The 54,771-nt window shown below is 71.0% G+C and carries 59 protein-coding genes and 1 riboswitch (2 of these 60 running past the window's edge); of the genes, 31 read left to right on the top strand and 28 right to left on the bottom strand.

Going from position 1 to position 54,771, the window contains the following annotated elements; all coding sequences use genetic code 11:
• From IE257_RS25600 to def, 4 genes are all read left to right on the top strand, one after another.
• Positions 1-62, top strand: partial view of an HD-GYP domain-containing protein gene (locus tag IE257_RS25600; RefSeq protein WP_189972274.1) — the 3' portion only. The gene continues 1,402 nt to the left of window position 1, outside the view; 62 of the gene's 1,464 nt are visible here — the last part of the coding sequence; its start codon lies beyond the left edge, outside the window; it ends in the stop codon at positions 60-62.
• The gene (locus tag IE257_RS25605) at positions 59-1,321 is read left to right on the top strand and encodes an HD-GYP domain-containing protein (RefSeq protein ID WP_189972275.1); all 1,263 of its coding nucleotides are present in this window, start codon (positions 59-61) and stop codon (positions 1,319-1,321) included. Before IE257_RS25600 ends, IE257_RS25605 begins: the two co-directional genes overlap by 4 nt.
• 105 nt (positions 1,322-1,426) lie before the next feature.
• Positions 1,427-2,413, top strand: coding sequence for a tetratricopeptide repeat protein (locus tag IE257_RS25610; protein ID WP_030385957.1), 987 nt, complete (start codon positions 1,427-1,429; stop codon positions 2,411-2,413).
• An 82-nt stretch (positions 2,414-2,495) separates the two neighbouring features.
• Entirely contained in the window at positions 2,496-3,131 is a 636-nt protein-coding gene (gene def, locus IE257_RS25615) for a peptide deformylase (protein ID WP_030385958.1), read from the top strand.
• Positions 3,132-3,180: 49 nt separating this feature from the next.
• Here def and IE257_RS25620 read toward each other — a convergent pair whose 3' ends face one another.
• Positions 3,181-4,146: a helix-turn-helix domain-containing protein gene (locus tag IE257_RS25620; protein ID WP_189972276.1), complete on the bottom strand. Its 966-nt coding sequence runs from the start codon at positions 4,144-4,146 to the stop codon at positions 3,181-3,183.
• 81 nt (positions 4,147-4,227) lie between these two features.
• Here IE257_RS25620 and IE257_RS25625 point away from each other — a divergent pair, with 81 nt between their 5' ends.
• Positions 4,228-4,440 (top strand): hypothetical protein, encoded by a 213-nt coding sequence (locus IE257_RS25625; RefSeq protein ID WP_189972277.1) that lies wholly within the window; start codon positions 4,228-4,230, stop codon positions 4,438-4,440.
• Positions 4,441-4,517: 77 nt separating this feature from the next.
• Here IE257_RS25625 and IE257_RS25630 read toward each other — a convergent pair whose 3' ends face one another.
• From IE257_RS25630 to IE257_RS25655, 6 genes are all read right to left on the bottom strand, one after another.
• Positions 4,518-5,534, bottom strand: coding sequence for a ribonucleotide-diphosphate reductase subunit beta (locus tag IE257_RS25630; protein ID WP_189972278.1), 1,017 nt, complete (start codon positions 5,532-5,534; stop codon positions 4,518-4,520).
• Complete coding sequence (locus IE257_RS25635; RefSeq protein WP_189972279.1) at positions 5,534-7,924, bottom strand: ribonucleoside-diphosphate reductase subunit alpha; 2,391 nt, start codon at positions 7,922-7,924, stop codon at positions 5,534-5,536. The genes IE257_RS25630 and IE257_RS25635 overlap by 1 nt, the downstream gene beginning before the upstream one ends.
• 143 nt (positions 7,925-8,067) lie before the next feature.
• Positions 8,068-8,189, bottom strand: a riboswitch (cobalamin riboswitch).
• Positions 8,190-8,240: 51 nt separating this feature from the next.
• Positions 8,241-8,738 carry a GNAT family N-acetyltransferase gene (locus tag IE257_RS25640; RefSeq protein ID WP_189972280.1) on the bottom strand — a complete coding sequence of 166 codons (498 nt, stop codon included), beginning with the start codon at positions 8,736-8,738 and terminating at the stop codon, positions 8,241-8,243.
• A 113-nt stretch (positions 8,739-8,851) separates the two neighbouring features.
• Positions 8,852-9,049, bottom strand: coding sequence for a CstA-like transporter-associated (seleno)protein (locus tag IE257_RS25645; RefSeq protein ID WP_030016682.1), 198 nt, complete (start codon positions 9,047-9,049; stop codon positions 8,852-8,854).
• Positions 9,046-11,265 carry a carbon starvation CstA family protein gene (locus IE257_RS25650; protein ID WP_229920656.1) on the bottom strand — a complete coding sequence of 740 codons (2,220 nt, stop codon included), beginning with the start codon at positions 11,263-11,265 and terminating at the stop codon, positions 9,046-9,048. The genes IE257_RS25645 and IE257_RS25650 overlap by 4 nt, the downstream gene beginning before the upstream one ends.
• A gap of 141 nt (positions 11,266-11,406) precedes the next feature.
• Positions 11,407-12,171 (bottom strand): GntR family transcriptional regulator, encoded by a 765-nt coding sequence (locus IE257_RS25655; RefSeq protein ID WP_030016685.1) that lies wholly within the window; start codon positions 12,169-12,171, stop codon positions 11,407-11,409.
• A 289-nt stretch (positions 12,172-12,460) separates the two neighbouring features.
• On the opposite strand from IE257_RS25655, the gene IE257_RS25660 reads away from it, so the two are divergent.
• From IE257_RS25660 to IE257_RS25675, 4 genes are all read left to right on the top strand, one after another.
• The gene (locus IE257_RS25660; RefSeq protein WP_189972281.1) at positions 12,461-13,741 is read left to right on the top strand and encodes an extracellular solute-binding protein; all 1,281 of its coding nucleotides are present in this window, start codon (positions 12,461-12,463) and stop codon (positions 13,739-13,741) included.
• A gap of 75 nt (positions 13,742-13,816) precedes the next feature.
• Entirely contained in the window at positions 13,817-14,812 is a 996-nt protein-coding gene (locus IE257_RS25665; protein ID WP_189972282.1) for a carbohydrate ABC transporter permease, read from the top strand.
• Positions 14,809-15,699: a carbohydrate ABC transporter permease gene (locus IE257_RS25670; RefSeq protein ID WP_229920657.1), complete on the top strand. Its 891-nt coding sequence runs from the start codon at positions 14,809-14,811 to the stop codon at positions 15,697-15,699. The genes IE257_RS25665 and IE257_RS25670 overlap by 4 nt, the downstream gene beginning before the upstream one ends.
• 7 nt (positions 15,700-15,706) lie before the next feature.
• The gene (locus IE257_RS25675) at positions 15,707-17,188 is read left to right on the top strand and encodes a glycoside hydrolase family 3 protein (protein ID WP_189972283.1); all 1,482 of its coding nucleotides are present in this window, start codon (positions 15,707-15,709) and stop codon (positions 17,186-17,188) included.
• A 158-nt stretch (positions 17,189-17,346) separates the two neighbouring features.
• Here IE257_RS25675 and nagB read toward each other — a convergent pair whose 3' ends face one another.
• Both nagB and IE257_RS25685 read right to left on the bottom strand, forming a co-directional pair.
• Positions 17,347-18,132, bottom strand: coding sequence for a glucosamine-6-phosphate deaminase (gene nagB / locus IE257_RS25680; RefSeq protein ID WP_189972284.1), 786 nt, complete (start codon positions 18,130-18,132; stop codon positions 17,347-17,349).
• 187 nt (positions 18,133-18,319) lie between these two features.
• Positions 18,320-19,081 carry an SDR family oxidoreductase gene (locus tag IE257_RS25685; RefSeq protein WP_189972285.1) on the bottom strand — a complete coding sequence of 254 codons (762 nt, stop codon included), beginning with the start codon at positions 19,079-19,081 and terminating at the stop codon, positions 18,320-18,322.
• Between the two features lie 84 nt (positions 19,082-19,165).
• Between IE257_RS25685 and IE257_RS25690 the strand changes: the two genes are divergently transcribed.
• Entirely contained in the window at positions 19,166-19,762 is a 597-nt protein-coding gene (locus IE257_RS25690; RefSeq protein ID WP_189972286.1) for a TetR/AcrR family transcriptional regulator, read from the top strand.
• A 398-nt stretch (positions 19,763-20,160) separates the two neighbouring features.
• Positions 20,161-21,630, top strand: a complete 1,470-nt coding sequence (locus IE257_RS25695) for a PAS domain-containing sensor histidine kinase (protein WP_189972370.1) — start codon at positions 20,161-20,163, stop codon at positions 21,628-21,630.
• A 150-nt stretch (positions 21,631-21,780) separates the two neighbouring features.
• On the opposite strand, the gene IE257_RS25700 is transcribed toward IE257_RS25695, so the two are convergent.
• Together IE257_RS25700 and IE257_RS25705 are read right to left on the bottom strand one after the other, a co-directional pair.
• Entirely contained in the window at positions 21,781-22,038 is a 258-nt protein-coding gene (locus IE257_RS25700) for a WhiB family transcriptional regulator (RefSeq protein ID WP_003953983.1), read from the bottom strand.
• Positions 22,039-22,362: 324 nt separating this feature from the next.
• Positions 22,363-23,328, bottom strand: a complete 966-nt coding sequence (locus tag IE257_RS25705) for a diacylglycerol/lipid kinase family protein (RefSeq protein ID WP_030385973.1) — start codon at positions 23,326-23,328, stop codon at positions 22,363-22,365.
• An 84-nt stretch (positions 23,329-23,412) separates the two neighbouring features.
• Between IE257_RS25705 and IE257_RS25710 the strand changes: the two genes are divergently transcribed.
• Complete coding sequence (locus IE257_RS25710; protein WP_189972287.1) at positions 23,413-23,862, top strand: hypothetical protein; 450 nt, start codon at positions 23,413-23,415, stop codon at positions 23,860-23,862.
• A gap of 40 nt (positions 23,863-23,902) precedes the next feature.
• Here the strand turns inward: IE257_RS25710 and IE257_RS25715 are convergent, their stop codons facing one another.
• The 3 genes from IE257_RS25715 to IE257_RS25725 form a co-directional block, all read right to left on the bottom strand.
• A complete protein-coding gene (locus tag IE257_RS25715; protein ID WP_372453171.1) occupies positions 23,903-24,943 on the bottom strand; it encodes an RNA polymerase sigma factor SigF in 1,041 nt (346 codons plus the stop codon).
• On the bottom strand, positions 24,940-25,353 hold the full coding sequence (locus tag IE257_RS25720; RefSeq protein WP_030012703.1) for an ATP-binding protein: 414 nt from the start codon (positions 25,351-25,353) through the stop codon (positions 24,940-24,942). The genes IE257_RS25715 and IE257_RS25720 overlap by 4 nt, the downstream gene beginning before the upstream one ends.
• A 205-nt stretch (positions 25,354-25,558) precedes the next feature.
• Complete coding sequence (locus IE257_RS25725; protein WP_189972288.1) at positions 25,559-25,819, bottom strand: UBP-type zinc finger domain-containing protein; 261 nt, start codon at positions 25,817-25,819, stop codon at positions 25,559-25,561.
• A 212-nt stretch (positions 25,820-26,031) separates the two neighbouring features.
• Here IE257_RS25725 and IE257_RS25730 point away from each other — a divergent pair, with 212 nt between their 5' ends.
• Positions 26,032-27,612, top strand: coding sequence for a Na+/H+ antiporter (locus IE257_RS25730; RefSeq protein ID WP_189972289.1), 1,581 nt, complete (start codon positions 26,032-26,034; stop codon positions 27,610-27,612).
• A 34-nt stretch (positions 27,613-27,646) separates the two neighbouring features.
• Here IE257_RS25730 and IE257_RS25735 read toward each other — a convergent pair whose 3' ends face one another.
• The 4 genes from IE257_RS25735 to IE257_RS25750 form a co-directional block, all read right to left on the bottom strand.
• Positions 27,647-28,540, bottom strand: a complete 894-nt coding sequence (locus IE257_RS25735) for a 1-aminocyclopropane-1-carboxylate deaminase/D-cysteine desulfhydrase (RefSeq protein ID WP_189972290.1) — start codon at positions 28,538-28,540, stop codon at positions 27,647-27,649.
• Between the two features lie 28 nt (positions 28,541-28,568).
• Positions 28,569-29,159, bottom strand: coding sequence for an N-acetylmuramoyl-L-alanine amidase (locus IE257_RS25740; RefSeq protein ID WP_189972291.1), 591 nt, complete (start codon positions 29,157-29,159; stop codon positions 28,569-28,571).
• A gap of 126 nt (positions 29,160-29,285) precedes the next feature.
• The gene (locus IE257_RS25745) at positions 29,286-30,482 is read right to left on the bottom strand and encodes a globin domain-containing protein (protein ID WP_189972292.1); all 1,197 of its coding nucleotides are present in this window, start codon (positions 30,480-30,482) and stop codon (positions 29,286-29,288) included.
• A 162-nt stretch (positions 30,483-30,644) separates the two neighbouring features.
• The gene (locus IE257_RS25750; RefSeq protein ID WP_189972293.1) at positions 30,645-31,103 is read right to left on the bottom strand and encodes an RrF2 family transcriptional regulator; all 459 of its coding nucleotides are present in this window, start codon (positions 31,101-31,103) and stop codon (positions 30,645-30,647) included.
• A gap of 235 nt (positions 31,104-31,338) precedes the next feature.
• On the opposite strand from IE257_RS25750, the gene IE257_RS25755 reads away from it, so the two are divergent.
• The 5 genes from IE257_RS25755 to IE257_RS25775 all read left to right on the top strand — a co-directional run bounded on the left by IE257_RS25755 (position 31,339) and on the right by IE257_RS25775 (position 35,463).
• Positions 31,339-32,745 (top strand): family 2B encapsulin nanocompartment shell protein, encoded by a 1,407-nt coding sequence (locus IE257_RS25755; protein ID WP_189972294.1) that lies wholly within the window; start codon positions 31,339-31,341, stop codon positions 32,743-32,745.
• Positions 32,746-32,750: 5 nt separating this feature from the next.
• Positions 32,751-33,794 (top strand): family 2 encapsulin nanocompartment cargo protein polyprenyl transferase, encoded by a 1,044-nt coding sequence (locus tag IE257_RS25760; protein ID WP_372453172.1) that lies wholly within the window; start codon positions 32,751-32,753, stop codon positions 33,792-33,794.
• A gap of 133 nt (positions 33,795-33,927) precedes the next feature.
• The gene (locus tag IE257_RS25765) at positions 33,928-34,530 is read left to right on the top strand and encodes a GNAT family N-acetyltransferase (RefSeq protein WP_189972295.1); all 603 of its coding nucleotides are present in this window, start codon (positions 33,928-33,930) and stop codon (positions 34,528-34,530) included.
• A gap of 108 nt (positions 34,531-34,638) precedes the next feature.
• Entirely contained in the window at positions 34,639-35,223 is a 585-nt protein-coding gene (locus tag IE257_RS25770; protein WP_189972296.1) for a dihydrofolate reductase family protein, read from the top strand.
• 36 nt (positions 35,224-35,259) lie between these two features.
• Positions 35,260-35,463, top strand: a complete 204-nt coding sequence (locus IE257_RS25775) for a hypothetical protein (protein WP_189972297.1) — start codon at positions 35,260-35,262, stop codon at positions 35,461-35,463.
• Position 35,464: 1 nt separating this feature from the next.
• Here IE257_RS25775 and snpA read toward each other — a convergent pair whose 3' ends face one another.
• Entirely contained in the window at positions 35,465-36,133 is a 669-nt protein-coding gene (gene snpA, locus IE257_RS25780) for a snapalysin (RefSeq protein WP_189972298.1), read from the bottom strand.
• Positions 36,134-36,343: 210 nt separating this feature from the next.
• On the opposite strand from snpA, the gene IE257_RS25785 reads away from it, so the two are divergent.
• A complete protein-coding gene (locus tag IE257_RS25785; protein WP_189972299.1) occupies positions 36,344-37,279 on the top strand; it encodes a LysR family transcriptional regulator in 936 nt (311 codons plus the stop codon).
• A gap of 16 nt (positions 37,280-37,295) precedes the next feature.
• Here the strand turns inward: IE257_RS25785 and IE257_RS25790 are convergent, their stop codons facing one another.
• The gene (locus IE257_RS25790) at positions 37,296-38,105 is read right to left on the bottom strand and encodes a hypothetical protein (protein ID WP_189972373.1); all 810 of its coding nucleotides are present in this window, start codon (positions 38,103-38,105) and stop codon (positions 37,296-37,298) included.
• 154 nt (positions 38,106-38,259) lie between these two features.
• Between IE257_RS25790 and IE257_RS25795 the strand changes: the two genes are divergently transcribed.
• Entirely contained in the window at positions 38,260-39,216 is a 957-nt protein-coding gene (locus IE257_RS25795; protein WP_189972300.1) for a DUF4097 family beta strand repeat-containing protein, read from the top strand.
• Position 39,217: 1 nt separating this feature from the next.
• A complete protein-coding gene (locus IE257_RS25800; RefSeq protein ID WP_189972301.1) occupies positions 39,218-40,186 on the top strand; it encodes a PadR family transcriptional regulator in 969 nt (322 codons plus the stop codon).
• Positions 40,187-40,469: 283 nt separating this feature from the next.
• Here IE257_RS25800 and IE257_RS25805 read toward each other — a convergent pair whose 3' ends face one another.
• The 4 genes from IE257_RS25805 to IE257_RS25820 all read right to left on the bottom strand — a co-directional run bounded on the left by IE257_RS25805 (position 40,470) and on the right by IE257_RS25820 (position 43,676).
• Complete coding sequence (locus IE257_RS25805) at positions 40,470-41,042, bottom strand: Clp protease N-terminal domain-containing protein (RefSeq protein WP_189972302.1); 573 nt, start codon at positions 41,040-41,042, stop codon at positions 40,470-40,472.
• Positions 41,042-41,251, bottom strand: coding sequence for a helix-turn-helix domain-containing protein (locus IE257_RS25810; RefSeq protein WP_030385998.1), 210 nt, complete (start codon positions 41,249-41,251; stop codon positions 41,042-41,044). Before IE257_RS25810 ends, IE257_RS25805 begins: the two co-directional genes overlap by 1 nt.
• A 68-nt stretch (positions 41,252-41,319) precedes the next feature.
• Positions 41,320-42,282, bottom strand: a complete 963-nt coding sequence (locus IE257_RS25815; protein ID WP_189972303.1) for a zinc-binding dehydrogenase — start codon at positions 42,280-42,282, stop codon at positions 41,320-41,322.
• Positions 42,283-42,473: 191 nt separating this feature from the next.
• Positions 42,474-43,676 (bottom strand): NAD(P)-dependent malic enzyme, encoded by a 1,203-nt coding sequence (locus tag IE257_RS25820; RefSeq protein ID WP_052873800.1) that lies wholly within the window; start codon positions 43,674-43,676, stop codon positions 42,474-42,476.
• Between the two features lie 526 nt (positions 43,677-44,202).
• Between IE257_RS25820 and IE257_RS25825 the strand changes: the two genes are divergently transcribed.
• The 3 genes from IE257_RS25825 to IE257_RS25835 are packed head-to-tail and all read left to right on the top strand — an operon-like array spanning position 44,203 to position 46,910.
• Complete coding sequence (locus tag IE257_RS25825) at positions 44,203-45,165, top strand: ABC transporter substrate-binding protein (protein WP_189972304.1); 963 nt, start codon at positions 44,203-44,205, stop codon at positions 45,163-45,165.
• 39 nt (positions 45,166-45,204) lie between these two features.
• Complete coding sequence (locus IE257_RS25830) at positions 45,205-46,146, top strand: amino acid ABC transporter permease (RefSeq protein ID WP_189972305.1); 942 nt, start codon at positions 45,205-45,207, stop codon at positions 46,144-46,146.
• Positions 46,146-46,910: an amino acid ABC transporter ATP-binding protein gene (locus IE257_RS25835; protein WP_281064144.1), complete on the top strand. Its 765-nt coding sequence runs from the start codon at positions 46,146-46,148 to the stop codon at positions 46,908-46,910. The genes IE257_RS25830 and IE257_RS25835 overlap by 1 nt, the downstream gene beginning before the upstream one ends.
• Positions 46,911-47,001: 91 nt before the next feature.
• On the opposite strand, the gene IE257_RS25840 is transcribed toward IE257_RS25835, so the two are convergent.
• Positions 47,002-47,781 carry a class I SAM-dependent methyltransferase gene (locus IE257_RS25840; protein WP_229920658.1) on the bottom strand — a complete coding sequence of 260 codons (780 nt, stop codon included), beginning with the start codon at positions 47,779-47,781 and terminating at the stop codon, positions 47,002-47,004.
• A gap of 82 nt (positions 47,782-47,863) precedes the next feature.
• Here IE257_RS25840 and IE257_RS25845 point away from each other — a divergent pair, with 82 nt between their 5' ends.
• The gene (locus IE257_RS25845) at positions 47,864-48,493 is read left to right on the top strand and encodes a CGNR zinc finger domain-containing protein (RefSeq protein ID WP_189972307.1); all 630 of its coding nucleotides are present in this window, start codon (positions 47,864-47,866) and stop codon (positions 48,491-48,493) included.
• Here IE257_RS25845 and sodX read toward each other — a convergent pair.
• Positions 48,397-48,819, bottom strand: a complete 423-nt coding sequence (gene sodX / locus IE257_RS25850) for a nickel-type superoxide dismutase maturation protease (protein WP_189972308.1) — start codon at positions 48,817-48,819, stop codon at positions 48,397-48,399. The two genes, IE257_RS25845 and sodX, sit on opposite strands and share 97 nt — an antisense overlap.
• 171 nt (positions 48,820-48,990) lie before the next feature.
• Between sodX and sodN the strand changes: the two genes are divergently transcribed.
• Positions 48,991-49,386, top strand: coding sequence for a superoxide dismutase, Ni (gene sodN / locus IE257_RS25855; protein WP_030009413.1), 396 nt, complete (start codon positions 48,991-48,993; stop codon positions 49,384-49,386).
• 98 nt (positions 49,387-49,484) lie between these two features.
• Here sodN and IE257_RS25860 read toward each other — a convergent pair whose 3' ends face one another.
• Positions 49,485-50,033 carry a flavoprotein gene (locus IE257_RS25860; protein WP_189972309.1) on the bottom strand — a complete coding sequence of 183 codons (549 nt, stop codon included), beginning with the start codon at positions 50,031-50,033 and terminating at the stop codon, positions 49,485-49,487.
• Between the two features lie 100 nt (positions 50,034-50,133).
• On the opposite strand from IE257_RS25860, the gene IE257_RS25865 reads away from it, so the two are divergent.
• The 4 genes from IE257_RS25865 (at position 50,134) to IE257_RS25880 (ending at position 53,486) form a co-directional block, all read left to right on the top strand.
• The gene (locus IE257_RS25865) at positions 50,134-51,318 is read left to right on the top strand and encodes a helix-turn-helix domain-containing protein (RefSeq protein WP_189972310.1); all 1,185 of its coding nucleotides are present in this window, start codon (positions 50,134-50,136) and stop codon (positions 51,316-51,318) included.
• A gap of 92 nt (positions 51,319-51,410) precedes the next feature.
• On the top strand, positions 51,411-51,893 hold the full coding sequence (locus IE257_RS25870) for a hypothetical protein (RefSeq protein WP_189972311.1): 483 nt from the start codon (positions 51,411-51,413) through the stop codon (positions 51,891-51,893).
• Positions 51,890-52,168, top strand: a complete 279-nt coding sequence (locus IE257_RS25875) for a hypothetical protein (protein ID WP_189972312.1) — start codon at positions 51,890-51,892, stop codon at positions 52,166-52,168. Before IE257_RS25870 ends, IE257_RS25875 begins: the two co-directional genes overlap by 4 nt.
• A gap of 214 nt (positions 52,169-52,382) precedes the next feature.
• Positions 52,383-53,486, top strand: a complete 1,104-nt coding sequence (locus IE257_RS25880; protein ID WP_189972313.1) for a protein-L-isoaspartate O-methyltransferase family protein — start codon at positions 52,383-52,385, stop codon at positions 53,484-53,486.
• A gap of 211 nt (positions 53,487-53,697) precedes the next feature.
• Here IE257_RS25880 and IE257_RS25885 read toward each other — a convergent pair whose 3' ends face one another.
• Positions 53,698-53,886, bottom strand: a complete 189-nt coding sequence (locus IE257_RS25885; protein WP_030386011.1) for a DUF6104 family protein — start codon at positions 53,884-53,886, stop codon at positions 53,698-53,700.
• Between the two features lie 129 nt (positions 53,887-54,015).
• Between IE257_RS25885 and IE257_RS25890 the strand changes: the two genes are divergently transcribed.
• Positions 54,016-54,771: the 5' portion of a VMAP-C domain-containing protein gene (locus tag IE257_RS25890; RefSeq protein ID WP_189972314.1), read on the top strand. 1,425 nt of this gene lie beyond the right edge of the window; only the first 756 of its 2,181 coding nucleotides appear in the window; the start codon lies at positions 54,016-54,018; its stop codon lies off the right edge, out of view.

Here is a 54,771-nt window from a genome sequence, read left to right on the forward strand (position 1 = left end):
TGGGCCGGACGCGGCAGGGGGCGGGCCGCCGTGATGCCGACGGCACCGGGGCGGGCGCATGAGGGCGACGCCGGCCGTGTGGACGGTGCGGGGGGCCGCGGCCGTGCTCACCGTCGCAGGCCTCGCCCACACCCTGTGGAACGGCGTCGCCGAGCCCGGCGCAGCCCTGGCCTTCGGCGCGCTGATCACCATCGGGGAGCTGGCCCGGCGCGACCGCCAGGACCCGCCGGGCCGCCACCCCGCACCGCTCGGCTCCGCCGGGGCCCTGGCCTACGCCCTGCTCGGCCAGAACGCCGGGCAGCCCACCCACCACGGGGTGCTCCAGATCGTCGCGGTCGCCGTCGCGGCCGCCCTCGCCGGGATGGTCCCGCACATCGCCCGGGGTCGCGGGCCGGCCGTCGACCACCTGTCCCGCCGAGTGCTCACCGTCGCCTTCGCAGCCGTCTGTTTCCAGCCGCTCTACAACTCCGGCCGACTGGAGGAACGGGTCGGTCAGGGCCCCTACCTCGTCGTCTTCCTGCTCCTCCTGCTGGGCCTCACCGCCCTGTGCGACGCCGTGCTCGCCGCGGCGCCGGCCGGGGCGGCGACGGGCCGGCCGTACGGGCCCCTGCTGCGCGACGAACTGCGCGCGCAGCTCGGCATCGGCTCGGCGATCTGCGCCACCGGGGTCGTGATGGCGCTCGGCGCGGCCGTCGCGGGCCTGTGGGCCCTGCCCGTCTTCAGCGTTCCCCTGCTGCTCACCCAGCTGTCCTTCCACCGGATCACCGCGATCCGGACCACCTACCGCCAGACCATCACCTCCCTGGCCCGTGCCACCGAGATCGCCGGCTGCACCCGGCCGGGCCACTCCCGCCGGGTGGCCGCCCTGAGCTGCGCCGTCGGGCGCGAGCTGGGCCTGTCGGAGCGGGAGCTCACGGTGCTGGAGTACGCCGCCCTCATGCACGACATCGGGCAGCTCTCCCTCGTCGACCCGGTCCCGGACGGGGCCACGGCCGGGCTGCCCGGCGCCGAGGCCCGCCGGATCGCCGAGCTGGGCGGGGAGGTCGCCCGGCAGACCGGGGTGCCGGCCGAGGTCGCCGTGGTCGTGGAACGGCAGGCTGATCCGTACCGGGACCAGCCCACATCGGCCCGGATCGTGCGTACGGTGAATGCGTACGACGATCTGGTCGGCGGGAGCCGTCACCCGGGCGGCTCACTGGCCGCCCTGGAGCGGCTCCGCCTGGGCACCGGGCACGATTACCAGCCGGAGGTCGTGGAGTGCCTGGCAAGGGTTCTGGCCAGGGGCGGACGTGACAGAGTGGTGCCCGTCCCACCTGGGTAACCCATGGGTAATGAGCGGCCGTCCGAGTGGGCATGGTTGGATGCCAGTGAGAGGGACCGTAGGAGTGTCCGCAAGGCTGCACCGTTGGACCGGCAGGCGGGAATCGTGAGGATCTTCGGGAAGGTACGGCATCGGCCCTCCGCCTCGTGGCGGCAGGCCACCGACCGCGCGTTCACGCTGATCGGCGACGGGCGGTACGAGGACGCGGGCGCGCTCCTGACCAGAGCCGCGGACCTGGAGCCCTGGCTGTCCGAGTCCTGGTTCAATCTGGCGCTGCTGCACAAGTTCCGGCACGACTGGGAACAGGCGCGGGCCGCCGGGCTGCGCGCCGTGGCCCTGCTGGACCGGGAGACCGGCGCCCCGGACTGGTGGAACGTGGGGATCGCCGCCACCGCGCTGCAGGACTGGCCGCTGGCCCGGCGGGCCTGGCAGGCGTACGGGCTGAAGGTGCCCGGGGACGCGGCAGGGGCGGGCGAACCGGTCGGCATGGAGCTCGGCAGCGCCGCCGTGCGGCTCTCGCCCGAGGGCGAGGCCGAAGTGGTCTGGGGCCGCCGGCTGGACCCTGCCCGGCTGGAGGTCCTGTCGATCCCGCTGCCGTCCTCGGGGCGGCGCTGGGGCGAGGTGGTGCTCCACGACGGCGTCCCGCACGGCGAGCGGGTGACCGCGGCCGGACCCTCGTACCCCGTGTTCGACGAGATCGAGCTGTGGGCGCCGTCGCCCGTGCCCACCTGGGTGGTGCTGCTGGAGGCGGCCACCGAGGCGGACCGCGACGCGCTGGAGCAGCTGGCCTCGGACGCCGGGTTCGCCGCCGAGGACTGGTCCTCGTCGGTGCGGCTGCTGTGCCGGACCTGCTCGGAGAGCGAGATGCCGAGCGACGAGGGCGACGGCGAGCACCTCGATCCGCACGACCACAGCGAGCCGGGGCACCCCGGACCGCTCGGGCACCGTACGGCGGGCTCCGGGTCCCTGTGGGTCCCCGAGCGCGAATGCGGGATCGCGGCACCGGCCGGTCTGGTGCGCGGGCTGCTCGACGGCTGGGTCGCGGACAGCCCGGGCACCCGCGAGTGGCGGGATCTCGAAGAAGTCTGCTGACCCGGGGCCGTAGGCTGTACGGGCACATCGATGGCCACGACGACCATCGGTGACCGGGACTTACGGAAGGCGTACGGCGGACATGTCGCAGCAGGAGAACGAGGTTGTCGAGAGCGTGAACGACGGGTACGTCGTGGACACCGAGGACTGTGAGGCGCGCGAGCTCGCCCACCGTCAGCGCGGCACGGCCCGTCCGATCACCGTGGTCGGCAACCCGGTCCTGCACCGGGAGTGCAAGGACGTCACCGAGTTCGGCGACGAGCTGGCGCAGCTGATCGACGACATGTTCGCGAGCCAGAAGGCCGCCGAGGGCGTGGGCCTTGCCGCGAACCAGATCGGCGTGGACGCCAAGGTCTTCGTCTACGACTGCCCGGACGACGACGGCAACCGGCACACGGGTGTCGTGGTCAACCCGAAGCTGATCGAGCTGCCGGCCGCCGCACGGGTGCTGGACGACTCGAACGAGGGCTGCCTGTCGGTCCCGACGGCGTACGCCTCGCTGGCCCGCCCGGACTACGCCGAGGTCGAGGGCCAGGACGCGCAGGGCAACCCGATCAAGGTGCGCGGCACCGGCTACTTCGCCCGCTGCCTCCAGCACGAGACCGACCACCTGTACGGCTACCTCTACATCGACCGCCTCTCGAAGCGGGACCGCAAGGACGCCCTGCGGCAGATGGAAGAGGGCACCCCGCGCTACGAGACCGTCCCCAACGCCTGACGTCCCCACCGCCCGACCGTCTCCCCCACGCCCGACCGGCCGTGACGGTCTAGGCGGCCTGCGGGCCCCGGAAGGTGCGCCGGAACGAGTTCGGCGTGGTGCCCAGGGTCCGCAGGAAGTGGTGGCGCAGGGCGGCCGCGTTGCCGAAGCCGCAGCGGCCGGCGATCGCGTCCACCGTGTCGCCGGTCGACTCCAGCAGCTCCTGCGCCAGCAGGACCCGCTGGCGCAGCACCCACTTGTACGGGGTGGTGCCGGTCTCCTGGAGGAAGCGGCGGGCGAAGGTCCGCGGGGACATGTGCGCGCGCTCCGCGAGCTGCTCGACGGTGATCTCCTCGTCCAGGTGGCGGGCCATCCACTCGATCACCTCGCCCACCGTGTCGCAGGCCGTGCGCGCCAGCGGCCGCTGGATGAACTGGGCCTGCCCGCCGTCGCGGTGCGGCGGGACGACCATCCGGCGCGCGATGATGTTGGCCACCTCGGCCCCGTGCTCCTGGCGGACCACGTGCAGGCACGCGTCGATGCCCGAGGCCGTGCCGGCGGCGGTGATCACCGGGCCCTCGTCCACGTAGAGCACGTCCGGGTCGACGACCGCCCGCGGGAAGCGGCGGGCCAGGGCCCCGGCGTGCATCCAGTGCGTGGTGCACCGGCGGCCGTCCAGCAGCCCGGCCGCGCCGAGGACGTACGCCCCGCTGCACACGCTCAGGACCCGCGCACCGCGGTCCACGGCCCGGCGCAGGGCCGCGAGCAGCGGCTCGGGGTAGATGCGCCGGTCGGCGTCGCCCGCGGCGGGCAGGCAGATCAGGTCGGCCTCCTCCAGTCGGTCCGGCCCGTGCGCGGGCGTGATCGCGAAGGCGCCCCCGCCCACGGTCAGCGGCCCCTCCTCCGCCGCGCACACGGCGAAGTCGTACACCGGTACGCCCATGTCACTGCGATCGATTCCGAACACCTCGCAGAAGATCCCCAGCTCGAAGGGGGCGACTCCGTCGACGAGGGCCACGGCCACGTTTTTCAGCATGAGAGCAGTGTGGCAGTAATTCGGTCTTCCGTGACAGTACTGCCACTGTCGATCATGGGCGATCAGGCGGACAGTAGAGGTATGACCACCTTCGTGAGTTACCTCGTCGTCCTCGCCTTCGCCGCCCTGCTGATCGGACCCGGCCTGTACGGGATCCTGCGGGACCGGCGCATCGACCGGCAGCTGCGGGCCGTCGCCACCCGGCTGGTGTGGCTCCCCCGCCAGCGGTCGGGCGGCCTGCCGCCCACCCCGCGCCGCTCCGGCGGGTGGCACCTGGGCCCCGTCGTCCACTGAACCGGGGAACGCGAGAAGCCGGAACACGGATCATCCGCATCCCGGCTCCCCGGTGAGTCCTGGAACCCCTGGAAGTCCTAGAAGTCCTCGTCCAGGTCGACCGTGCCCTCGACCGCGACCTGGTAGGCCGACGGACGGCGCTCGAAGAAGTTCGTCAGCTCCTGCACGCCCTGGAGCTCCATGAAGGAGAACGGGTTCTGCGAGCCGTACACCGGCGGGAACCCGAGACGGACCAGACGCTGGTCCGCGACGCACTCCAGGTACTCGCGCATCGACTCGGTGTTCATGCCCGGCAGGCCGTCACCGCACAGGTCGCGGCCGAACTGCAGCTCCGCCTCCACGGCCTCCTTCAGCATGTCGGTGACCTGCTGCTGAAGAGCGTCGTCGAAGAGCTCCGGCTCCTCCTTGCGGACGGTGTCCACGACCTCGAACGCGAAGTTCATGTGCATGGTCTCGTCGCGGAACACCCAGTTGGTGCCGGTGGCCAGGCCGTGCAGCAGACCGCGCGAGCGGAACCAGTACACGTACGCGAAGGCGCCGTAGAAGAACAGGCCCTCGATGCACGCGGCGAAGCAGATCAGGTTCAGCAGGAAGCGGCGGCGGTCGGCGGCCGTCTCCAGCCGGTCGATCTTCTCGACCGAGTCCATCCACTTGAAGCAGAACTGCGCCTTCTCGCGGATGGAGGGGATCTCCTCGACCGCGTCGAACGCGGCCGAGCGGTCGTCCGGGTCGGGCAGGTAGGTGTCGAGCAGCGTCAGATAGAACTGGACGTGCACGGCCTCCTCGAACAGCTGGCGCGACAGGTACAGGCGCGCCTCCGGGGAGTTGATGTGCTTGTACAGCGTCAGCACCAGGTTGTTGGAGACGATCGAGTCGCCCGTCGCGAAGAACGCGACCAGCCGGCCGATCATGTGCTGCTCGGAGGGCGTCAGCTTCGCCAGGTCGGCGACGTCCGAGTGGAGGTCGACCTCCTCGACGGTCCAGGTGTTCTTGATCGCGTCCCGGTATCGCTCGTAGAAGTCCGGGTAGCGCATCGGGCGGAGCGTGAGCTCGAAGCCCGGGTCCAGGAGGTTCTTGGTGTCGTTGGAGCTCATTACTGGCAGGCCTCGCAGGACTCGGGGTTCTCAAGGGAACAGGCCAGTGCCTCGGCGTCGGCGACCGCCTGCGGCAACTCGACGGGGGTGGCCGCCTGCGCGGCACGGGCGATCTTCGTCGCCGGGCGCGAGCGCAGGTAGTAGGTGGTCTTCAGGCCCTGCTTCCAGGCGTACGCGTACATCGAGCTGAGCTTGCCGATGGTGGGCGTCTCCAGGAACAGGTTCAGCGACTGCGACTGGTCCAGGAACGGCGTACGGGCCGCCGCCATGTCGATCAGGCCGCGCTGCGGGATCTCCCACGCCGTGCGGTACAGCTCGCGGACCTCGGCCGGGATCCAGCTGAACCCCTGGACCGAGCCGGAGGCCTCGCGCAGGGCCTCGCGGGTCTGGGCGTCCCACACGCCGAGCTGCTTCAGCTCCTCCACCAGGTAGCCGTTCACCTGGAGGAACTCACCGCTGAGCGTCTCGCGCTTGAAGAGGTTGGAGACCTGCGGCTCGATGCACTCGTACACGCCGGCGATCGAGGCGATCGTCGCCGTCGGGGCGATGGCGAGCAGCAGGGAGTTGCGCATGCCGGTGTCGGCGACGCGGGCGCGCAGCGCCTCCCAGCGCTCCGGCCAGTTCAGCTCGACGTCGTAGTGGTCCGGGTGCAGGACACCGCGGGCGGTGCGGGTCTGCTCCCAGGCCGGCAGCGGGCCGCTGCGCTCGGCGAGGTCGCACGAGGCCTCGTAGGCGGCCAGCATGATGCGCTCGGAGAGCTTGGTGGACAGGGCCTTCGCCTCGGGGGAGTCGAAGGGCAGCTTCAGCTTGAAGAAGACGTCCTGAAGGCCCATCGCGCCCAGGCCCACCGGGCGCCAGCGGGCGTTGGAGCGGCCGGCCTGCTCGGTCGGGTAGAAGTTGATGTCCACCACGCGGTCGAGGAAGGTCACGGCGGTGCGGACGGTCTCGTCGATCCGCTCCCAGTCGATCTCACGACCGTCGGCCGTGTCGATGACGAACGCGCCCAGGTTGACCGAGCCGAGGTTGCAGACGGCGGTCTCGCCGTCGTTGGTGACCTCGATGATCTCGGTGCACAGGTTCGAGGAGTGCACGACGGTGCCCGGCTCGGCGGTCTGGTTCGCCGTGCGGTTGGAGGCGTCCTTGAAGGTCATCCAGCCCTGGCCGGTCTGCGCGAGGGTGCGCATCATCCGGCCGTACAGGTCGCGGGCGGGCATGATCTTGCGGGCCAGGCCGTCCGCCTCGGCCTTGCGGTAGGCGGCGTCGAACTCGTCGCCCCACAGGTCGACCAGCTCGGGCACGTCGGCCGGCGAGAACAGCGACCACTCGGCGTCGGCGTTCACGCGGCGCATGAACTCGTCCGGCACCCAGTGGGCGAGGTTCAGGTTGTGCGTACGGCGCTGGTCCTCACCGGTGTTGTCGCGGAGCTCCAGGAACTCCTCGATGTCCGCGTGCCAGGTCTCCAGGTAGACGGCGGCGGCGCCCTTGCGGCGGCCTCCCTGGTTCACGGCGGCGACGGAGGCGTCGAGGGTCTTCAGGAACGGCACGATGCCGTTGGAGTGGCCGTTGGTGCCGCGGATCAGCGAACCGCGGGCGCGGATGCGGGAGTACGACAGGCCGATGCCGCCGGCGTGCTTGGAGAGCCGGGCCACCTGGTGGTAGCGGTCGTAGATCGAGTCGAGCTCGTCCAGCGGGGAGTCCAGCAGGTAGCAGGAGGACATCTGCGGGTGCCGGGTGCCGGAGTTGAAGAGCGTCGGGGAGGACGGCAGGTAGTCCAGGCGGCTCATCAGCCGGTAGAGCGAAGCCACTTCCTCCACGGCCTGCACGCTGTCGTCCGCCGCGAGGCCGCAGGCCACGCGCAGCATGAAGTACTGCGGGGTCTCGATGACCTGACGGGTGATCGGGTGGCGCAGCAGGTAGCGGCTGTGCAGGGTGCGCAGACCGAAGAAGCCGAAGCGGTCGTCGGCGCCCTCGGCGAGGGTGAGCTCGACGAGCGAGTCCAGGCGGCTCGCGTGGGTGCGTACGAACTCGGCCGTGCGGTCGGCGATCAGGCCCTCGCGGTGGCCGACCTCGACGGAGGCCGAGAAGGAGGTGGAGCCCTGGCTCGCGGCCTCGTCCCGGACGGCCAGCGTCAGCAGGCGGGCGGCGAGCCGGGAGTAGGCCGGGTCCTCGGAGATCAGACCGGCGGCGGCCTCCGTGGCCAGCCCGCGCAGTTCGGCGTCGTCGGCGGCGGAGCTGCGGCCGCGCAGGGCGGAGGCCGCGACCCGGCCGGGGTCGGTGTCGGGGAGGTCCGCCGTCAGTTCGGTGAGGGTACGCAGCAGCGTGGCCCCCGGGCCCTCGGTGTTGTCGCCAGAAGTGGACTCGGCGCGCGGTGCGGAAGGCGCGATGGTCACGGCGGGAGCTCTCCCTCGCTCGGCCCGGTCATCGGCGGAGCGGGGCGCGGGCGGGCGCATGCGGGCGCGACAGGAACGCGTACCCCGCATGGCGTCCACCGGCCCAACCGCGAGGCCCGGACGTGTCGGCACCCGGTTCGGTCGAGCCGGGCGCGCTGACGGCAGGTCATCGGACTTGGTGTCCGGATGCCGGACACTTCATACCGTTGCGGGACAGTTCCGGATTCACACCGGATTCCCCTGCGGCGACAGCAGGCATGAGCATACATGTGGGGGCGGCCCGTTGCGGCAACCCCCACATGTAGTGTCGGCGTGGCTACAGCTTGAGTCGATACGTGAGGAGTGTCAGGCCTTCGATCGGCGCCCAGTCCCGCTCCGGCGTGCGTACGAAGCCCAGACGCGCGTAGATCCGGTGGGCTCCGGCCATGCTGCGCTGGGTGGAGAGCACGATGCCCGTGACCCCCTCGACGGCCCGCGCCCGTTCGATGCACGCCCGCACCAGAGCCTCGCCGGCGCCCTGGCCGCGCGCCGCGTGGGCCACCGCGAGCATCCGGAACTCCGCCTCGTCGGCGGCGGCGATGTCGGCGAGCGGGCTGCCGGGCGCGGCGAAGGTCACCCCGCCCAGCACCCGCCCGTCCCGCTCGGCGACGAGCACCTCGGCCCGGGCCGCCCGGCCGGCCACGTCGCGCAGCACGTCCAGGTATGCGTCGTCCTCGTTGAAGTCCAGATGCCCGTCGGCGAGGTAGGCCTGCGCCGTGATCTCGCCCAGCTCCGCGCAGTCGGCGGGCAGCACCGTTCTGATCACCATGTCCATGCGGTCGAGTGTGCAGGACGGCTGCCGGCGGGCGGCGCCGTCGTCGGGGACGACAGGACAGCGCGAAGGCCCCGCCGGAAGCTTCCGGCGGGGCCTTCGGTGTGCGAAGCGGCTCAGCAGCAGCGGAAGCCCTCGCGGGGGTCCGCCTCGCGCGCGTCCGTACGGGCGCGTTCGAAGGCGCGGCGGGTGAGGACCTCCGCGTCCGGGTCGTGGGAGCGGGCGTGGGCCACGTAGCGGTCGTACGCGGCCTCCCCGGAGAACTCCCTTACGTAGAACCGGGCCCTGGCCAGCACGCTCCGTACGGTGCTCACGCCACCGGCTCCCTGACGTGTCCGCCGCCCGTGTCCGGGCCCGCCGAGGCGAGCTCGGCCCGCTCCTCGGCGGTCGCGATCAGACCGGCCGGGGCGACGATCTTCGACTCGGTCCACGGGACCTCGGAGAGGGTCGCCGACCCCGGGTCGCGGACGGCCTTCAGGCAGGTCCGGGCCGCGTCCGCGAGGACCACGATGATCAGGACGGCGAAGAAGGCGCACAGTACGCCGTCGACCGTGGCGTTGGTGACCACGGTGTGCATGTCGTCCATGTTCTTGGCCGGTGCCAGCACCTTGTCGGCGTCGATTCCGGCCTGGTACTTGTCGCGCTGGGCGAAGAAGCCGACCTTAACGTCCTCGGAGAAGATCTTCTGGTAGCTCGCGGTGAGGGTCACCGTGGCGTCCCAGACCAGCGGAACGCCCGTCACCCAGGCCCACTTGAGCCGGCCGGACTTGACGAGCAGGGTGGTGCAGACGGCCAGCGCGACCGCGGCGAGCAGCTGGTTGGCGATGCCGAAGAGCGGGAAGAGCTGGTTGATGCCGCCCAGCGGGTCCTTGATGCCGACCCACAGGAAGTAGCCCCAGCCGCCGACGACGATCGCGCTCGCGAACCACACGCCGGGCTTCCAGCTGACGTCCTTGAAGGACTTGTGCACGTTGCCGAGGGTGTCCTGGAGCATGAACCGGCCCACTCGGGTGCCCGCGTCGAGCGTCGTCAGGATGAAGAGCGCCTCGAACATGATCGCGAAGTGGTACCAGAACGCCTTCATGCCCGCGCCGCCGATCACGGCGGAGAAGATCTCCGACATTCCGAGTGCGAAGGTCGGTGCTCCGCCGGTGCGGGAGAGCAGGCTGGCTTCCTCCACGTCCTTGGCGGCCTGGGTGAGGGCCTCGGGGGAGATGGCGAAGCCGAAGTTCGTCACCGCCTGGGAGGCGGACTCGACGGTGGTGCCGATGACGCCGCCGGGGGAGTTGACGGCGAAGAAGAGGCCGGGCTCGATGATGCAGGCCGCGATGATCGCCATGACGGCGACGAAGGACTCGGTCAGCATCGCGCCGTAGCCGATCATGCGGACCTGGGTCTCCTTCTGGATCATCTTCGGGGTGGTTCCCGAGGAGACCAGGGCGTGGAAGCCGGAGAGCGCGCCGCAGGCGATCGTGATGAAGACGAACGGGAACATCGACCCGGCGAAGACCGGTCCGTCGCCGCTCGCCGCGAAGTCGGTGACCGAGGGCATCTTCAGGGTGGGCATCGCGATGACCACGCCGAGCGCGAGGAGCGCGATGGTGCCGACCTTCATGAAGGTGGAGAGGTAGTCGCGGGGCGCGAGCAGCATCCACACCGGCAGGACCGATGCCAGGAAGCCGTACACGACCATCCAGATGACCAGCGTCTCCTTCTCCAGGGTGAAGGTGCCGGCGAAGGAGGACTCGGCGACCCAGCCGCCCGCGACGATGGCGAGCAGCAGCAGCGCGACGCCGATGACGGACACCTCGGTGACCCGGCCCGGCCGCAGGACGCGCAGGTAGAAGCCCATGAAGACGGCGATCGGGATGGTCATGCCGATGGAGAAGACGCCCCAGGGCGAGTGCGCCAGGGCGTTGACGATGACCAGGGCCAGCACCGCCAGCAGGATGATCATGATGGCGAACACGGCGACCAGGGCGGCGGCCCCGCCGACGGGGCCGATCTCGTCCCGGGCCATCTGGCCGAGCGAGCGCCCGTCGCGGCGGGTGGAGAAGAAGAGGGTGACCATGTCCTGGACGGCCCCGGCGAAGATGACGCCGGCGACGATCCAGATGGTGCCCGGCAGGTAGCCCATCTGCGCCGCGAGCACGGGCCCGACGAGCGGGCCGGCGCCCGCGACGGCGGCGAAGTGGTGGCCGAAGAGCACCCGGCGGTCGGTGGGATGGAAATCGACACCGTTGTCAAGGCGTTCGGCGGGGGTGGCGCGGGTGGCGTCCACCTTCAGTACGCGGTCCGCGATGAAGCGCGCGTAGAAGCGGTAGGCGATCGCGTACGAGCCCAGTGCGGCGGCGAGCAGCCAGGCCGCGGAGATCTCCTCGCCGCGGGAGAGCGCGAGCACGCTCCAGCCGATCGCGCCGACGAGTCCGACGAGCACCCACACGGCGATGGACTTGGGCGAGGGCGAGCCGGGCGTGGTGCCCGGACTCGCCGCGTCCCGTTCTGTCCCTGTTGCTTCCGGTTCAGGCATGACCTCGTCCCCTCGTCGATCATCTGCGTAAGCGCAGGGAATCTACGGGGGATTGCCCGGTGAGCGTAAGACCCCGTCCGCAATCCGGTACGTGAAGGAATTCGGTACGCGGGCTCCGCCGGGCGGGGAGGCAGGGCCAGGTCAGACGGCGGGACGCTTGAGCCGGGCGACGAACTTGTAGCGGTCGCCGCGGTACACCGACCGCACCCACTCCACCGGTTCGCCGTCCGCGTCCAGGGAGTGCCGGGAGAGCATCAGCATCGGCAGCCCGACGTCGGTGCCGAGCAGGCCGGCCTCGCGCGGGGTGGCCAGGGAGGTTTCGATGGTCTCCTCGGCCTCGGCCAGGTGCACGTCGTACACCTCGGCGAGCGCGGTGTAGAGGGAGGTGTACTTGGCGAGCGACCGGCGCAGCGCGGGGAAGCGCTTGGCCGACAGGTGGGTGGTCTCGATGGCCATCGGTTCGCCGCTCGCCAGCCGCAGCCGCTCGATGCGCAGCACCCGTCCGCCGGTGGTGATCTTGAGCAGCCCGGCGAGGGTGTCGTCGGCGGTCACGTAGCCGATGTCGAGGAGCTGGGAGGTGGGTTCCAGTCCCTGGGCCCGCATGTCCTCCGTGTACGAGGTCAGTTGCAGAGCCTGGGAGACCTTGGGCTTGGCGACGAAGGTGCCTTTGCCCTGGATTCGCTCCAGTCGCCCCTCTACGACCAGTTCCTGAAGGGCCTGCCGGACGGTGGTCCGCGAGGTGTCGAACTCGGCCGCGAGCGTGCGCTCCGGCGGTACCGGCGTGCCGGGCGGCAGTGTTTCGGTCATGTCGAGCAAGTGCCGCTTGAGTCGGTAGTACTTGGGCACGCGCGCCGTGCGAGTGGCTGCCCCGCCCTCCGGCTCCGTGGTCGCCCCTTCGGTGGCCATCGCCGCCCGCCTTCCCGACTCCAGTTTCGCTGCCGTCACCGGCTCCTCCGATATGTGCGGTCACATCGTGACACGTAAGGGGGGACAGGCCTTCTCTCTCCCCAGGTGTCGGTCCGATAACGGACCGGGCACCCGCTCATTAGACCCTTGACACCCCTAAAGGTCTAGGCCAAGCTCCAGCTACTGGTCTAAACCAATATGGATCAGATCCCGGCCCCACGGCAGTACTTCGCGTATGTCACCGCGGCGGGCAAGGGAAGTGCAGGCAGGCATCCCTGAGGAGGGTGGCGTGAAGCGCAAGCTCATCGCGGCGGTTGGAGTCGCGGGCATGGTTATCGGCCTCGCGGCGTGCGGTGATTCCGACAGCAAGGGCGGCGACAAGGCCTCCGATGCCAAGGAGCTCACCGTCTGGCTGACGGTCGACGCGCAGAAGAACTGGCCGGAGCTCGTGAAGGCGGCCGACGACGCGATCGTCGCCAAGCACCCGGGTCTCACCATCAAGCACGAGTACTACGGCTGGCCGGACAAGAACGCCAAGCTGGACGCCGTGCTCGCCACGGACAAGGCCCCGGACGTTGTCGAGATGGGCAACTCCGAGATGATCGGGTACATGTCGACCGGTGCCTTCGCCGAGGTCGACCCGTCGAAGTTCGAGAACTCGGCCGCCTGGCTGGACGCCCTCAAGGAGTCCGTGACCTACGACGGCAAGACCTACGGCGTCCCCTACTACGCCGGTGGCCGTGTCGGCACCTGGCGCAAGGACATCGCCACCGAGGCCGGCGTCACCGCCGCGCCGAAGACGTGGGCCGAGTACACCGCCGCGCTCGACAAGATCCAGGCCGCGAAGGGCGACAAGTTCAGCGCCCTCTACCAGCCCTCCCCGGACTGGTACGCCGCGATGTCCTTCGTCTACGAGGCGGGCGGCAGCATCGCCAAGAAGGACGGCGACAAGTGGAAGGGCAACCTGTCCTCCCCCGAGTCGCTGAAGGGGCTGGGGCAGTACAAGGAGCTCCTCGACAAGTACATGCACGCCGACAAGACCAAGGACGAGTCCGACCGTCCGGTCGTCTTCGGCCAGGGCAACTCCGCGGCGATCTTCGCCGCCGCCTGGGAGGGCGCCACCGCCGCCACCCCGGAGAACGACAAGGTCGGCGGCCTGAAGGACAAGCTGGAGAACTTCGTCCAGCCCGGTCCGAGCGGCAAGAACCTCCCGGTCTTCCTGGGCGGTTCGGACCTGGCCATCCCGGCCAAGTCCAAGGCCAAGGACGTCGCCGCCGAGTGGATCAACGTCTTCACCGGCGCCCAGGGCCAGAAGGGCCTGATCGAGAAGGGCAACCTGCCGAACAACAAGACGGACCTCGGCCCGCTGAAGGCCGACCCGAAGACGCAGGTCGCGGCCACCGCGGCCGAGTCCTCCTGGTTCGTCCCGACGGCGTCCGGCTGGGGCCAGATCGAGAAGGCCAAGCTCCTCCAGACCACGCTGCGCGACATCGGCACCGGCAACAAGTCGGTCGAGGACGCGGCCAAGGCCGCCGACGCCGAGATCGACAAGGTCATCAACACCAAGTGACCTGAGTGGGCAGGGCCCCGCCGGACCGGCGGGGCCCTGCTGCCCGTCAAGAGAGGGACCCCCGAGGAGCGCGCGATGAGTGCCGCACAGACAACCACCGCCGACCTGCCGCCGGCGAAGCAGAAGACTTCCCCCGGAGCGAAGCCGGGCAGCCAGGCCGCACCGGGGCGGCCCGTTCGCAAGGGCCCCGGCGCCACTCCCTGGCTGCTGCTGGCCCCGTGCCTGCTGGTCATCGCCCTCGTCATGGGGTACCCGCTCTACCGGCTGGTGGCCCTGTCCTTCCAGAGCTTCGGCAAGTCCGAGCTCTGGGGCTTCAAGGATCCCGAGTTCGTCGGCTTCGACAACTTCGCCAAGATCCTCGGCGACGGCGAGTTCTGGGCCGTCGTCCTGCGCACGGTGATCTTCGCGGTCGGCGCGGTCGCCGCGACGATGGTGATCGGCATGCTCATCGCTCTGCTGCTGCAGAAGGTCTCCGGCTGGGTCAAGGCACTCATCAGCATCGCCCTCGTGGCCAGCTGGGGCATGCCGATCATCGTCGCCACCGCCGTCTTCAAGTGGCTCTTCGACGCCGACTACGGCGTCCTCAACTACATGATGAGCAAGCTCCCCGGCGTCGACATGATCGGCCACAACTGGTTCACCAGCGGCCCCCAGGGCCTCGCAGTGATCATGCTGCTGGTGGTCTGGGGCGCGGTCCCCTTCGTCGTCATCACCCTCAGCGCGGGCCTCACGCAGGTGCCCAAGGAGCTGGAGGAGGCCGCCCGGCTCGACGGCGCGGGCGCGTGGGGCGTGTTCCGGCACGTCACCCTCCCCATCCTGAAGCCGATCCTCGTCATGCTGACGACGCTCTCCGTCATCTGGGACATGGGCGTCTTCCCGCAGGTCTTCGTGATGCGCAACGGGAACCCGGAAGCCGAGTTCCAGCTGCTGACCACCTACTCGTACCAGCAGGCCTTCGTGGTCAACGACTATTCGGGCGGCTCCGCGATCGCCCTGGTGACCGTCCTGCTGCTGCTCGGCGTGGTCGCCGTCTACATGCGCCAGATGCTCAAGATCGGAGAGGTGGAATGAGCGTGACCACTGCGTCCACTGCGTCCACTGCGCCCGCCGCGACCCCGCCCGTCGCACGGCTGAAGCAGCGGAAGAAGTCCAAGCTCGGCTGGAACCTCCTCGGCCTGCTGGTCTTCGCCACCGCGGGCTTCCCGGTCTACTGGATGCTCAACACGGCCTTCAAGCCGTCCAAGGAAGCGATCGACCCCGATCCGCAGTTCTTCCCGCACACCTTCACGCTGGCCAACTTCTCCCGCGCGCTGGACATCGCCGACTTCTGGGGTCCGGTCGGCCGCAGCCTGATCGTCTCGCTCGTCGTGGTGGTCATCGGCATCGCGGTGGGCATGCTCGCCGCCCTGGCCATCTCCCGCTTCGCCTTCCGCGGCCGCAAGGTCGTGATCGTCGGGATCCTCGCCGTCCAGATGGTCCCGCTCGTCGCGATGATCATCCCGGTCTTCCTGCTGCTGAACGACCTCGGTCAGTACGACAAGCTCACCGGCCTGATCATCACGTACCTGACCTTCGTCCTGCCCTTCACCGTGTGGACGCTGCGCGGCTTCATCGTCAACATCCCCAAGGAGCTGGAAGAAGCGGCCATGGTCGACGGCTGCACGCCGACCGGCGCCTTCCTGCGGGTGGTCTTCCCGCTGCTCGCCCCCGGCATGGTCGCCACCTCCGTCTACGCCTTCATCCAGGCGTGGAACGAGTACCTGTACGCGCTGATGCTGATGAGCCAGCAGAACCAGACCGCCACCGTCTGGCTCGGCAACTTCACCACCAAGCACGGCACCGAGTTCGCCCCGATGATGGCCGGCTCCACCATGATGGCCGTCCCGATCGTGGTCCTCTTCCTCATCGTCCAGCGCAAGATGGCCGCGGGCCTCACCGCCGGCGCCGTGAAGGGATAACGGCCCCATGACTGTTCTTGCGCACCGCACCGATACGGTCACCCGCGACGCCCTCGCCGTCCTCCAGCCCGGCTTCGAGGGCACCACCGCGCCCGCCTGGCTGCTCCGCCGGGTCGGCGAAGGCCTCACCGCCGTCGGCCTGTTCGGCCGCAACATCGCCTCGCCCGAACAGCTCGCCGCGCTGACCGCGCAGCTGCGTACCGAGCGCGACGACGTCCTGGTCGCCATCGACGAGGAGGGCGGCGACGTCACCCGCCTGGAGGTCCGCGGCGGCTCCTCCTTCCCCGGCAACCTGGCCCTCGGCGCCGTCGACGACACCACGCTGACCCGCGAGGTCGCCCGCGAGCTGGGCCGCCGTCTCGCCGAGTGCGGGGTCAACCTCAACTGGGCCCCGTCCGCGGACGTCAACTCCAACCCGGACAATCCGGTGATCGGCGTACGGTCCTTCGGTGCCGACACCCACCTCGCCGCCCGGCACACCGCCGCCTACGTCGAGGGCCTGCAGGCCGCCGGCGTGGCCGCGTGCACCAAGCACTTCCCGGGCCACGGCGACACCAACGTCGACTCGCACCACGCCCTGCCGCGCATCGACGTTGACGTGGACACCCTCCAGGCCCGCGAGCTCGTCCCCTTCAAGGCGGCCATCGAGGCCGGCACCAAGGCCGTGATGAGCGCGCACATCCTGGTGCCCGCCCTCGACCCGACCCGCCCGGCCACGCTCAGCCCGCAGATCCTGACCGGTCTGCTGCGCAAGGAGCTCGGCTACGAGGGCCTCATCGTCACCGACGGCATGGAGATGCACGCCATCGCCGGCACGTACGGGATCGAGCGCGGCTCGGTGCTGGCCATCGCGGCCGGCGCCGACGCCATCTGTGTCGGCGGCGGACTCGCCGACGAAGCCACCGTCCTGCGGCTGCGCGACGCGCTGGTTGCGGCAGTTCGCGAGGGGGCACTGCCCGAGGAGCGCCTCGCCGACGCCGCCGCCCGCGTCCGCGCGCTGGCCGCATGGACCCGCGGGGCCCGGCCGGACGCGCAGCCGGAGGGGAGCCGCGCGTCCGGCATCGGGCTGACGGCCGCCCGCCGGGCCGTGCTCGTCACGGGCTCGGCCAAGCCGCTCACCGGCCCCTACGTCGCCACGCTCGCGCCCGTCGCGAACATCGCGGTGGGGGACGAGACCCCCTGGGGCGTGGCGGCCGAACTCGCCGAGCTGCTCCCGGGCACCGGGTCGGGCGTCTACCCGCAGGGCGCCTCGGCCGGGGACATCCTGGCGGCCGCGGGGGATCGTCCCGTCGTCGCGGTGGTCCGTGACGCGCACCGGCACCCGTGGATGACCGAAGTCGTCGACGCGCTGGTCGCGGCCCGGCCGGACACGGTCGTGGTCGAGATGGGCCTGCCGCGCGCCGAGCCGCGCGGGGCCCTGCACATCGCCACGCACGGCGCCTCGCGCGTCTGCGGCCGGGCCGCCGCCGAGGTGATCGCGGGCGCCTGATCCCGCCAAGAGCCCCTGACCAGGGCGACAGCCCCTGTGCCGGACACCGTCCGGGGCGGGGGCTGTCGGGTGTCAGGGGCCGGACACTGCGCGTACGCAGAAGGGCCGGACATCCCCCTGCGGGGAGTCCGGCCCTTCTCCGTACGGGCCTGCGGGTCCTACAGCCCCTGCCAGGACGGCTTGTCGGCGTAGGTGTGGCGGAAGTAGTCGGCCAGCTTCAGCTTCGAGGCGGCCGCCTCGTCCACGACCACGGTGGCGTGCCGGTGCAGTTGCAGCGCGGAGGCCGGCACCAGCGCGGACAGCGGGCCCTCGACGGTCTGCGCGACCGCCTCGGCCTTGCCCTCGCCGGTGGCCAGCAGAACCAGGTGGCGGGCGTCGAGGATGGTGCCGATGCCCTGGGTGATGACGTGGTGCGGCACCTGGTCCAGGTCGTTGTCGAAGAAGCGCGCGTTGTCCACGCGGGTCTGCTCGGTGAGCGTCTTGATCCGGGTGCGGGAGGCGAGCGACGAGCACGGCTCGTTGAAGCCGATGTGGCCGTCCGTGCCGATGCCGAGGAGCTGGAGGTCGACGCCACCGGCCTCGGCCAGGGCACGGTCGTACGCCTCGCACGCGCCGACGATGTCCTCGGCCGAGCCGTCGGGGCCCATGAAGGAGGCCTCGGACAGGCCCAGGGGCTCGACGACCTCGCGGAGCACGACCGCGCGGTAGGACTCGGGGTGCCCGGCCGGCAGGCCGACGTACTCGTCGAGCTGGCAGATCCGGGCCCTGGAGGCGTCGACCTGTCCGGCCCGGACCTTGGCGGCGAGGGCTTCGTAGATGGGCAGCGGGGTAGAGCCGGTCGCCACGCCGAGCAGGGCGTCGGGCTTGCGGCGCACCAGGGCGGCCATGGCCTCCGCGATGAGCTCGCCGCCTGCCTTGGCGTCCGGGACGATGACAACTTCCACGCGGGGCCTGCCGATCTGGAGTGGTGGTGTGGTATAGACCAATCTAGCAGAGGCCGGCGCGTACGGCGGGGGTCTCGTCGTTATCCATGGTGGTCCGGATCCGGGCGTCCGGCCCGCCGGCGCCACCGGGCCCGGGGCGCGGTGCCCCGGGCCCGGTGCCGCGGCACCCCGGGCCCGGGTCCCGGGCTCAGAGCAGGGCCAGCCGCAGGCCTCCCGTCGCGTCCAGGTGCTGTCCGGTGACCCAGCGGGAGTCGGGCGAGGCCAGGAAGGCCACCACGTCGGCGACCTCCTGGGTCGTGCCCACGCGGTGGAAGACGGAGCGGGCGGCCAGGTGCGCCCGGGTCGCCTCGTCCGCGAGGAGGTCCGCGTTGAGGTCGGTCTCGGTGATGCCGGGCCCGACCGAGTTCACCGTGATCCCGCGCGGGGCCAGTTCGGCGGCCAGCGACCGGGTCAGCGCGTTCACCGCACCCTTCGCCGTGATCGTGGCCAGGATGGCCGGCAGGGCGATGTGCGGGGTGCCGGTCACGTTCACGATCCGCCCCCCGTCCCGCAGCCGCTCCAGCCCGTACTTGATCACGAAGAACGGCGCCCTGGCGTTGAGTGCGTGGGCCCGGTCGTACGTCTCCTCGTCGGTCTCCCCGATCCCCGCGAAGGCCGCCGCCCCGGCGTTGTTGACCAGGATGTCCACGCCCTCCGTGTGCGCGGGATGGGCCCCGTACGCCGCCCAGAGGGCCTGTGCGTCGCCGGGGACGCCGAGCTCCGCCCCGATGGCGAAGGCCCGCCCGCCGGCCGCCCCGATCGCCTCGACGGTCTCCTCCGCCGCCGCCGCGTTGCGTCCGTAGTGGACGGCGACCAGGGCCCCGTCCCGCGCCAGCCGCTCGGCCACCGCCCGGCCGATGCCCCGGCTACCGCCCGTGACCAGTGCCGTCTTCCCCTTGAGCACGCCCATGACGCGCCCCCCTCCGTTAATTGCTAGTGGTCGCTACAGAAAGGAACGTATCAGATTCCCTAGCGACCGCTATAGAATCTCGGCATGGTGACCGGACAGCGCGGCAGACCCCGTTCCTTCGACCGCGACGCCGCCCTCGACAAGGCGATGCTCGCCTTCTGGGAGCGCGGCTACGAGGCGACCTCCATCGCCGACCTGACCGCCTCGCTCGGCATCAGCGCGCCCAGCCTCTACGCGGCCTTCGGTGACAAGCGCAAGCTCTTCGACGAGGTCGTGGTGGTCTACGGAGGCCGGTACGCGGACTTCGCGAGCGTGGCGCTCGCCGAGGAGCCCACCGCCGGGGCGGCCGTCGCCCGCATCCTGCGCGAGGCCGCCGAGGTCTACACCGACCCGGCCCACCCTCGGGGCTGCATGGTGATCAGCGCGGCGATCAACACCACCTCGGAGGAGGTGGCGCAGGCACTGCGCGAGCGGCGCAACGCCAACCTGGAGATGTTCGAGAGCCGCATCCGGGCCGACATGGCCACGGGGGCGCTGCCGGCGGAGACGGACGCGCGGGCACTGGCCCGGTACGCGGGGGCGGTGCTCCAGGGGATGTCGCAGCAGTCGCGCGACGGGGCGAGCAGGGAAGAACTGGAAGCGGTGGCGGAGCGGGCGCTGCTGGCCTGGCCGAAGGCCTAGTCGGAGGCGGGGGCGCTGCGCGCCCGGAATTCACTCCGGAATCCGGCGGGAACGTTCCTCTGGGCCACGGTGCAGAACGGGACCCTCGACCCGCCCGGCACCGTAGCCCGGAGTACTTACGGCCGACAGGTGTGCGGTTCCCGACGGCCGGTGGAGGTGCCTGCGCGGTCAGGGCAGAGCGCGCGGCTTACCTCGATCCGTCCTCCTGTGCGGGGAGGGCGGAGGTTCTTGAATCAATTGTGGACTAGACCATTCTGTTCTGTCCATCCAATGACAGGGCCCGGAAACCCGTCACTTCCTCCAACAGTACGCGGCCCGCGCCCCCCTTGGATACTCCTGAGTACTGTCGTGGGCAAAGTCATGGCGCGTACCCGGGGTACGCTCGCAACGTGCCCTCCATGAACGACCTCGTACGCCAGCACACCGCTCTCGGTGAAACCGACCTGGAGTGGCTCCACCTGCTGGTCTCGGAGTGGCAACTGCTCTCCGACCTCTCCTTCGCGGACCTCGTGCTGTGGGTGCCCACCCTCGACGGCACGCGGTACGTCTCGGTCGCCCAGATGCGTCCGAACACCGGTCCCACCTCGTACCAGGACGACATGGTCGGCCACCTGGTGCCGCGAGGCCGCCGCCCGCTGCTGGACGCCGCGCTCGACGAGGGCCGCATCGTGCGCGAGGGCGACCCCGAGTGGCGCGAGGAGGTGCCGGTCCGCGTCGAGTCGATCCCCGTCCGCCGCGAGGGCCGGGTCCTGGGCGTGATCGCGCGCAACACCAATCTGCTCACTGTGCGTACACCGAGCCGGTTGGAGCTGACCTACCTCCAGTCCGCCTCCGACCTGGCCCAGATGATCGCGGCGGGCTCCTTCCCGTTCCCCGGCCAGCAGGTCGACATGGACGCCTCCCCGCGCGTCGGGGACGGTCTCATCCGGCTCGACGCCGAGGGCGTGGTCACCTACGCCTCGCCGAACGCGCTCTCCGCCTACCACCGGCTCGGCCTCGCCTCCGACCTCGTCGGTCAGCACCTGGGCAACACCACCGCCGAACTCGCACCCTCCCGCGGGCCGGTGGACGAGGCCCTGGTCAAACTCGCCAGCGGGTGGGCCCCCCGGGAGACGGAGGTCGAGGGCAACAGCGGGGTCATCCAGCTGCGCACCATCCCGCTCAAGCCGAAGGGCACCCGGATCGGCTCCCTGGTGCTGTGCCGCGACGTCACGGAACTGCGTCGTCGCGAACGTGAATTGATCACCAAGGACGCGACCATCCGGGAGATCCACCACCGGGTGAAGAACAACCTCCAGACCGTGGCCGCACTGTTGCGGCTCCAGTCCCGCCGGATGGATTCCGCGCAGGGCCGCGAGGCGCTCAACGAGGCCGTGCGCCGCGTCGGATCGATCGCGATCGTGCACGAGACGCTGTCTCAGAACCTCGACGAGCGGGTCGAGTTCGACGAGATCGCCGACCGCGTCATCGCGATGGTCTCGGAGATCTCGCCGGGCAAGGTCGACTGCCGGCGCACCGGCAGGTTCGGGATCCTGGACGCGGAGGTCGCCACTCCGCTGTCGATGGTGCTGACCGAGATCCTCCAGAACGCCCTGGAGCACGCCTTCACCCAGGGGGAGAGGGGCACCGTGGAGGTGGCCGCGATCCGTTCCGGAACCGGTCGCACCGACGCCCGGCTGCTGATCACCGTGCTCGACGACGGCAGCGGCCTGCCCGAGGGGTTCGATCCCCAGCGGGCCGGCAACCTCGGGCTGCAGATCGTACGGACCCTCGTGGAGGGGGAGCTCGGCGGCACCTTCGACATGCTCAGGGCCGAGCCGCGCGGCACCAAGGTCGTCCTCGACATCCCGTCCAGCCCGCAGAAGTAGCAGCCGATCCGTAACTCAGCGTGACGCTCTGCCGGGTACCCCGCACAGCACTGAGCCCCGGACCGAATGATTCGGTCCGGGGCTCAAGAGCACGTTGCTGAGCGCTTGTTCGGTTACTACGCGCTGCGCGTCGAGGCTCGAAAGTCGTTGTCAGGCGCTGGCGTTGCGCGCCCGGTTGCGAGCGGCGCGGCGCTTCATGGCGCGGCGCTCGTCCTCGCTGAGACCGCCCCAGACGCCGGAGTCCTGACCGGACTCGAGCGCCCACTGCAGGCACTGCTCCATGACGGGGCAACGGCGGCAGACGGCCTTGGCTTCCTCGATCTGCAGCAGCGCAGGACCGGTGTTGCCGATGGGGAAGAAGAGTTCCGGGTCTTCCTCACGACAAACGGCGTTGTGACGCCAGTCCATGGCTGCTCCATCTCCTTGTATTGCGGGCAAGTTGCTTGTGAATGTGAACGCTTTCACGAATCCCCCCGTGAGGGAAGGGCGACCGCCCGGTTTCACGCGGGTGATCCATCAGAGATTCGTGGAGGGGTTCTGGCGGTCTGTGTGGGTGCCGGGTGTTGCGGGCTGTCCCGATCGCCATGAAGAGATTCGCAAACCTCGGACGGGGATACAACCCCTTCCGGAAAGTTTTTTTTGATTCGTCGGTGTCGACTAGGTCACAGCCCTACATCGTGAGGGTGGACCGGCGTGTAAACGTTCGAGTGAAAGGCCCTCGGGCCCTTCTACTCACACAATCACACGCAGTGCACGGCGTACGCCTGTGAACCGAACGCTGGTCCGCAGTCCGAGGTGATCGCCGTCCATCTGGAACGGAAGCGGAACCTTCGAATGCAAGGTGAAGTCGGTCAGATCGTGCAGAGACACCGCATGCTTGCCGTGTGGACCCCGCTCAGGAGTGGAGGTCAGGAGCTGTGTCGCGTACCGGGCGACGGCCGGAGTTGACAAACGGTTCAGTGCCAATACGTCAAGCGCAGTATCGAACGAAGCTTCGGGGGAGGCGTAAAGCGGACGATTCCCCAGATACGTCCACGGTGACGTATTGCACACTATCGACAGCACCAGATCGGTCACCGGGTCCGCGCCGGGGCGCTCCAGCGTGACCGTGCCGTGCCGCCGGTTGGGCTCCTCCCAGAACTGGCGCATCAGCTGTCGCACATACAGAGCGTGGGTCGAACGCTTGCCGCGCTCGCGCTGCTGCTCCACCCGGCCCACCACGCCGGCGTCGAAGCCGAAGCCCGCGCAGAAGGTGAACCAGCGGGCCGGGACCGACTCGTCCTCCGTGCCCGGGGTGCCGGCCGCCAGGCCTAGACCCACCGTCCGCTCACGCTGCTCCCGCAGCGCGTCCAGGAGCGCGCCGGTCGCCTCGACCGCGTCGTTGGGCAGCCCCAGGGCGCGGGCGAAGACATTGGTGGAGCCGCCGGGAACCACCGCCAGCCGGGGGAGGCGCTCCGGGTCGGGCCCGTTGTGCAGGAGCCCGTTCACCACCTCGTTGACCGTGCCGTCGCCGCCCAGTGCGACGACGAGGTCCAGCCCCTCGTGCGCGGCCTTGCGCCCCAGGTCCCGGGCGTGCCCGCGGTACTCGGTGGTGACCGCCTCCAGCTTCATCTCGCTGGCCAGGGCATGGGTCAGGACGTCGCGCGTGCGCGCACTGGTGGTCGTCGCTGCTGGGTTGGCCACGAGAAGTGCACGCATGAGCGCCAGACTACCCACCCCCTCACATGCCGACCGTACTGCCCGTCCCCTCGGGGCCCGGGGCCGCGCCGCTACCCTGCTGGGGTGAGTAAGAAGCAGCCCGCGAATGCCCCCGCCCCCGCCGCCGCCCCGCCCGCCGCGCTGCCCGGCCGGCTGACCGCGGCCGCCGCGCTCACCGCCCTGGAAGGCCTGGCGCTGGCCGGCCTCGGGCTCTACATGTTGTTCGTGGGGATCGCCGGCGACCCCGATTCCCCGCAGCAGGCCGAGACGGGCGGGATCACTCTGCTCGCACTGGCCGCGCTGCCGCTGATCGCGGCCCGGGGGCTGCGCCTGGGCCGGCGCTGGAGCCGCGGTCCGGCACTGATCACCCAGCTGATGGCGCTGCCGGTGGCCTGGACCCTCTACAGCACGGGCGGCGCGATGATCGCCGCCGCCGTGGCGCTGGCCCTGGCCGCGGTGGCCGTCGTAGCGCTCCTGGTGAACCCGACGGCGACCGAGGCTCTCGGTATCGGGCCCGGGGAACAGGCCCGATAACCGGTCGTCCGGTTCCCGGCGCACCGCCGTACCCGGCTGCCTACTCCTCGACGAGGAGCTTGTCGCGGAGCTGGGCCAGGGTGCGGGCCAGCAGCCGGGAGACGTGCATCTGGGAGATGCCGACCTCCTGGGCGATCTGCGACTGGGTCATGTTGCCGAAGAAGCGAAGCAGCAGGATCCGCTTCTCCCGCGGGGGCAGGCCCTCCAACAGCGGCTTGAGGGACTCGCGGTACTCGACGCCCTCCAGGGCCTCGTCCTCCGCACCCAGGGTGTCCGCGACCGCCGGCGACTCGTCGTCGGTGTCCGGGACGTCGAGGGACAGCGTGCTGTAGGCATTGGCCGATTCCAGCCCCTCCAGCACCTCCTCCTCGGAGATCCCCAGCCGTTCGGCGAGTTCGTGCACCGTCGGGGAGCGGCCGTGCTGCTGGGACAGTTCGGCCGTGGCCGTCGTCAGCGAGAGCCGCAGCTCCTGAAGGCGACGCGGTACGCGCACCGCCCAGCCCTTGTCACGGAAGTGGCGCTTGATCTCGCCGACCACCGTGGGCGTGGCGTACGTGGAGAACTCGACCCCGCGGTCCGGGTCGAACCGGTCCACCGACTTGATCAGTCCGATCGTCGCGACCTGGGTCAGGTCGTCCAGCGGCTCACCGCGGTTGCGGAAGCGCCGCGCCAGGTGTTCCACCAGCGGCAGGTGCATCCGTACCAGCCGGTTGCGCAGCTCCGCCTTCTCCACCGACCCGTCGGGCATTGCCCGCAGCTCGATGAACAGGGCCCGCGCGCCACTGCGGTCGCGCGGATCCGGCAGCGCGTGCGACACCGGGAGCACCGGCGCTGCCGGTACCACCGGTGCCAGCTCCGGGGCCGTGGCAGCGGCCTCGGTCGGCTGGGGTGATTGTGGTTGTTCCTGCTGGTTCTCGCTCATAGGGCCCGCCCGTCGCTCCGCCGAGTCCAAAAAGCCGTCTTCCGCATCCGCGTCAGCCGGGTGCGGTCGGGCGTGCTGCTGCTCCGGGATGCCGCCGTCGACCTCGTGCCGTACCCGGGGCCGATCCCCGCCCCGTACCGGGATCTCCCCGCCGCTCACGCCGGGCCTGGTCCCGCGCCGCGCTGTTTGTAGAGGCTGATGCTCACCGTCCGGTTCTCCTCGACCGTGGCCTCGACCTTGCCGGCCAGCGCCGACAGGACGGTCCACGCGAACGTGTCACGCTCCGGTGCGCGCCCGTCGGTGGTCGGTGCCGAGACGGTCACCTCCAGCGAATCGTCGATCAGCCGGAACACGCAACTGAGGACGGAGCCGGGCACGGCCTGCTGGAGCAGGATCGCGCAGGCCTCGTCCACCGCGATGCGGAGGTCCTCGATCTCGTCGAGGGTGAAGTCCAAACGTGCCGCGAGGCCGGCCGTGGCCGTCCGCAGCACCGACAGGTAGGCACCCGCAGCGGGCAGCCGGACTTCCACGAAGTCCTGAGTCCCGGGCTCGCCTGCAATCTGGGACACCCTCACCTCCAAGGTGGTACGAGCTCTGTTCGCCGGTGACGCTATCGCGATCCGGGCGATCGTGTCGCGGCACCCCTCTTGGTGCCCGCTTCGTGCACCTCGTCTGCGAGCCAGTGACTGATGGTAAGCCCATGGGTACGCACAGTGGCTAGAGGTCTGCGGGGCCCAAATCAGGGGAACCGGCGGAGGGTTGAACTACCCCGCTTCAGACGATCGAACCGTCGACAAAACACCAGCGCCAGGTCTCACCCGGTTCGAAGCTCCGCATCACCGGATGGCCCGTGTCCTTGTGGTGCGCCGTGGCGTGCCGGTGGGGCGAGGAATCACAGCAGGCCACGTGCCCGCACCCCAGGCACATCCGCAGCTGCACGGGGTGGCTGCCGAGCGCCAGGCACTCGGAGCAGGTGTCGTGGGAGGGCACCGGTTCGGGACGCGGCAGTTCGGCAACGTGGGTGCACTCGCTCATCGCATTCTCCTTGTACCGGAACCCCGGCCTTCAGTCTCGGGGCGAACCGCGCGCACGGGCCGGAGCTGCGATGCAGCGGAGTGTCGATGCGTCACGCTTTGACCGGAGCTTGATCTCGTACAGAATACGTTCCCGCCGTGCGAGTCATGAGGATCTCCTCGGTCAAGCCCGCGCGTTCGGGGCGACCGGCCGACGATTGAGGTGGATCTTCGATGGAGGTATTGCCGCTGGTGGCGCTGATCGCCGGCAGCGCGGCCGTCGCGGGGCTGGCCCGCCGGACCCCGGTGCCCGCGCCGCTGCTGCTGGTCGCCGCCGGCCTGCTGGCCGGGTACGTGCCGGGGGTGCCCGCGTACGCACTCGACCCGCACATCGTGCTGCCGCTGCTGCTCCCGCCGCTGCTGTACACGGCCGCCGTGGACAGCTCGTACCTGGACCTGCGCGCGAACATCCGGCCCATCGCGATGCTCTCGGTGGGCTACGTGCTCTTCGCGACGCTCGCCGTCGGGTACGCGGCGTACCTGCTGGTGCCGGGGCTCTCCGTGCCGGTGGCCCTGGTGCTGGGCGCGGTGATCGCCCCGCCGGACGCCGTCGCCGCCACCGCGATCGCCCGCAAGCTGCGGCTGCCGAACCGCATCACGACCATCCTGCAGGGCGAGTCCCTGGTCAACGACGCGACCGCGATCACCGCCTACAAGGTGGCGCTGGCCGCGGCCGTCGGGGTGAGCGCCGGCTGGGCGGGCGGCATCGCGGAGTTCCTGCTGGCCTCGGTCGGCGGGATCGGCGTGGGCCTGCTGCTGATGGTGCCGATCCACCACCTGCGCACGCGGCTGAAGGAGCCGCTGCTCCAGAACACCCTCTCGCTGCTGATCCCCTTCGTGGCGTACGCGGCCGCGGAGCGGGTGCACGCCTCCGGGGTGCTGGCCGTGGTCGTCGTCGCGCTGTACCTCGGGCACCGCAACTGGCAGGTCGACTTCGCCACCCGGCTCCAGGAGGAGGCGGTGTGGAAGGTGGTCGCCTTCGTGCTGGAGTCCGTGGTCTTCGCGCTGATCGGGCTCCAGCTGCCGGTGGTCCTGGGCGGGCTGGGGGAGTACGACGGCATGCACGCGGCCACCTACGCGGTCGCCGTGTTCATCGCGGTGGTGGTGGCCCGGTTCCTGTGGGTGTTCCCGGCGACCTTCGTGCCGCGCTGGCTGTCGGAGCGGATCCGGGCGCGGGAGAGCGACACCGACTGGAAGGCCCCGGTGATCGTGGGATGGGCCGGGATGCGCGGAGTGGTCTCGCTGGCCATCGCCTTCTCCGTGCCCATGTCGGTGCCGCACCGGAACCTGATCCTCTTCCTGACCTTCACCACGGTCATCGGGACGCTGGTGGTGCAGGGGCTGACGCTGCCGCCGCTGATCCGGGTGCTGAACCTGCCGCCGAAGGACGTGCAGGCCGAGACCCTGGCCGAGGCGCAGGCGCAGAGCGAGGCCTCGCGGGCGGCGGAGGAACGGCTGGCGGAGCTGCTGGAGGAACCGGAGAACAGCACGCTGCCGCCGCCGCTGGCGGACCGGCTGCGGACGGTGCTGGAGCGGCGGCGCAACGCGGTGTGGGAGCGGCTGGGCGAGGTCAACCCGGAGACGGGGGAGTCGGCGGACGACATCTACCGGCGCCTCGCGCGGGAGATGATCGCGGCCGAGCGGGAGGTCTTCGTGACGCTGCGGGACCAGCGGCGGATCGACGACGAGATGCTGCGGGCGCTGCTGCGCCGCCTGGACCTGGAGGAGGCCGCGGCCTACCGCGAGGAGGGCTGAGGCCGGGCGTCGCGGCCGGGTCGGCAGGCACCCGCTACGGCCGGCCCGTGACGACGGCGGCGAGGGTCGTGCCGGGCGCGAAGGCGCCGGACGCGGTGAGTTCGGTCAGGGCCCAGAGCAGCTTGGCCACGTAGATGCGCTCGACCGGCAGGCCGTGGCGGGACCCGAAGTCGGCGGCGAAGGCCTCCAGCTCGGCCGGGACCCGGGCGTAGCCGCCGTGGTGGAAGTCCTCGGCCAGCGCCCAGTCGCCGGCCGGCCCCCCGAAGGCGGCCGCCTGGAGGGAACGTATCTCCGCGGCCAGGAACCCGCCCGCCAGGACCGGAACCCCGAGCGCCCGCTGCCCGGTGCCCAGCCCGGCCGCGAGGCCCGCCAGGGTGCCGCCGGTACCGCAGGCCACCGCCACCACGTCGGCGGCGCCGCGCAGTTCCCGGCCGAGCTCGGCGCAGCCGCCCAGGGCGAGCGCGTTGCTGCCGCCCTCGGGGACGACGTACGCACCGGCCGCGCCCGCCGCGTCCACCAGCCGTGCCAGTCGGTGCGGCTCGGCCTTGCGGCGGTACTCCGACCGGGACACGAAGTGCAGCCGCATGCCGTCCGCGGCGCACCGGGCGAGGGACTCGTTCAGGGGCCGCCCGGCCAGCTCGTCCCCGCGTACGATGCCGACCGTCCGCAGCCCGAGCAGCCGCCCGGCGGCGGCGGTGGCCCGCAGGTGGTTCGAGTACGCCCCGCCGAAGGTGACCAGTTGATCGTGGCCGCCCTCCAGGGCGGCCCGGAGATTGGGCGCGAGCTTGCGCCACTTGTTGCCGGGCAACTCGGGATGCACGAGGTCGTCCCGCTTCAGCAGCAGCCGCACGCCGTACCGCCCGAACCTGTCGTCCGCCGCCTCGACGAGCGGAGACGGCGGGCGCGGCAGCAGTTCGGAATGGGTCACCAGGTCATTGTCCCTGGTGGGGGCCCGATTACTTCAGGCGCTCGCCGATCCGGGCGCGCATGGCGTCCATCGTGAAGCCCCTGGGGTCGACCTTGCCCGGCTGCCATTCGCGGTGGCCGATCACCGAGCGGGACGTCCAGCGGTGGACCCGGCACAGGGCCGCCGCGGCGCGGGCGATGGCGTCGAGCTGGACCGCCGGCCAGGGGTCCTCGCCGTCGCCCAGGTTCTCGCACTCGAAGCCGTAGAAGTGGCGGTTGCCGTCGGTGTCCGTCTCGTTGTCCGGCGGGAGGCGCTTCTCCGCGATCACCGCAGCGAGGACGTCGGAGTCGCCGGCGCCCGCGTGGTTGGCGCGGCCGTAGCCGACGAGGTGGACGCGGCCGTCCTTGGCGATCACGCCGTGACACAGGGGGCCGGGCAGGGCGCTGTGGCCCTCGCGGCAGAGCTCGACGGTGCGGGCGGTGCCGCGGGTGACGGTGTGGTGGATCATCACCCCGTGGACCGGTCCCCAGGGGCCCTTGTGGTTGCGGTTGTGGGTCCGCCAGGCGCCGACTTCGACGACGGTCAGACCCTCGTTCCGCAGTGCGTTGATGAAACGGTCCGCGGACATGGGTGCGGCCATGGCCGCCTCCTTCGTTGCGGTGCGTGACGACACCCTCTGTGCTCGTCTCGTCACCCTCCGGTTTAGTGGAGGCGGCCCTTCCGCGCTAGTGCTTTCGTACGGCGAGCGAGCCGATCCGGCCAGGCGTCAGACCGATGCGAGCCACAGGTCCGGGCCGAAGACCTCGTAGTGGATGTCGGCGGCCGGCAGCCCCTTGGCGATCAGCTGCTCGCGAACCGCACGCATGAAGGGGAGCGGCCCGCACAGGTAGGCCCGGGTGCCCGGGGCGACGGCGACGGCCGAGAGGTCCATGCGGCCCTCGCCGTCGCCCGGCTCCGCCGCCTCCTCGTACCAGAACCGGGCCGAGGCGTCCGGCAGCTTGTGGGTCAGCGCCCGGTGATCGCTCCGCAGCGGGTGGTCGGCGGGGGAGCGGTCGGCGTGCAGCACGGTCACCGGGGCGGTGTGCCCGGTGTCGGCCAGGTGCTCCAGCATCGACAGCATCGGGGTGCAGCCGATGCCGGCCGAGGCGAGCAGGACCGGGGCGGCCGAGTCCGCCGGCACCAGGTCGCCGTACGGGGCCGAGACCCGCAGGGTGTCGCCGGTGCGGACCCGGGCGTGCAGGTGGTTGGAGACCTCACCGGCCGGGCCCGCGGCGGCCGGGCCGTGGATCCGCTTGACGGTGATCGCGCGGACCGCGGAGCCGGGCGAGGTGATGAGGCTGTACTGGCGGATCTGGCGGGCGCCGTCCGGGAGTTCGACCTGGACCGAGACGTACTGGCCCGGCCGGTGCGCGGGAGCGGGGGCGCCGTCCGCGGGGGCGATCCGGAAGGTGGTGCAGTCCGCCGTCTCCGCCACCCGGTCGGTGACGGTCCACTCGCGCCACACGTCGCCGGCGACGACCCGCTGCTCGGCGTAGAGGCGCTCCTCCAGGGCGATCAGGGCGTTCGCCATCAGCCAGTAGACCTCGTCCCAGGCCCGGGCGACCTCGGGGGTGACGGCCTCGCCGAGGACCTCGCCGATCGCCTCGAACAGGTGCTGGTGGACGACCGCGTACTGCTCGCGGGTCACGCCGAGGCTGGCGTGCTTGTGGGCGATGCGGTTCAGCATCACGTCGGGGCGGGTGTCCGGGTGGGCGAGGAGGTGGGTCGCGAAGGCGGCGATCGAGCCGGCGAGGGCCTGCTTCTGGAGGCCGGCGCTCTGGTTGCCCCGGTTGAAGAGGTCGCGGATCAGCGCCGGGTGGGCCGCGAAGAGCTTGGTGTAGAAGAGCTCGGCGATCTCCCCGATCGCCGCTCCGACGGCGGGCAGGGTGGCTCGTACGGTCGCGGTCGACGTCTCGGACAGCATGCGGAACTCCTCGCGTGATGGGCCTGTGGGTGTGACCGATTGAATTTGCATCTGAGATGCGTATTTTTGATCGCAGAAGGACCGCCGTGGTGCGGACTTCTGTTCGGACTCGTGCCGGACCGGTTCGCTCGGGCAGCGGTAACCGGCCATCCCGGCCGAGGGTCAGGGGCTGCTGCCCGCCCCGGTCGGCGCCCTGCTCGAAATGCCCAGCAGGAGAGGCCCGGTCGGCGACGCCACCAGGTCGTTCACCGTCAGCGGGTCGAGTGCGGCGTAGAAGGCCTCCTGGGCCCGGCGCAGGGCGCCGCGCAGGACGCAGGCACCGCGCAGCGGGCAGGGGGTGGTGCCTTCGCAGTCCACGACGTCCCCCTCGCCCTCCAGTTCGCGCACGACCGAGCCGACCGGTGCGGCCCGGCCGGCGGCGGTCAGGGCGAGCCCGCCGCCGCGGCCGCGCCGTGCTTCGACCAGGCCGAGGTGCTGGAGCCTGGCGACCACTTTGGCCGTGTGCGTGTAGGGGACCTCCATGGTCGCCGCCACGTCGCGGGTGGTCGGGAGGTCCGTCTCCTCGATGGCCAGGCGCATCAGGACGCGCAGTGCCAGGTCGGTGAATCGGGTCAGCCGCATGGGGTCACCGTAGAGAAATATGCATCCGTGATGCAAGTTAGGTCGCTGACGGTGTCGCGCTTGGCCGAAATCGACGGTCGCGTGGTGCTCAAGGGGCCCGTGGGGCAGAAGGGTGACCCCAAAGGGTGCCCCGCACTCGGACGGAGTAGTCCCACCCTTTTGTGTAATGGTCCGATCACGTTCCGTACTGAAAGGCTGCACCCGCAGATCCATGGAGTGATCGAAAGGGAAAGACATGTCGGTCCAGGCAGGTTCCGAGTCCGAGGCCCAGACACCGCAGCGCAGTCTTGGGACGACGGCCGCACGGAACTTGGCAACCACGACCAAGTCCGCGCCGCAGATGCAGGAGATCACCTCGCGGTGGCTCCTGAAGATGCTCCCGTGGGTGTCGGTGCAGGGCGGCACGTACCGCGTCAACCGCAGGCTGAGCTACTCGGTCGGCAACGGCGTCGTGGAGTTCATCAAAACCGGCACCCAGGTCCAGGTGATCCCGGCCGAGCTCGGTGAGCTCCCGCTGCTGCGCGACTACGAGGACCTCGACGTCCTCGGCGAACTCGCCCAGCGCTGCCGGCAGGTCGAGTTCGAGGCCGGGCAGGAGCTCACCTCCTTCGGCAGCCCCGCCGACCAGGTCTTCCTGCTCGCCCACGGCCGTATCGACCAGATCGGCCCCGGCCCCTACGGCGAGGACGCCGTCCTGGGGAGCGTCGCCGACGGTGCGTACTTCGGCGACGAGTCCCTCGTCGATGAAGAATCGATTTGGGAGTACACCGCCCGCGCCGCCACCTCCGGCACCGCGCTCACCCTGTCCCGGCAGGACTTCCAGCTCCTCGCCGACCGGGTCGAATCGCTGCGCGCGCACGTGGACAACGTACGGAGCCGGCCCGACCGGCAGACCAACAAGTACGGCGAGGCCGCGATCGAGCTTTCCGCCGGCCACCAGGGCGAGGCAGTCCTGCCCGGCACCTTCGTCGACTACGAGGCCCGGCCGCGCGAGTACGAGCTCTCCATTGCACAAACGGTCCTGCGCGTCCACAGCCGCGTCGCCGACCTCTACAACCACCCGATGAACCAGACCGAGCAGCAGTTGAGGCTCACGGTCGAGGCGCTGCGCGAGCGCCAGGAGCACGAGATGCTCAACAACCGCGACTTCGGCCTGCTCCACAACGCGGACTACGACCAGCGCATCCAGCCCCACGACGGCGCGCCCAGCCCCGATGACATGGACCAGCTGCTCAGCATGCGGCGCGGCTCCAAGCTGTTCCTGGCGCACCCCAAGGCGATCGCCGCCTTCGGCCGCGAGTGCAACAAGCGCGGGATCTACCCCGAGTCGGTGGACATCGGCGGCAACCGCGTCCCGGCCTGGCGCGGGGTGCCGATCTTCCCGAGCAACAAGATCCCGATCAGCGACGCCCGCACCACGTCCATCCTGTGCATGCGCACCGGCGAGGACGAGCAGGGCGTGATCGGGCTCCACCAGCCGGGCATCCCCGACGAGATCGAGCCGAGCCTGTCGGTCCGCTTCATGGGCATCAGCGAGCAGGCGATCATCTCGTACCTGGTCACCGCCTACTTCTCGGCCGCGGTGCTGGTGCCGGACGCGCTCGGCGTGTTGGAGAACGTCGAGATCGGCCGCTGGCGCTGACCGCGGTGAACACCATCGTGACCGGTGAGGGCCAGGACGCCACGGCCCTCCTGGACCGGACGAGAGAAGCGGTCGACCCGCAGCTGCGCCGCACCGTCGAGAGCCTGCCGGGCTCGATGCGGCGGGTGGCGATGTACCACTTCGGCTGGGAGCACGAGGACGGCAGCCCCGCGGCGGGCGGCGCCGGGAAGGCCATCCGGCCGGCCCTGGTGCTGGCATCGGCGCAGGCCCTGCGCGGTCCGGGTGCCGGGCCGGCCGACGAGGCCGTGCGGGCGGCGGCCGCCGTGGAGCTGGCGCACAACTTCACGCTGCTGCACGACGACATCATCGACAAGGACGCACGGCGGCGCGGCCGGGCCACGGCCTGGACCGTCTTCGGGACGCCGGACGCCATCATCACGGGCGACGCGATGATGGCGCTCTCCCTGCGGCTGCTCGCGGAGGATCCGCATCCGGCCGCCGCGGCGGCCTCGGCCCGGCTCGCCGCCTGCATCATCGAGCTGTGTGCGGGCCAGCAGGCCGACTGCGCCTTCGAGCAGCGGCCGGACGTCTCGCTCGACGAGTGCCTGGCCATGGCCACCGCCAAGACCGGGGCACTACTGGGGTGCGCGTGCGCGCTGGGCGCCCTGTACGCGGGGGCCGGGCCCGACGAGGTCGACGCCATGGACGCGTTCGGGCGGGAGGCCGGGCTGGCCTTCCAGCTGATCGACGACCTGATCGGCATCTGGGGGGACCCGGGACACACCGGCAAGCCCGCCGGGGCCGACCTGATCGCCCGGAAGAAGTCCCTCCCGGTCGTGGCCGCCCTCACCTCGGACACCGCCGCGGGGAAGGAGCTGGCCGCGCTGTATGCCGGCCCCATGGCCGGGGACGACGTACGCAGGGCGGCCGACGCCGTGGACCGGGCCGGCGGGCGGGACTGGGCGCAGGCCGAGGCCGCGGACCGGATGGGGCGGGCGGTCCAGCAGCTGTCCCGGGCCGTGCCGGACCTCGGGGCGGCGGGCGGGCTGCTGGCACTCGCGGAGTTCGTGACGCGTCGCACGAGGTGAGCCCGAGGGGCTCCACGGGCCCGAGGCCCGTTCCGGTACCCCATGGTGCCGGAACGGGCCTTACCGCATGTCCGCGCCAACTCTAGGATCGCTCACGGTTGTTGACCTGTGACGTGAGTGAAGGGTGTGACCAGTGGCGCTGGAGATACGACAGGCGGATCAGTCGGACCGGGACGCGGTGGCGCGGCTGCTCGACGAGTCCTTCCGCACCGACCCGGTGAGCAGCTGGGTCTTCCCGGACCCGGAGCACCGCGCCGCGGTGCACGGAAAGTTCCTCGGCGTCTTCGTGGACGTGGCGCTGGAGGAGGGCCGGATCGACTACGCCACGGACGGTTCGGCGGCCGCGCTCTGGCTGCGGATCCCGGCGGGCGATCCGGAGGGGGAGGTCGTCGAGGACGAGGTCCCGGCGCGGATGCGGGCCGTGGCGGACCCCGACAACGAGCGGTGCGAGCTGGTGGGACGACTCACGGGCGCGGTGCACCCGACGGCGGAGGAGCACGAGTACCTGCTGATGATCGCGGTCGCCCCGGACCGGCAGGGTCAGGGGCTGGGCAGCGAGTTGATGCGGCCGGTGCTGGAGCGCTGCGACCGCGAGGGGGTGCCGGCCTATCTGGAGGCGAGCAGTGAGCGCAGCAAGGAGCTCTACGAGCGGCTCGGCTGGGAGTTCACGGGGGAGGTGGTGCGGCTCCCCGAGGGGCCGCTGATGTGGCCGATGTGGCGCAAACCGCGCGGCTGAGGCTCGCGGTCCCGCACCGGGGGTGAATGCCCTTGCGTAACCACTACAGGCGAAGTACTTTAGGCGACGTGCCCCGGTGTGGCGGCACCCCCAGTGAAAGAGAATCGCTTGCGCAGGCTCACGTACTTCATCGCCACCTCCGTCGACGGGTTCATCGGGGCCCCGGACGGTGACGGCGATTTCTTCTACAGCCACCTCGACGCGGAGTTCGTCGGATTCCTCGCGGCCGAATACCCCGAGACGATCTCGGCCCAGGGGCGCGTCCAGCTCGGGATCGCCGATGCCGCCCCCAAGCGCTTCGACGCGGTGATCATGGGACGGCGTACCTACGAGCCGGGCCTCGAACAGGGCATGACCAGCCCCTACGGTCACCTGCCCGAGCAGTACGTCGTCTCCCGCTCCCTCGCCGCCCCACCGGACCCGCAGGTCCGGCTGATCAGCGGCCACCTGGCGGCCGAGGTGCGCGAGCTCAAGGCGCGGGACGGTCTCGGCATCTGGCTCTGCGGCGGTGCGGACCTCGCCACCCAGCTGATCGACGAGATCGACGAGATCATCGTCAAGACCTACCCGGTCTTCGCCGGCACCGGCATGCCGATGTCGCGCGCCGGCTTCGGAGCGCGCCCCTTGGAGCTCACCGCGGTCAGGACCTTCGGCGGCGGACAGGTCGTGACCACCTACGCGCGGGGGCGCTGACCCGCCGAACGCGCAGAACCGGCCTACCGTGGAGGTATGGCCGGTGAACAGCAGCACCACGCGCACGAGACGGTGGCCCCGCAGGCCGGGCACGAGCAGCAGGCGTGCCCGGCGTGCGGGCGCCGCGTCGACACAGTGGTCAGGCGGCGCAAGTCTCTCGGGATCTTCATTCCGGTGTGGGGTCGGGGTCCCTGCCGGAACCCCGACTGCCGTGACTACGCGAACCCCGAGGAGCGGTGACTCAGCCCTTGGTGGCGAGATCCTTCGCGCCGAGGCCCGAGGCGAAGCCGTTGGCCCAGAGCTGGTTGACCCGTGTCCGCTCGGCGGAGTTCGGGGTCGCGTTCGTGCACGAGGTGCCCGGGCCGCCGCCCGACATCAGCTCGCTGCACGGGCCCGAGTAGTGGTCCGGCAGACCCAGCACGTGGCCGGTCTCGTGCGCGGTCACCCGGGTGGAGTTGTACTGCTGGTTCTGCCGGTAGTCGAGGAAGATGTAGCCCCGGCCGTGCCCGTCCGTGCTCGCGTACGAGCCGCGTGAGTCGTTGCCCTCCCGGTACGAGAAGTTCCCGCCCGAGGACACCTCCTGCAGTTTGACGTTGGACACCGAGCTGTTCCAGATCTGCGTGGAGCGGGCTATCTGGGTGCGGAAGCTGGGGGCGCTGCGGGTGTTGTACGTGACGGTCACGGCGAGGGCGCCGGGGTTGGCGGCGCGCTGCTCGGCGACCGAGCGCTGGACGGCCTCGAAGAACGCGCGGTTCGCGGCCGCGTTCTCCGGCGAACCCTCGTACGCGGCGTAGCTGACGGCGCTGCCGACGGGGGCGGGCGCGGCGGTGGCGGTGGGGACGACACCAAGGGTGGCGGCGAGGCCGAGGCCGACGGTCGTGGCCAGCATGGCCTTACGGGAGTGGCGCATGTGGGGGAGCTCCTACTCGTCCGGTGCGGTGGGGGGTGGTCTTTCGGTACCGGAGTCTGCGGGAGCACAAGCGCCCGGCGGATGATGTCAGTCCCCGATAGCGCGGGCCTATCGGGAAGATTTCGGAAGCCCAACAAGCGTGAGAATGGCGGGATTCGGGGGGCTATCGGTGGCTGGTGCGGTCCGTAGGGACCGGCCTACCCTCAGGGCATGGAGCTTGAGGTCAGGCACCTGCGCGCCCTGTGCGCCATCGCCGACGCCGGAAGCCTGCACAAGGCCGCCCGGCAACTCGGCGTGAGCCAGCCCTCCTTGACGACACAGCTGCGCCGCATCGAACGGGCCCTCGACGGCGAACTGTTCCTGCGCGAGCGGACCGGCTGCCGGCCCACCCCCTTCGGCCGGACCGTGCTGGGCCGGGCCCGCCCGCTGCTCGCCGAGATGGCCGCGCTGGTCGCGGAGGCCCGCGAACTGGCCCATGCCTCAAGGCTGCGCATCGGCTCCACCGCCAGCAGCGCGCTGCCGGGCTGGCTGCGGCGGATCCACCGGCGGCTGCCGGACACCGAGACCTCGCTGGTGGTGGACGTCTCCGCCAACGCGCTGCTCAGGATGGTCGCCGCGGGGCAGCTGGACGTGGCGTTCGTGCACGAGGTGGAGGGCAGCCCGCTGCGGGTGCCGCCCGGGCTGCAGATGCACGTACTGATGGAGCGGGAACCGCAGTTCGTGTCGATGTCCCGGGACCATCCGGCCGCCGGTCAGGCGGTGGTCTCCTTACGGGACCTCGCCGCCGACCGCTGGATGGTGGATCCCTCGGTCGACGGCGAGTGGGACGGGCTGCGCCGGGTCTTCGCCGGGGCCGGGCTCGACCCGCCGGTCCTGCACGCCGACTACCACACGGCGACCTCGCTGATCATCTCCGGCGAGGCCGTCGCGCCCTGCCAGCCGACCTCCGGGCCGCGCGAGGACATGGCGATCCGGCCGCTGTGCGGGGACCCCCTCGCCGTGCGCCTGCTGCTGGCGACCCGGCCCGGCGCGCACGCCGAGGTCTACGAGGACCTGCGCGCGGCCTATCGCGAGGCCGCGCTGCGGACGCCCCCGTACCGGGCCTGGCTCCACCACCATGCGAGCCCGCTGCTGGAGGTGGCGTAGCGGCGGATCCCCCCGGTCAGCGCCGCGCGCGGGCCCGGTCGTAGGCGAGGGCCGCGGCCCCCTGCGCCAGCAGGACCGCGCCCGCCGCCGCCCAGCCCGGGCTGCGGCGGTGGGCCGCCCAGGCCAGCAGGGGTGCACCGGCCGCGACCTGGGCCGCGCCCAGCATCCGGGCCCTCGGGCCGCGGACCCACGGGCCCAGCGGGCCCCCCTCCACCGCGTCGAGTTCGGCCCGCACCGCGTCGGGCCAGCCCGACCACTCCACCGTCTCGACGTCGGGGGCCACCCGGGCCGCGGCCCGGAGCCGGTCGGCCGGTTCGCCCGGTGCCAGCCCGGCCGGCAGGGCCAGTCCGGCGCGGGTCAGCAGTGCGACCAGGGCCAGCAGTCGGCCCTCCCCGTCGACGGCCGGGTCCGCATCGGCGCGGGTGAGGCGTTCCAGTTCCGCCAGGTCGAGGACCGGGTCCAGGCCGAGCCGCGCCGACAGGGCCCGCATCGCGTCGGGCTCGCCGGCCGGGCGCCCGGCCGCGTCCCACCCGTAGGCGGCGGTGCGCCGGAATCCGCTCGACAGGGCGAAGCCGGTCCGGCCGTCCTGCCACCACAGGCCGAGCACCGGCCAGTCGGTGCCGATCGCGAGGGCCGAACCCCAACCGGAGAGGACCTCCGCCACGGTCTCCGGGCCGTCCCGCCAGGGCTTGTCCTCGGGAACGAGCACGCTCCATTCGCCCGCCGGGGCGAGCAGCAGGCGGACGCGCAACAGGTGGGCCGGGCGGCGCACGGCCAGAGGTTCGGCGCGGCAGAGCAGCAGCCCGCCGGTCACGGTCCGGGAGATTGACATGCCCACACAATAGAGCAAAACACCCCAAATGGCGGGGTTTCGAGAGGGCGCTTGACTTCCCCCGACCGCGATATATCGTGTTAGCAGAAGACGCGATATGTTGCGTGCGTCGAGCCCCGTCCGTGTACGCACGAGGAGGATCAGCACCATGGCAGAGCAGTCGCCCGAGTCGCCCCAGCCGTCGCCGGCGCCGTCGACGTGGCACTTCGCCGAACCGCGGAAGCTCACCTTCGAGGAGCCGGTGACCGAGCTCCGCGTCCGTATCGTGAGCGGCACCGTCAATGTGGTCGCCGCCGAGGAGGGCCCGGCCCGCCTGGAGGTGACCGAGGTCGACGGACCGCCCCTGTACGTCGTGCAGGACGGCGGCACGCTGACCGTCTCCTACGAGGACGCGCCCTGGAACGGCTCCCACGGACTCAAGGAATGGTTCGAGTCCAAGCCCTGGAAGGCCTGGTCCGGTTCGTTCTCCGGCCGCAAGGCCTGGGAGCGCAGCGCAGCGATCACCCTCACCGTTCCCGCCGGTACCCAGGTCCGTGTGGCCGCGGTCGACGCCGTCTCCTTCGTCTCCGGGATCTCCGGGGGCACCGACGTCAACGGGGTCTCCGGCGACGCCACGCTGGTCGGCCTGTCCGGCCGGGTCAAGGCGCACACCGTCTCCGGCAGCGTCGAGGCCCAGTCCGTCACCGGAGAGTTCGGCTTCCACTCGGTCTCCGGAGGCCTGACCGTGGTCGACGGCGCCGGTGTGAAGGTACGGGCCGACTCGGTCAGCGGCGACATGCTGATCGACCTGGACCCCGGCCCGGAGGACGCCGGTCCCGTGGACATCGCGCTGAACTCGGTCTCCGGCCAGGTCGCGATCCGCCTCCCGCACCCCGCCGACGCCCGCGTCGAGGCCAACACCGCCACCGGCCGCGTCTCCAACGCCTTCGAGGACCTGCGGGTCTCCGGCCAGATGGGCGCCAAGCGGATCACCGGGACCCTCGGCTCCGGCGCGGGCACCCTGCGGGCGACCACGGTCTCCGGCTCGATCGCGCTGCTGCGCCGCCCGCAGGCCGAGGCCGACACCCCCGCCGCCCCCCTCGCGCTCGACAAGAAGGTGCTCTGACATGCCGCCCGTCTTCGCCCACGGCCGCCTCCGCCTGTACCTCCTCAAGCTGCTGGACGAGGCCCCGCGCCACGGGTACGAGGTGATCCGCCTGCTGGAGGAGCGCTTCCAGGGCCTGTACGCGCCCTCCGCCGGCACCGTGTACCCGCGGCTGGCGAAGCTGGAGGCCGAGGGCCTGGTCACGTACGCCACCGAGGGCGGGCGCAAGGTGTACTCGATCACCGAGGCGGGCCGCGCCGAGTTGGCCGACCGGGGCGGCGAACTCGCCGACCTGGAGCTGGAGATCCGCGACTCGGTCACCGAACTGGCCGCCGAGATCCGCAGCGAGGTCCGGGGCGCGGCCGGTGACCTGCGGCGCGAGATGCGGGCGGCGGCCTCCGCGTCGGCGACGCGGACGGCCGAGGAGGAGTCCTGGCAGACCGCCAAGGAGGAGCTGCGCAAGGCGCGGCAGGAGTGGAAGGAACAGGCGCGCCGGGCGAAGGACGAGAGCCGCCGCGCCCGCGAGGAGGCGCAGCAGGCCCGCCGCCAGGCCAAGGAGGCCCAGGAGCGGGCCCGCGAGGAGGTCCAGCGGATAGCGGGCCAGCTGCAGGAGCAGTTCGCCAGGTCCGGCGGCGTCCTGGGCAGCCTGGCCGGCGCCTGGCTCGGTGGCGGTACGCCGACGCCGACCACGGCTCCGGGGGCGGCGGCTCCGGCGGGCCCGGCCGACGTGGCTGACGCGGCGGCCCCGGCTGACGCGGACGCGGACGTGGACGCGGACGTGGACGCGGACCGGGCTTCGCACTGGGCCGTGGACCTGGCGCCCACCGGTGACCCGGCCCGTGACCTGGACCGGCTGCTCGACCGCTTCCGCGACGAGGTGCGCGACGCGGCCCGGGACCGCGGGGTGACCGCGGCCCAGGTGGCCGAGGCCCGCCGACACCTCGAGGCGGCTTCCCGGCGGCTGGGAACCACGTTCGGGGCCAGGTCGTAACCCGCCCGCGGCACCGCTGCCGGGGCGCCGCCCCGGACCCCGCGCCTCGAACGCCGGCGGGGCTGGGAGTGTGGCGCCGCTCCGGACCCCGCGCCTCGAACGCCGGCGGGGCTGGGAGTGTGGCGCCGCTCCGGACCCCGCGCCTCGAACGCCGGCGGGGCTGGGAGTGCGGCGCCGCTCCGGGCCCTGTGCCTCGAACGACGGCGGGGCTGGAGAGTGGAGCCCCGCCGGGGCTGGGAGGTCGGCGGGGCCGTAGGGGTCGGCGACTTCGGATGCGGGGCGGTCAGGCTGCCAGGGTGGTTTCGGCCGTGCGGTAGGTGATGCCGTGGTCCGTCAGGACCTCGGAGGCCGTGCCGGGGCGGGAGAGCAGCGCCAGCAGCAGGTGCAGGGTGCCGATGTGGTTGTCCCTGCGGCCCAGGGCGATGCGCAGGGACTGCTCCAGCACCTTCTTCGCCCCCTCCGTGAAGGGGACGTGCCGGCTTCCGGCGCGGTCGTCGGCGTCCTCGCGCCCGAGGACCGAGCGGAGCGAGGAGCCCAGGGTCCGCCTGCGGGGCGCCGCGGCCGCGAGGGCGCCCTCGCCGTGGGTCTCCTCGATGCGGGAGACGATCTCCGTGAGGTCGATACCGAGTCCGGCCAGTGCCTCCTCGTCCGCCCTGGACATGCCGCCCCGGCGGCGGGCCGCCGTGAGATCGGCGGCCACCGCCGCGCGGTCGACCCCGAGGGGGTCCAGGATGCCCAGGGCCAGCAGGGACAGCAGCAGGTGTTCCTCGGTGACGGTGGCGGCGCCGCTGCGGCGGGCCTCGGTCACCGCCCCGGTCACGGTCGACCGGGCATCGCGGGTGAAGCGTTCGAACATCAGAGCCTCCCGTACTTCTTGTGCACGGCCTGTCGGCTGACGCCGAGCTCGGCCGCGATCTCCTGCCAGGACCACCCCTGCGCGCGGGCGCTGCGCACCTGTACGGCCTCCAGCTGCTCCAGCAGCCTGCGGAGGGCGGACACGGCACGCAGGCCCACGCGCGGATCACGGTCACCGGCCCGCTCGGCGAGATCAGTGGCTTCGGTCATGCATGTCAATGTAGGTTGACGCGGGAGGGTTCGTCAACCCTGGTTGACATCAGGGGGCTCGGGCGGGCTCAGGGGGTGAGGACGATCTTTCCGAAGAGGTCGCCCGACGCGAGCTTCTCGAACCCCTCCCGCGCCCGGTCCAGCGGCAGCACCTCGTCGATGACCGGCCGCAGCCCGGTGGTCGCGCAGAAGGCGAGGAGGTCCTCCAGCTCATCCTTCGAGCCCATCGTGGAGCCGACCACCTTCAGCTCCAGGAAGAAGATCCGCGTCAGCTCGGCGTGCGCCGGGCGGTCGCCGCTCGTGGCACCGGAGATCACCAGGGTGCCGCCGGGGCGCAGGGACTTCACCGAGTGGGACCAGGTGGCGGCGCCCACCGTCTCGATCACCGCGTCCACCCGCTGCGGCAGCCGCGCGCCTGGCTCGTACGCCTCCACCGCACCCAGCTCCACGGCCCGCTTGCGCTTGGCCTCGTCCCGGCTCGTGGCGAAGACCCGCAGGCCGGCCGCCTTGCCGAGGGCGATCGCGGCGGTCGCGACACCGCCGCCGGCGCCCTGTACCAGGACGGAGTCCCCGGGGCGCACCCCGGCATTGGTGAACAGCATCCGGTACGCCGTCAGCCAGGCCGTCGGAAGGCAGGCGGCCTCCTCGAAGGACAGCTCGGCGGGCTTGCGCAGCACGTTCCAGGCGGGGACGGTCACCTGCTCGGCGAAGGTCCCCTGGTAGCGCTCGGTCAGGATCGAGCGGGGCTCGTCCGGGCCGACCCCGTGGCCGCTCTGGCCGATCACGGAGTGCAGGACGACCTCGTTGCCGTCCTGGTCGATCCCGGCGGCGTCGCAGCCGAGGATCATCGGGAGTCTTTCCTCGCCGAGGCCGACCCCGCGCAGCGACCACAGGTCGTGGTGGTTGAAGGAGGCGGCCTTGACGTTCACGGTCACCCAGCCGGGTCGGGCCTCGGGAGCCGGGCGGTCGCCCAGCTCAAGGCCGTTCAGCGGCTGGTCACGGTCGATTCGGGCGGCGTAGGCAGCGAACATGCGGCGACGCTACCGTTCGGTAGCCCCGGCATCCACCCCCGTTCCCGTCACACGGCCGTGCCCGTCGCAGGTTCCGGGCGCAGTGCTCCGGCATTGCCCCCGTGCCGAGCCGTGCGAGGGGGGCGGGGAAAGGCAGAGGCCCGGCCGGAATGCTCCGGTCGGGCCTCTGCGGGTACTGCTCAGGTCCGGTGTCAGACCAGGCGGGCCACGCCGTCGGCCTTCGCCGCGGCGGCGACGGCCGTGGCGACGGCCTCGGCGACGCGCTCGTCGAACGGCGACGGGATCACGTAGTCGGCGGCGAGCTCGTCACCCACGACACCGGCGATGGCGTCGGCGGCGGCGATCTTCATGCCCTCGGTGATCCGGGTGGCGCGCACCTTGAGCGCTCCCGCGAAGATGCCCGGGAACGCCAGCACGTTGTTGATCTGGTTCGGGAAGTCCGAGCGGCCCGTGGCCACGACCGCCGCGTACTTGTGCGCGACGTCCGGGTGGACCTCCGGGTTCGGGTTGGCCATGGCGAAGACGAACGCGTCCTTCGCCATCGAGGCCACGGCCTCTTCCGGGACCGTACCGCCGGAGACGCCGATGAAGACGTCCGCCCCGTTCAGGGCCGTCTCCAGGGAGCCGGTCTGCCCGGTCCTGTTGGTCAGGCCCGCGATCTCCGCCTTGACGTCCGTCAGGTCGGAGCGGTCCGCGGACACGACGCCCTTGCGGTCGGTGACGCAGACGTCGCCGATGCCCGCGTCCACCAGGATCTTCGCGATGGCGATACCGGCGGCGCCGGCACCCGAGATCACGGCCCGCAGGTCGCCGAGGGTGCGACCCGTCAGCTTCGCCGCGTTGCGCAGTGCGGCTAGCGTCACGATGGCCGTGCCGTGCTGGTCGTCGTGGAAGATCGGGATGTCCAGCGCCTCCTGGAGGCGGCGCTCGATCTCGAAGCAGCGGGGGGCGGAGATGTCCTCCAGGTTCACCCCGCCGAAGGACGGAGCGAGGCGGATGACCGTCTCGATGATCTCGTCCGTGTCCTTGGTGGCGAGCGCGATCGGAACCGCGTCCACACCACCGAACTGCTTGAAGAGGATGGCCTTGCCCTCCATGACGGGGAGGGAGGCCTCGGGACCGATGTCACCGAGCCCGAGCACGGCCGTACCGTCGGTGACGACGGCGACCACGTTGGACTTCCAGGTGTACTCGTTCACCAGCTCCGGCTGCTCGGCGATGGCGCTGCACACCTTCGCCACGCCGGGCGTGTACGCGAGGGAAAGGTCATCCTTGTTGGTGACCGGCACTGTGGCCTGGATGGCCATCTTGCCGCCCCGGTGCAGCGCGAACACCGCGTCCGGGTTGTTGTCCGTGACGCTGTCACTGCGAGGGTTGATGATCTCCGCTGCCACTTCGTGTGACCCCTTAAGTCCTTTGAATCGTTGAGGGTGGCCACTCCTGGTTAAGGGGTGGGCGGGCACCGCGTCCGTACTCCGCGTCAACGGTTGGCCCGTCTCCGCGAAGGGGAGGTTCGTACGCGCGGGCGCGCCGCACGCGCGCCCTGAGCCCCGGATGAGGGGTGTAAGGATCTGTTCTACCCGAAGAACGCTCGCCCAGACGAGTCGATTCCCGCTCAACTGTAGGTCCCTTGCCCGGCTTTTGGCGAAAAGTCCAAACCTTGCCGTCCAGTGGGCGAGACGCTCCGTAGAAACTGCGGCAAAAAGGCCAGGTCACAGCAGTATCTGCGGCCTCGAACCCCCTTCCCCGCAGTCCTGTTGGGCTACCCCTACCGCCCGTTATGCGATTTTGACCTGACGGGCACCCTGAATGTCTCAGTCCGAATGGCAAGATGCCGTAATCACACAAGGTCGCGACACTCGATGGTGCGTGTCCGACCGTTTTTCGATGCTTTTCCACCAGCGCCGGAGGAACCAAGCCATGACCGCTAGCACCACCCGTCGTACGACCGCCGCACGGTCCCGGATCGCCGCGGTCGGCGCGATCGCGGTCGCGGGCGCCCTGATCCTCACCGGCTGTGGTGACCAGACCGACAAGGCCTCCAGCACCCCGTCGGGTGCGGCGAACAACAGCAGCGCCCCGCTCTTCTCCAAGCTTCCGAAGAAGATCCAGGACGCCGGTGTCATCAAGGTCGGCACGGACGCCACGTACAAGCCGATGGAGTTCACCGAGGGCGGCAAGGTCGTCGGCGTGGACCCGGACATCGCGGCGGCCCTGGCGAAGCAGCTCGGCGTCACGTTCAAGTTCGAGTCGGGCACCTTCGACACGCTGATCAGCAGCATGCAGACCGGCCGCAGCGACGTGGTCATGTCCTCGCTGAGCGACACCAAGGCCCGTCAGGACGGCCTGGACGACAAGGGCGCCAAGACCGGTGCCGGTGTCGACTTCGTCGACTACTTCTCCTCCTCCACCGCCATCCTGGTGAAGAAGGGCAACCCGGAGGGCATCAAGACCCTCGACGACCTGTGCGGCAAGAAGGTCGCCGTCCAGCGCGGCACCACCTACGAGACGGTCGCCAAGACCCAGGCCGAGAAGTGCAAGACGGACGGCAAGGGCGAGCTTTCGATCGAGGCCTTCCCGACCGACGCCGAGGCCCAGACCCGCGTGAAGGCCGGCGGCGCCGTCGCCGACCTGAACGACTCCCCGGTCGCCGCGCACATCGCGAAGGAGGCGGGCGGCGGCAACGACTTCGAGGCCATCGTCACCCCGAGCGACGCAGGCTTCTTCGGGATCGCGGTCGACAAGAAGAACACCGAGCTGCGCGACGCGCTCAAGGAAGCCCTCGACGCGGTCATCAAGGACGGCACGTACAAGGCCGCCCTGGACAAGTGGAACGCGGGCTCCGGCGCCGTGACCGAGGCCAAGATCAACGCCGGTTCCTGACCTCCGCGTACCGCCGCAGCACACTGAAGGGCAGTCACTGTGACTGACAAGCTCGACAAGGTCCCGGACCCGGCGGACACCCCGCCGGCCGGGGCCGTCCCCCCCGAGGCCATCCGCGCCATCCCGGTCCGCCACTACGGCCGCTGGATCAGCGCCGTGGTAGTCATCGGCCTGGTCGTGGCGCTCGTGATCGCCTTCTCGCAGGGCAACGTGCGCTGGGCGACCGTGCCGGAGAAGCTGTTCGACCCCACCATCCTGCGTGGTGTCGTCAACACGGTCTGGATCAGCGTCGCCTCGATGGCCCTGGGCCTGGTGCTCGGTGTCCTGTTCGCCGTGATGCGGCTCTCGAAGAACCCGGTGACCAGCACCATCTCCTGGTTCTACATCTGGCTGTTCCGCGGCACCCCGGTGTACGTGCAGCTCCTCATCTGGTTCAACCTCGCCCTGATCTTCCCGATCCTGAACCTCGGGTTCTACAAGGACGAGATGACCCAGGTCATGACGCCGTTCCTGGCCGCCCTGCTGGGTCTGGGTCTGAACGAGGGCGCGTACATGGCGGAGATCGTCCGGGCCGGCATCCAGTCGGTGGACGAGGGTCAGACCGAGGCCTCGCACGCGCTCGGAATGACCCGGATGCAGACCATGCGCCGCGTGGTGCTGCCGCAGGCGATGCGCGTGATCGTGCCGCCGTCCGGCAACGAGTTCATCAACATGCTCAAGACCTCCTCGCTCGTGGTGGCCGTGCAGTACTTCGACCTGCTGCGCGCGGCCCAGGACATCGCGTCCACGTCGTTCGCGGTGATGGAGATGTTCTTCGTCGCGTCGATCTGGTACCTCGCCCTGACCAGCGTCTTCAGCGTCGGCCAGTACTACCTGGAGCGCCGCTACGCCCGTGGCGCGCTGCGCTCGCTGCCGCCGACTCCGCTGCAGAAGATCAAGGCGAAACTGTCCAGCTTCTCGAACCGCAAGGCGGTGGCCTGATGACGACTGCCATGGTGAAGGCCGAGGGCGTCCACAAGTCCTACGGTGCGGCGCACATCCTCAAGGGCATCGACCTGGAGGTCGCCCCGCGTGAGGTGTTCTGCCTGGTCGGTCCGTCCGGTTCCGGCAAGTCGACGTTCCTGCGGTGCATCAACCACCTGGAGCAGGTCAACGCCGGACGGCTGTACGTCGACGGGCAGCTCGTCGGCTACCGCCAGAAGGGCGACAAGCTCTACGAGCTGAAGGACAGCGAGGTCGCGGCCCAGCGCCGGGACATCGGCATGGTCTTCCAGCGCTTCAACCTGTTCCCGCACATGACGGCCATCGAGAACGTGATGGAAGCGCCGGTCATGGTCAAGGGCGAGTCGAAGGCGGTGGCGCGCGAGCGCGCCGTGCGTCTCCTGGACCGGGTCGGTCTCGGTGACAAGGGCGGGAACTATCCCACCCAGCTCTCCGGCGGGCAGCAGCAGCGCGTGGCGATCGCCCGCGCGCTGGCGATGGAGCCGAAGCTGATGCTCTTCGACGAGCCGACCTCCGCGCTCGACCCGGAGCTGGTGGGTGACGTCCTGGACGTCATGCGGGACCTGGCCGAGTCGGGCATGACCATGATCGTGGTCACCCACGAGATGGGCTTCGCCCGCGAGGTCGGCGACAACCTCGTCTTCATGGACGGCGGCGTCGTCGTCGAGTCGGGCCACCCCCGCGACGTCCTGGGCAACCCCCAGCACGACCGGACGAAGGCGTTCCTCTCCAAGGTGCTGTAGTCACGCACCCGCGGACAGCGAGGGGCGGTACGGGACTCCCGTACCGCCCCTCCGTCGTGTGCCGACGTGCCGGCCGCTGTTTTTTCGGTCCCTACTTCAGTCCTAGGACCAGCGCGTCGGAGGGGGAGCGCCAGACCGTACGGGCCTCCGCGAAACCGGCGGCGCGCAGGGTCTCGGCGTGCCAGGCCTCGGAGGGGGTGTCGCCGTCCGCGTGCTCCCCGTAGATCTCGAAGCGCTGCTTCACCTGTTCGGTCAGCGCCGGGTCCGCGCCCGCCAGGTCCCACCACTCGCGCCAGTCCACCGCCCCTGCCGCCCTGGCCCGGTCCATGCCGGCGTGCCGGTGGGCGTGCTCGGCGGCGTCGATGCGCGGGGTGGCCGGGTCGGGCATGTGGTCGGCGTTCATGAACACCCCGCCCGGCGCCAGGAGCGGCGCGAGCTGCCCGTACAGGACGGCCAGCTCCTTGCTCGGCAGCCAGTGCAGGGCGGTGGCCGTCAGGATCGCGTCGTAGGTGCCGTGGGGGAGGGCGGCGCGCCAGTCCGGGTCCTTGAGGTCGGCGGTCACGAAGGTGACCCGCTCGTCCCCCGCGAAGTGGCCCTCGGCGATGGTCAACAGGGCGGGGTCGAGATCGACGCCCGTACTGGTGGCTTCCGGGAACCGCTTGAGGACGCGGTCCGTAATACTTCCCGTACCGCATGCGAGATCCAGCACCCGGGGGGCGGGTCCCACCAGTGCCTCGACCATGTCCAGCATCACGCGGAACCGCTCCTCGCGGTCGGGCATGTACCACTCCTGCTGCCGGTCCCAGCTGTCCTGCCAGGCCTGCCAGTCGGTCGTGCCCTCCGTACCCGTGCTGTCCGCCGTATCCGTCATCCCCGACCCCTCCATACGTAATACCCTCGAAGACGTCTCAGCCGTTACCGGAGACACTAATCCGCAGCCGTAAGGACTACAAGTGGAACTGGCCCATTACTCGGACTTCGCCGTGCGCCTGGTCAACACCGAGGAGCCGGCCCGCAACAAGGACTCGCTCACCTCGGTGGACGCCGTCCGCGCCCTGTTCGGCGCCAGTCAGCAGATGGCGCGCCGCGTCACCGACGGTGACGTCACCCGCTTCCGCAATGTCCGCGGCCGCCTGCGCTCCGTCTTCGAGGCGGCCGACGGCGGCGACGAGGTCCTCGCGGTCGACCTGCTGAACTCGCTGCTCATGGAGTTCCCCGTCAGCCCCCAGGTGTCCGGCCACGAGACCCTCGCCGACGACGGTCGCCCCGACTGGCACATCCACCTCGCCGAACACCCGTCGAACGCCTCCGCGGGCTACGCCGCCATGGCGGCCATGGGCCTGGCCTTCGCCCTCACCGAGCACGGCCCCGACCGGCTCGGCCTGTGCCAGGCCGCGCCCTGCCGCAACGCCTACCTCGACACCTCCACCAACCGTTCCCGGCGCTACTGCTCCGACCGCTGCGCCACCCGGGCGAACGTGGCCGCCTACCGGGCCCGCAAGCGAGTGGAGGCCGAGGCGTCCGCCCGCAGCGGGCGCAGCGCCGAGACCGCCCAGGACAACCGGGCCCTCAGCGAACGCTGATCCTCCTCGCGCGGCCGGAAGCGCAGCACCGCCGTCGCCAGCACCAGCTCCCCGGGCACCGGCCCGTAGTCGGTGCTGTCGCCGGTCTCGTTGAACGGGTTGTCGCCGAGCACCCACCAGCGCCCGCCCGGCCGCCGCTCCACCGCCCGCTTGACCACCAGCAGGTCCTGCTGGAAGGGGTGGCGCAGCACGACCACGTCACCCGGCCGGACGGCGGCCCCGTACCGGACCACGAGCCGGTCCCCGTTCAGCAGCGTGGGCACCATCGACGCCCCCGTCACCTCCACCACCTCGAAGCGCTTCCGCGGGCGCCCGATCTCCACCATCCGTGTCCTCCTCGTCACCCCCGCATGCTCCCGCACGGGCCCGTACATTCGCTCACCGGTGCGGCCGTGACCCTGGACTTTTGTCCTAAGCCCATGGGGGCGCCCGCGAAATCCGGTTGTTCAGCGAGTAATCTCCCCCTTGAGAAGACGATCACGAGGAGGACAAACTCCATGCTTTCCCGCCTCTTCGCCCCCAAGGCGAAGGTCTCCGCCCACTGCGATCTTCCGTGCGGCGTGTACGACCCTGCCCAGGCCCGCATCGAGGCCGAGTCCGTCAAGGCCGTGCAGGAGAAGTACCAGGCCAACGAAGACGCCGACTTCCGTGCGCGCGCCATCACCATCAAGGAGCAGCGCGCCGAGCTCGCCAAGCACCACGTCTCGGTGCTGTGGAGCGACTACTTCAAGCCCCCGCACTTCGAGAAGTACCCGCAGCTGCACACCCTGGTCAACGACACCCTGAAGGCCCTCTCGGCCGCCAAGGCGTCGAACGACCCGGCGACCGGCGCGAAGGCTCTTGAGCTCATCGCCGAGATCGACCGCATCTTCTGGGAGACCAAGGCCGCCTGATCCAGGGCGCCCCAAGGATCTTCCCGGGCTGCAGGCCCGACGCACATGACAACGGCCCGACCGCTCCGAGCGGCCGGGCCGTTGTCGTTCTCGCCTCCCTAGGCGTCCGCCGCCGGCACCAGACCATCGACGGCGTCCAGCGCCAAGCCCCACGGGTAGGCCTCCGCGCGGCCCTGCCCGGGCAGATTGGGCACGAACCCACCCTCGCCGTAGAGCACGCGAACTCCGGCGCCGCGGAGCGTCGCGATGCTCTGCTCGAACTGTGGGTGCCGGACATAGGCCGCGTTCACGCACGGCATGACGGCGAGCGGGATCCCTTTGCCGATGCCCTCCGAGACCACGCCGACGATGAACCGGTCGGTGAGCCCGAGCGCCCAGCCGTTGACCGTGTTGAACGTGGCGGGGGCAACGAGGATCGCGTCAGCCGCCGGCCACACGTCCGGCTCTCCCGGCCGCTTGTAGCGGCTGCGCACCGGGTGCCCTGTGAGCGCGGCCAGGCCGTCGAGCCCTTCCGTCAGCCAGTCCGAGGCCGTCGGGGTCAGGCCGAGACACACATCCCACCCGCGAGACTGCGCGTCCTCGATCACGCGGGCGACGTCGAACACGGGCGGAGCGGCCGACCCGAAGAGGTACAAGGTGCGCGTCATGGCTCCCAGTTGACCACAGGCTCCTACCGGCGATCACAGGTGGCCCGGGGGTGGAGCGGGTACCGTTCCCGGCGACGAGTCAGAAACGGGAGCGTCCGGCATGCGCACTTTCGACGACGATCACCCGGGAACCCGCATCCGCGCACAGCGGCGGCTGGCCCACCTCACGCAGAGGCAACTGGCCGCGCTGCTCCCGTACTCCTACAGCCTCCTGAACCAGGTCGAGTGCGGCGCCCGGCCCGCCACGGAGGCCTTCCTCACCGCGGTGGCCAAGGCCCTGCGGATCGATACCGCCGTGCTGACGGGACACCCCCATGTCAGTACCATTCAGCAGGATCGCCGGGAAGCGCTCGTGCGGCCGATCCGTGACGTGCTCGCCCTTTACGACCTCGGGTACGACCCGGACGTAACAGCTCGCCCGGTGGGCGAACTCGTGATTGCGGCCGACCAGTTGTGTGCGACCGTCCGCGCGACCAAACTGCGTGAAGCCTCCCGGGTCCTTCCGGGCGTGATCGCCGAGCTGACCTCAACCGCGTGGTCCACCCCGTCCTCCGAAGCCTGGCGGGCGTTGGCCTCGGCCTACCGAAGCGCCCACGACGTCGCCGTCAAGCTGGGGTTCTACGACCTCTCGACGGTCGCGCTCGACCGCATGGACTGGGCCGCCGAGCGTGGATCCGACCCGTGCCTGGCGGCAATCCGGCAGTACAAGCGGGCCCTCGTCCACTCGAAGAGCGGCGAGTACCGCATTGGCGAGAGGCTGATCGAGGCGGGACTCCGGATCCTGGAACAGGCGGAAGAGGGCCGCGAACGCCTGGCGGTGACTGGTCAGCTGCACCTGGGTGCCTCCGTCATTGCGGCTCGTGCGGAGGATCAGGCCGCTGTGGAACGGCACATCGCCGAAGCGCGCACACTGGCCAAGCAGACGGGTGACGCCTCAGCGGTGCACTGGCTGTCCTTCGGGCCCATGAACGTCGCGGTCCACGCGATGTCGGCCCTCACGCAGATGAGGCAGTACGACGACGCCCTCACGGCCGCCCGGAAGATCCGGCCGCCGGCGGCCTTCGCAACGAGCCGGCGCGCCCACTTCCTCATCTACCGGGCGCGAGCCGAGATGGAGACGGGGAACGCGACGAGGGCCTTGGCCTCGCTGTCCGAGGCCCGCCACGCGGCGCCCGAGCAAACCCGGTACCACCCGAGCACCCAGGAGACGATCCGAGGCTTGGTCCATATGGCTCGGCGGACCCCGGAGGCCCTCAACCACCTTGCTGCGTGGGTGGAAAAGTAGAGCGCTCACACGCTCACGTGGTTGTGAGTGTTCCGACCCTTGCCGCTCGCCAGTCTGGTCTCATCACCCGCTGACGACGGTAGGGAGCCGCCGTGTTCTCGAAGGAAACGGCCGACTGGTACGCGCGGTGCCTCGGTGATCCCGCGGCGGCGCACACCGCGTGGCAGGACCACGGCGTGGCCGTACTGCCGCTCGGAGCCCGCTTCGAAGCCGTGCGCATCCCCGACGCCCTCGCCCACGCGGCCGTGCGGAGCACCGGGGACCGTGTCGTGGCCCTCGCGCTCACCCTGGCCCTGGAGGGGCCCGTCATCCACGACTCGCGCGGCCGGAACCACTACGCGCTCGTCGAACCGGGAACGGCGGAGCGGTGGCGAGCCCGGGACGCGGTCGAGTGCCTCGGGTACGGGACCCACCTCGGGGTGCCCGACATGGGCCGGGACCGGTCCGCGCCCGGCCGGCCCCTCTACTGGGCCGCGACCCCCGGCCCCGGGTCGTACTTCTGCCGCGTCGCCGCCGTCCGGCTGCTCGTCCGCGTCGGCGCGGCACGGCTCGCCGAGCCTGAGGTGGCGACGTGACGGACCACCCCGACGGCGAATGCGCGCGGGCGCGCGTGCGGTGCTCCGGCTGCGGGCTGTCGGTCCCGATCGTGACCATGTACGGCGGGCCCATGGCCGACTGCCGGCTCTGCTGCTTCGCGTGGGCCGTCCACCACGACCCACACCTGTGCTGGTTGCGCAGCAACCATTTCGACGCGGACGTGGAGGAGGTCCTCGCCGCCCGCGTGCTCGACCTCGTGCCGCGCCTCATCGCCGCGCGCATCGTGCTCGGCGAGATCGCCGACGCCCTTTGACTCCCGCCGCCGGGGAGCGGGCATTCTGCACAACAAACTGATGGGAGATCCTGATGAGTAAGGGCAAGCACGCTGGAGAGCCGGCCGACAAGCCGTGGACGCCGCCGCCGAGCGGAGGCAGCTCAGACGGGAGCCGACCGTCTCCCCAGCCTTCCACCCCGCCCCCGCCGCCGCCGGGCAAGAAGTGAACCGGGACATCTGCCGCGAGGCCCTGGTGACCGCAGGGTTACTGCGCGAGCCGTGGCTGGCCGAGGCCTTCGACACGGTCGACCGCGAAGCGTTCGTCCCGCGCGCCGTCTGGCTCCCGGTCCGGGACGCCGAAGGCTTCTGGCGCTTCGTGGACCGCGACGAGGACCCGGACGCCTGGCGCCACGCCGTCTGGAACCCCCACCAGTCGGTCATCACGCAGCTGAACGACGGCGACACGGCTCCAGGGCCAGGCACGGGCGACTTCACGTCCTCCGTGTCCGCCCTGGACATCGTCATGCGGAAGCTTCAGCACCTGGACCTTGTGCCACGGTCCCGCGTCCTGGAGATCGGCTACGCATCCGGATACCACACGGCCTTGCTGTGTGAGCGCGTCGGCTCGGAGCGGGTGGTCGCCATCGAGGTGGACGAGGAGCTCGCGCGCGCGGGCGCCGCGAACCTCAAGGCAGCCGGCTACGACCCGGAGCTGATCGTCGGGGACGGCCTCGAAGGCACCCCGGGCGGGGAGCCGTTCAGCCGGGTCATCAACACGGCGGCGCTGCGGCGCGTTCCGTACGCCTGGATCGAGCAGTCCAGGCGGAGCGGGGTGATCCTCACCCCGTTCGGAACGGCCTACAGCAATGCGGGGCTCCTGCGGCTCCGCGTCGACACCTCGGGAACGAAGGCGCAGGGAGCCTTCATCGGCGAGTCCTCGTACATGTGGATCCGCTCCGAGCGGCCGACCATCGACCTCCAGGTCCCGGAGGAGTCAATCAGCAGGAAGTCGCCGATCGATCCCGCGCAGGTTCTGGCGGCTGGCTACCTCCAGGACTTCGCCATCGGCCTCCAGGTGCCGGACGTCTCCTACTCGCACCGCGGGGAGGGTGACGACCGCCAGGTCCAGTTCGTGGACGAGGCCGGCACTTCGGCGACGATCGTCCGCTATGGCGACTGGTGGGAGGAGGACGCGGTCCGCTCCTGGGGACCGCGCGATCTGTGGGCGGAGGTGACTGCGGCGTACACCTGGTACGAGGTACGAGGCCGGCCGCACATCACGCGCTTCGGTGTCACGGTTGACGGGTCTGGCCAGTACCTGTGGCTGGATGACCCACGTCACCTCGTCGGTTCCTGATCCGTAGCCCCGGCCGGGCCTGTCCTGGCCGGGGCCACCCCCCGCCTCTTCCGGCTGGCGGCGCAGGTGGTCGGTGGCTTGTCTCCGGCTGAGGCGCCCCCGACTCCGAGTGGTGCGCACGCACTTTCTCGCCAGGTGGGAAGTGTGCCGAGACGGTGTCCGGACCGGGAATCCGGCCGCCGCCCCGGCCATCACCATTGTGCGAGGGGGCTCAGGCGTCCTCGTCGTCGTCCTCGTCGTCCAGGCGGGCCAGCCAGGTGGCCAGGCGTTCCACCGGGACCTCGAAGTCCGGGTTCAGGTCGACGAAGGTGCGCAGCTGCTCGGCGAGCCACTCGAAGGTGACCTCCTCCTCGCCGCGCCGCTTCTCCAGCTCCTCGATGCCGCGATCGGTGAAGTACAAGTCGGGCTCCGTGCCGTGATGGGGGTGTGCAGGGGGTGTTTCCCGCCAGGATAATCCGCCTTACGGCGAGACCTCCCGCCCCGGCCGCCCCCGGGTCTAGCCTGGATGCCCAACGAGCGGGGGGCGCGCATGACGGACGGGCGCACGACCGGGTCCGCGCGCACCTTCGAGCTCCTGGAGCCCCTCGTTCAGGCCGCGACCGTACGCGTTCACGCCCCGCCGGGCGGGTATGAGAACCCCCGCAGTCATCGGACCGGTCCCACGTGGGGGAGCGGCTTCTTCATCGCTCCCGGGTGGGTCCTGACGTGTGCGCACGTGGTCGGCGAAGGGGGTGCTGCGGTGCGTCTGACGGGGCGCGAGGTCGGCATCACCTTCTCCGCCGGGAGCCTCACCGGGACGGTCACCGGGCGCGTGGAGTGCGTACTGCCCGAGCGGCTGGAGGAGCGGCGGCCCGCTCGGCACGCGCTGTGGGACCTGCCCGACCTCGCGCTGGTCAGGGTGCTGGCGCCCGTCTCGCACGCCTGCGTATGGCTGACCGACCGCTCCCGACCGCGTTTCGACGAGGTCGCCTACTTCGGCTGCACCGAGGACCTCGGCATCCCCGAGATCACCGGCCGCACCACCCGGTTGCGCGGCACCGCGGGGAACGGCGCGGCCATCCGGCTCGGTGACGACGACGAGATCGAGCCCGGCATGTCCGGCGGCCCCGTCGTGGACCTGGCCCGCGGGGAGGTCGTCGGCGTGCTCAAGGCCCGTCGGCAGACCGGGGGCGGCGGGCTCGCCGTCTCCGTCGTACAGCTGCGCACCCTCCCCATGGCCGCGCGGGGCCAGGTCGGGCTCTACCGCCGGATCATGCAGGCACACGACCTGTACCACTACGACCAG

Source organism: Streptomyces avidinii, assembly GCF_014650695.1.
In the GTDB taxonomy this organism is placed as follows: domain Bacteria; phylum Actinomycetota; class Actinomycetes; order Streptomycetales; family Streptomycetaceae; genus Streptomyces; species Streptomyces avidinii.

Coding starts and splice junctions, on each gene's coding strand:
- IE257_RS25630 (WP_189972278.1), bottom strand. CDS start 5,534: ATGAGCTCCAACGACACCAAGAACCTCCTGGACCCGGGCTTCGAGCTC.
- IE257_RS25860 (WP_189972309.1), bottom strand. CDS start 50,033: ATGACGCGCACCTTGTACCTCTTCGGGTCGGCCGCTCCGCCCGTGTTC.
- sodN (WP_030009413.1), top strand. CDS start 48,991: ATGCTTTCCCGCCTCTTCGCCCCCAAGGCGAAGGTCTCCGCCCACTGC.
- IE257_RS25785 (WP_189972299.1), top strand. CDS start 36,344: ATGGAGCTTGAGGTCAGGCACCTGCGCGCCCTGTGCGCCATCGCCGAC.
- IE257_RS25695 (WP_189972370.1), top strand. CDS start 20,161: ATGAACGACCTCGTACGCCAGCACACCGCTCTCGGTGAAACCGACCTG.
- IE257_RS25745 (WP_189972292.1), bottom strand. CDS start 30,482: ATGCTGTCCGAGACGTCGACCGCGACCGTACGAGCCACCCTGCCCGCC.
- IE257_RS25810 (WP_030385998.1), bottom strand. CDS start 41,251: ATGACCGAAGCCACTGATCTCGCCGAGCGGGCCGGTGACCGTGATCCG.
- snpA (WP_189972298.1), bottom strand. CDS start 36,133: ATGCGCCACTCCCGTAAGGCCATGCTGGCCACGACCGTCGGCCTCGGC.
- IE257_RS25805 (WP_189972302.1), bottom strand. CDS start 41,042: ATGTTCGAACGCTTCACCCGCGATGCCCGGTCGACCGTGACCGGGGCG.
- IE257_RS25725 (WP_189972288.1), bottom strand. CDS start 25,819: ATGAGCGAGTGCACCCACGTTGCCGAACTGCCGCGTCCCGAACCGGTG.
- def (WP_030385958.1), top strand. CDS start 2,496: ATGTCGCAGCAGGAGAACGAGGTTGTCGAGAGCGTGAACGACGGGTAC.
- IE257_RS25665 (WP_189972282.1), top strand. CDS start 13,817: ATGAGTGCCGCACAGACAACCACCGCCGACCTGCCGCCGGCGAAGCAG.
- IE257_RS25840 (WP_229920658.1), bottom strand. CDS start 47,781: ATGACGGATACGGCGGACAGCACGGGTACGGAGGGCACGACCGACTGG.
- IE257_RS25730 (WP_189972289.1), top strand. CDS start 26,032: ATGGAGGTATTGCCGCTGGTGGCGCTGATCGCCGGCAGCGCGGCCGTC.
- IE257_RS25740 (WP_189972291.1), bottom strand. CDS start 29,159: ATGGCCGCACCCATGTCCGCGGACCGTTTCATCAACGCACTGCGGAAC.
- IE257_RS25620 (WP_189972276.1), bottom strand. CDS start 4,146: ATGCTGAAAAACGTGGCCGTGGCCCTCGTCGACGGAGTCGCCCCCTTC.
- IE257_RS25655 (WP_030016685.1), bottom strand. CDS start 12,171: ATGGCCACCGAAGGGGCGACCACGGAGCCGGAGGGCGGGGCAGCCACT.
- IE257_RS25670 (WP_229920657.1), top strand. CDS start 14,809: ATGAGCGTGACCACTGCGTCCACTGCGTCCACTGCGCCCGCCGCGACC.
- IE257_RS25650 (WP_229920656.1), bottom strand. CDS start 11,265: ATGCCTGAACCGGAAGCAACAGGGACAGAACGGGACGCGGCGAGTCCG.
- IE257_RS25815 (WP_189972303.1), bottom strand. CDS start 42,282: ATGTTCGCTGCCTACGCCGCCCGAATCGACCGTGACCAGCCGCTGAAC.
- IE257_RS25625 (WP_189972277.1), top strand. CDS start 4,228: ATGACCACCTTCGTGAGTTACCTCGTCGTCCTCGCCTTCGCCGCCCTG.
- IE257_RS25800 (WP_189972301.1), top strand. CDS start 39,218: ATGCCGCCCGTCTTCGCCCACGGCCGCCTCCGCCTGTACCTCCTCAAG.
- IE257_RS25640 (WP_189972280.1), bottom strand. CDS start 8,738: ATGGACATGGTGATCAGAACGGTGCTGCCCGCCGACTGCGCGGAGCTG.
- IE257_RS25690 (WP_189972286.1), top strand. CDS start 19,166: ATGGTGACCGGACAGCGCGGCAGACCCCGTTCCTTCGACCGCGACGCC.
- IE257_RS25750 (WP_189972293.1), bottom strand. CDS start 31,103: ATGCGGCTGACCCGATTCACCGACCTGGCACTGCGCGTCCTGATGCGC.
- IE257_RS25795 (WP_189972300.1), top strand. CDS start 38,260: ATGGCAGAGCAGTCGCCCGAGTCGCCCCAGCCGTCGCCGGCGCCGTCG.
- IE257_RS25755 (WP_189972294.1), top strand. CDS start 31,339: ATGTCGGTCCAGGCAGGTTCCGAGTCCGAGGCCCAGACACCGCAGCGC.
- IE257_RS25825 (WP_189972304.1), top strand. CDS start 44,203: ATGACCGCTAGCACCACCCGTCGTACGACCGCCGCACGGTCCCGGATC.
- IE257_RS25775 (WP_189972297.1), top strand. CDS start 35,260: ATGGCCGGTGAACAGCAGCACCACGCGCACGAGACGGTGGCCCCGCAG.
- IE257_RS25835 (WP_281064144.1), top strand. CDS start 46,146: ATGACGACTGCCATGGTGAAGGCCGAGGGCGTCCACAAGTCCTACGGT.
- IE257_RS25605 (WP_189972275.1), top strand. CDS start 59: ATGAGGGCGACGCCGGCCGTGTGGACGGTGCGGGGGGCCGCGGCCGTG.
- IE257_RS25865 (WP_189972310.1), top strand. CDS start 50,134: ATGCGCACTTTCGACGACGATCACCCGGGAACCCGCATCCGCGCACAG.
- IE257_RS25700 (WP_003953983.1), bottom strand. CDS start 22,038: ATGGACTGGCGTCACAACGCCGTTTGTCGTGAGGAAGACCCGGAACTC.
- IE257_RS25705 (WP_030385973.1), bottom strand. CDS start 23,328: ATGCGTGCACTTCTCGTGGCCAACCCAGCAGCGACGACCACCAGTGCG.
- sodX (WP_189972308.1), bottom strand. CDS start 48,819: ATGGTGGAGATCGGGCGCCCGCGGAAGCGCTTCGAGGTGGTGGAGGTG.
- IE257_RS25685 (WP_189972285.1), bottom strand. CDS start 19,081: ATGGGCGTGCTCAAGGGGAAGACGGCACTGGTCACGGGCGGTAGCCGG.
- IE257_RS25675 (WP_189972283.1), top strand. CDS start 15,707: ATGACTGTTCTTGCGCACCGCACCGATACGGTCACCCGCGACGCCCTC.